This window comes from Methanobrevibacter sp., from assembly GCF_045130115.1.
Classification (GTDB): domain Archaea; phylum Methanobacteriota; class Methanobacteria; order Methanobacteriales; family Methanobacteriaceae; genus Methanocatella.
On record NZ_JBGUPC010000010.1, the window covers coordinates 1 to 57671 of the forward strand.

Genomic DNA, 57671 nt, shown 5'->3' on the forward strand with positions numbered 1-57671 from the left:
GGATAGGCCTTTTCCTTCCATATCCAGTTCATCCGGAACTTCAAGGAATAGCTTTCCTTCTTCATATTCAATATTATTTCCAATTCCTACGTAGATATTGTCATGCTCTGAAGTTAGTGGAATTCCTCCACGATAGTTTTCAGCTATTAGCTTTAGATCATCTTCAGTCCATTCAACAGGTTTGGTTAACCTTTCATCTAAGTCGGAATAGTCATATGATCCAACTTCAAAAAGTTCATGTCTCATCATTATCACATTTTTATTATATTAATTATTATATATTTTATTACTTATTTTATATAAATCTTTATTATATTTCTACACCACTATCAGTTAAAATCCTCTCACCAACCGGTTGCTCCTCTTCAAAGTTACTGAGATAGTTTTTATAGATTTCATCACCTTCAGAAGAAAGTTCCATAATGTATCTTAACACATCATCTCTGGAATAGCTGAAGTAAATATCTAAAGTTTCACTAATGTCCATTAACTCTAATTGAAGATTTAATAGTTCATTACAATATTTTAACACCCACTTCTGATCATTTGCTACATTAACAATGAATCCTGTAATAGCTGAATCGTTAATGTACTCAGCTACATTCTGGTTGGATTTCTCATTACCTGCTTGAGATTGCGGAGTTACAAAAGTTCTTAAAATATTATTTCTAAATATTTCAGTCTGTCTAGTATAGTCTGACTGGTAGTTGTTACCTCCCAAAATTTTAGATTCGATTCCTGGAGGTACAATAGCTACATTACTTCCAGCAGTTGTACCATAATCTGCATAAAGATTTTCTTTAGCGGTGGATGAAAGTTCAGTAATGTAAGGTTGGCCGTTAGCATCCATTGCAGGCTTAACTTCAATAATATTATCCTTATTAATCCTCTCTACCTGGTTTCTTTCGAGATTGCATTTGTGATAGATATCGTCCAGGCAATTCAGGATAATGCTTTGAGCTTCAGAGTATATTTCATTATACATGAAGTTAATAACTTCATCTGGCTCATATTTAACCGTTAATGTTCCCTCTTCAACACTAACATAATTATTGAACTCTTCAGGAGATCCATTAACAATATCTTTAGGCATCTCATGAAGATATAGCTGCACTTCGTTATCATCATTAAACTCTTTCTTTAATCCATAGCCATGTGCGCCGATTTCTAAAAAAATAGGTTTAATGTACTTGCCAATCTTTTTATCCCAACGTTCTACAGGTTTAATTAAACCCTCACCATCAACCATTCCGCCTTGCAGAATATTTTTAGCAACTTGGCTGATGTCAATTTTTCTCGCCCATAAAATCAAAGTTAATTTCTGCTCTTGGGATAGTTTATTATCTTTATCTACAAGTACAATATTAACATTAGCTTTATCAATTCTATTTTTCAAAATACCTGAAGTATAACCATCAAGTTTCACAGCATAACGTGCATTAGCTATGGTCTTATTAATTACTGGAGGAAGTGCATCTGGCAGGTCAAGGCCAGTGTTGATTCCATCGGTTCTAGGTTGTCTTTCATCTTCTCCCCAATAGCTACGTTTAGTATTGTACTGCTCAACTCTATTATTCAATAATCTTGTTTTAATATAATCTGTGAGTCCCATATTTTCATCCAAATTTTATTATATTATTTATTATATTATTTATATAAAATATATAATAAATTTTTGTCTGAAAAATTAAATGGGAAAAAGTGTAAAATAAAATTAGGAAAAATTGTAAAATTAATTGATTATTTACTTAAACTGTAACAATCATATTAATGAACAACTTTTAAAACAACTTTTCCAGATCTACGTTTAGTTTTAAAAGTGATTAATTCTCCTTCATTTAAACTTCTTAAAACATTAAAATTTTCTTTAGCAAGAGTAAAACTTAGAGTTTCATTAGTTGTTTCTTTACGAGTATTTCTTGGATTGACAATATCAACTATTTCAAGTATAACTTGGTCTCTGGAATATTTTACAATAACCCTATCTCCAACATTTCTACGAAATAGTTTAGTTAAATTAGTGCCCGCCATAGTGATAACCGGCCCATCAAGATTTTTTTCATTAGATTTACTGGAAACATCTGGTTCAATTGGAGTATCATTAAATAATAATTCTTTTTTCTTTCTGTCAAATTCATCCCTAGTTAATAACCCTTTTTCATACAACTCCGCATATTTAAATAACAATTCATCATTGGACATTGTATTTGTATTGACTGGATTCTTCTGGGAAGGGATATTAACTGTATTAACAGAAATCTTATGAGTTTGTGGTGGTGTTTTACCCAATTTTTTACTAGCTTTAGCTATTATTTTATCAAACCTAGAAATACTTGCATCAGTTTTATTAGCATTGCTATTGAAATATTCCTCTGCAGTTTCTATTACTTTTTCATATTGTTGTGTATCATAATACAAGGAACATAATTCTTCATATGTAAGTATATTCTTTGAAAATTCTGGCCTATTCCATAATTGTTCATAGTAATGCAATGCCTTTTCACGGGATTCATATTTATTAGCATATTTATGTTTAAGCCTTAATTCATTATATTCAGTTTTTTTATCATAATCTTCTTGAGAAATAATTTTCACTTTTCTTTTACCAGCTTTTATTCTGGCTGCAATTGGAACGGGTTCATTTTGTTTATCCTTATTTTTAAGGCCATGTTCATTGAAATAATCTAAACAGTCATCAAATTTAGAAAAAGGGCGCCCAGTTTTTTTACATGCTTTTCTATATTTAAATTTAAACCACATCAATTGTGATCCGCTACAATATCTCTCACTTTTAAAAAATTCTTCAATTGTATTAATAACATTTCCATGTTCTTTTTTCTCAATATATACTTCAACCAATTTTCTAAATGGATAATAATCATTTAAATAATACATGTTTGTTATTAATTTTTTATAAAAATCTTCAGCTTCATCATAATTTTCTGTTTTCATTAGCTTATTTCCATGTTTTTTCTGATTAGCTTTAATTTCAATACCTTTGGAATAATCGAAATCGGTTGAATCAACTAAATCATAGTTAATATTAGAACTCATAATCTTTTCCTCTTTAACGCCTTTAAATTCATCGAATTGATTAAAATCGTTACCATAAATTAATTCCAAATCATTTTCATCTATTAATTCATCAAGATATTCTGATTGCTTATAATCTTTTGTAAATATATAAACTCCTTTTTTAGCACGAGTAATAGCTACGTAGAACAACCTACGTTCTTCATCTAATTTTTTATCATAATGCCAATCATGCATTAGGTTCATGAAATATGGAGGATACAATTTATTAGGAAACCCAACTTGCTGATTGAAGACATTAATCAAAACCACATAATCCGCTTCAAGTCCCTTTGCTTTATGAACAGTACGGTATTCAACATTATCTATAGTCCCGTAATCATTTGTAATTTGTTTATATTCCTTTTTTGATTTTTTAACTAAATCAGTGCCAAATATAAAATCATCAATATCTCCATTATGCCTTCCTAAAATGAATACCCTTTCACTGTCTTTTGATAAATTATTAATGAGATTATAAATTGAATCTGGATCATCATCATAAACTATCTTTACAGGATTTTCAATAGATGTATCTGACTTCAATGATTTTTTAAATTGTGAATCATTTTTCATTATAAAATTGCCTGCAATGTCAATTAACTCTTGAGGGTTCCTATATGTCTTTTCAATGAATACTCTATTTGCATCAGGGAAATAATCACAGAAATCGTTAAATAGGCTAATGTCACTATCCCTGAAACCATAAATAGATTGCCAATCATCACCAACAACAACTAAATGAGCATTACAAGATTCTTTGAGAGTTTTAATGAACTGGAAATTTTTATATGACATGTCCTGATATTCATCAACAAAAATATATTTGAAATTATTAGCTATTCCTTCAGTTTCAATTAATTCAATAGCTTTATTAATCATATCATTAAAGTCGATTAAATGATTCCTATGAAGATAACTTTCATAAAATCTATATACTGGTTCTACTATCTGAATGAAAGACATATTCCTTAAATAATTCTCATCAGTATAATAGTTACCATCTCTAGTTTCAAATTCATGTGTACATTTAGCTTTAATCTTTTTAAAGTCAGAAGCACCATATCCTTTACCTTTAAATAAATCTATGAAGCTTCTTATTCTTGAAGAGATACGGGACTTGGAAATTAAGTGATTGAATTTTTCAATATCTGTATCTAACTCGATATATTTGATCATATCATCAGAATTTAGATTATCCCGACAATAATCTTGTATATCTGAGATTTGTTTATCGGATGCTGTCTCCAAATACTCATCAAAAATCTTTTTAAAACCCCAGCCGTCAAATACTTCTTTTTCCCTATATTCATCTATTAATGATAAACCAAAAGCATGGATGGTGCTTGTAGGAACATCATAGTTTAGTCTTTCAATTAATTCCTCCACACAGGATTTTGAAAAAGATAAAAATAGGATATCATCTGGTGCAACATTTTTCTTTTCAATTAAATAAGCTGCTTTAGCAAGTAATGTGTGAGTCTTACCAGTTCCCGCACCTGCAATTATTTCTAAATCGCAGTCATTCAAAACACAAGCAATTCTCTGTTGTTCATCTAATGATTTACCATCGAATTTATCAAAAAAAGAAGCATTATTTTTAATTTCATTTTGTAATGCAATTGGCAAATATCCAATTTGATGATATTCTTTCAAGGTTTATCCTCCTATGATTCACATATACTTATGTTATTAATAACTTATGTTAGTTGATAAATTTATAATTAATGTGGGAAATCATATTGTGAAGAAGCTATTTAAAATTAAAGATAACAATTTGCAATAGTTTTACAACAAATCTTGAATAAGTTTGGAATAGATTTGGAATAGATTTTGAAGATTGATTTAAATACAGATTTTTATAAATTATTATTCATGGCAATTTTAAATATTGAAGTTTTAAAGAAAATAATTGAAAATATACCTGAAGATTATGATGTTGAATTTTATAATGGCACTACCAATGTTCCGCTTAGTGACAAAGTTGAAATTGATGTTAGTGGCAAAAGGATATTATTCAAATCCTAGATATTTGAATTTTGCAATATCGTAACATGAAAATTTTAATCAAAATACTCCATCTAATCTTTACATTAAATTTTTTAATGCTAATCGAATTTTTATAAAAGTAGTTGATGGTCATATAATTTCATCCTACTGCAGAAAAATGAAAATATTTAATTAACATGAGCTCGATAAAAAGTAGTGTTGAGAGAACATAAGTATGACAACTTTCGCATGCCCTTTCATATAACTCTCTCCTCAAAATAATTTTAATTAATTAATGATTTAATTTTTAAGTTATATATAATTAATAGCTACTTTTTTTCATGAAAATGAAAATGTTTCTGTAGCCCTCTAAGAACTGTATTTTAGTATTAGTAATGTTATTATCGATGATTTAAATCAAATTAAAATCATTACGGTTCAACTACTTTAAATAATAAAGATTTTAGCGTTTTAACCTCTTCATCACTCATATTTTTTGTTACTTTCATTTCCCAACCGTTAATCAATTCAATTAACTCGTCAGTTTTTTCAATTCCCAGAGAAGTTAATTCGACAATTTTTTTACGCCTGTTTGTCGGATCTTCGCATCGAGTCAGATATCCTTTTTCTTCAAATTTCCTTAACAGTTTAGCAGTATATCCTTCACTGACCCTAAACAGTTCCACCAATTCTTTTTGTGTAGTTTCTTCACTGAATCTAATCCTTATTAGAAACGGCAGTTCAGCAACAGTAATGTCAGAGTCATCCAATGTTTCTTTGACATATTTTGTATAATCAGCTATCATTTCTTCGACATAGTGATATATGAATATATTTTCTGAATTTTCTTTTTTGAATTGAGCAGGTAATGTCATTTTTATGCCTCAATTGGATATTTGTATGTTCTGATAGATAACAGTATTAAATCGATAATCATCACCACAACAGCTGCAATCATTACATATTGGACGCCCATTCCCGCAACTACCGCTCCGGCGATTGTTGTTCCTAGAGTGATTCCGACATTTCCCATACTTAAGAATATTCCATTTGCGAATTCGGGAGCATCAGGTGCTGCTGAAACCATCCAGTATTGTGAAATATCATTACCAATACCTGCAAGCAGTCCCCATAGAATCATAAAGACAATCATTGGTATTTTAGCATTGCCGAGTATGAATACTCCAATCATCAATATTGAAAAGATTATTGGAAATGACAAGACAGTTTTACTTGTTTGGGAATTTAATAATTTGGCTCCAAGCCAGTTTCCGACAATTGATGCAACCCCATATATAAACAGTATAATGCTTAATTCGGTTCCGAATATGTTAGTTAATGAATTCAGGAATTCTGAAATGTATGAATATGCAGTATACATGCCTCCATTTAAGAATATGACCCCTAAAACAGATATTATAAATATTCCTGTTGTTGCTACTTTAATTTGGTCTCCATAGGATTGTTCTTTACCTGGCAGGCTTGGGAAAAAGATTATTGTAGCGATCAATGCAAGGAATGTAACGAGACTGAACCACAGCATTGAAAATTGATATCCGAAGTTTGTTGCAACAAATGTTGTTATCGGAACTCCGACAATCATCCCCGCTGACACTCCCATAATTACCTTACTTACCGCATCCTGCGCCTTTTCGGGTTTCACTATTTCTGCGGCAACCGTCAATGCCAATCCGCAATAAATCGGATGGAAAATTGCAGGAATTATTCTGCAGATCAATGCAATATTAAAATCACTTACAAATGCTCCAATTGTTGAAAATATTGTAAAAACACCTAAAACCAAAATGAAACTTTTTTTTCTGTCAAATTTTGAGAATACAAGTGGCATGAATATTCCACATATTGCAATTGTTAATGCAAACAAGCTCACGAATAAACCTGCCTGTGTGATGTCTACATTAAAATATTGCGCAATTTGAGGCAAAATGCCCACTACTCCCATTTCGGTACTCAATACCCCAAATGTACCGAACATCATAATATAAATTATTAAATTTTCATTTTTCATGTTAACCCCATATACTTTCATAAGATAACTCTTTCATTAGGAAAGATAACTATTGATTTGATTTTAATATTATTTAAAACTTCGGTTGAAAATTATTTTCACAGACAATACGAATCATGATTTATGAAACATGTTATGGATTTGGATTTCAAGAAAATCAGATTATAGATGAAAATATTTAATTATCATGAATTCTAAAAAAAGTAGTCCCGAGCGGAGTCGAACCGCTGTCTTTGGGTCCAGGGCCCAAAAGGATTGCCGCTACCCTACGGGACTATGAGAATATTCAAATGTTTGAATAAATGTATTTTAAGTAAATTCCTAATTAAATACAAATTCTCTAAATTAATATTAAATTAGTGAATTTATATATTTTTTGTTTTGAAAAAAACAATTGACAAAGTCAGAATAACATTTCAATATCAGGCAACTTTTAGGTTAACATCCCCTGCATTTGCGCAGCACCATTTGCCAAATCTCCTTTAAATATTCAAAAGTATGGATAATTTAAAAAATTTTAAATATTTTAAATATTTATAATAGTAAATAACGGATTATATTTAGTTTTTTTAATTTTTTGATAGAATATAATTCATACATTTAACATGGTGATTCAAATGGATATTAAAAAAGTAGTAGTAGCTGGCGGAGGCGTATTAGGCAGTCAGATTGCTTATCAATCTGCATTCTGCGGATTCGATGTGACAGTTTGGTTAAGAAGTGAAGGTTCAATTGAAAGAGCCAAACCTAAATTTGAAAGATTATTGAACATCTATTTAGGCACACTTGAACAGATGAAAACCGACAAAACCGCATACTGCAGAGGATTCAGCAAAAAAACTGACCTAAGCAATGAAGAGATAGACTCTTTAAAAGAGCAAGCTCAAAAAGCATTTGACAGTCTGACATTAACAACAAGTTATGAGGAAGCAGCAGAGGATGCAGACCTTGTAATTGAAGCAATCGCAGAAGACCCTAATCAGAAAATCCCATTTTATGAGGAGCTGGCAAAGTATCTTCCGGAAAAAACAATTGTTGTGACAAACTCATCCACTTTACTTCCAAGCCAATTTGCAGAACACACAGGAAGGCCTGAGAAGTATCTTGCATTCCACTTTGCAAATAACATATGGGCCCAAAACACTGCAGAAGTCATGCCTCATCCTGGAACTGAACAGGAATACTTTGATGCCATTGTCCAGTTTGCAGAAGACATCAACATGGTTCCAATTAAAGTCTTGAAAGAGCAGCCTGGATACGTGCTTAATTCATTGCTCGTTCCGTTCCTATCCGCAGGACAAGCATTATGGGCCGAGGAAGTTGCAGAACCTGAAACAATTGATTTGACCTGGAGACTTGCTACAGGTTCACCAAATGGACCATTCCAAATTTTAGACATTGTAGGTCTCGTTACTGCATATAACATTATTATTATGGATCCTAGGTCCAAAGACCCTGAGACCACCCAAGGCAAAATTGCCCTAAAGCTTAAGGAAAAAATAGATGCTGGAGAAACCGGTATCAATGCAGGTAAAGGGTTCTACGAATATTAAATGATTATATCATTTATTTTTTCTTTTTTTTATTTCAACCACATCACAAAAAATATAAATAATTTTTTTAACTGAAATTTGTTTAAGAAGACTAATTTGAGAAGTGTGTAATATGGCCAATTTTTGCACTAACTGTGGAGCTAAAATAAGAAAGGATGATAACTTTTGCACAAGCTGCGGAACAAAATTAAAAAATGAGGATAAATTTTGCATAAACTGTGGAGCAAAAATAGGAAAAGAGGATAAGTTTTGCATGAACTGTGGAGCAAAAATAGACCGGTCTGACATAAAACAGAAAAAAACTTTATTAAAATCAGTTCAGGAAAATATGGAAAAAAGTAGGGTAAAAACAACTAAAGAAAAAGCTAAAATCCCAAAAGAAATTAACCGCAAAAAAACAGAAAAGACTAAAACAGTTCGTGGGGGCCATTGTAACTTGAACTGCAGACATTGCTACGAAGAATTTTTAGATAGCTGCGGAGGACTAGTTGGGGATTTCGATAGTGAAGGGTATACTGAATATTATTGTCGTTTAGGACATTCCTTATCCTTTGGAAGCTTTTGTGAAGATTATGAATGATTTTTCCAACTGATAACTTTCTCTTTTGGCTGTAAGATATTTATTATCATCGAAACTGTAAGAGTTTCAATTTAGCAATCATATCTGAATCAAAAAAGGTGGATAAAAAGCGTGATTGAAACATTGAAATGAATAAGATTTAAATTGATTTGTTAAAAAATCAAGTCATATATATTAATTAAATTTATTAATGAATGGTTAATGTCAAAATTTAATCTTATACAACAACCAGTTAGATAAACATTGGTCTCATTTTCCTAATATTTAATATATAATGTGCAAGAATATCCCCATTTCATTAAATAATTTTGTTTATTATAGGAAAAGTTTTAATATCACATTATGAACATAATTATATAAAGGAGGTGAAAAATATGGCAATTCCTAAAGCTCCTGTAAAAAGGACTATCCAAGAAGCTGGTGCTGAAAGAGTAAGTGCTGATGCAGTAGATGCATTAACTGAACACATCGAAGAGTACATGGAAGAACTCTCCAAAAGAGCAATCGTTTATGCAAAATATGCAAAAAGAAAAACTGTAAAAGCAGAAGACATTGCTTTAGCTATTGACAGTTCAGCACCTATTGAAGCTCCTGAAGATGAAAAACACGATATGTTTAGCATGATCAAAAACGTATTTGATGGTGCATCAGAAGGAAAAGGCTTCGAAGAAATCATAGGCTCATTCATGAAAATGAACAAATAAGAATGAACATATTATTGAAAGTTTTTCTTGCAAACTTTTTTTTATTTTTTTATCTGAATAACAATATTTGCACAATTCCACCATCGGTTTGCATTTAAAAAAAAAAAGAAGAAGATGCGCTTGGCATCTACTTGACTGTTATTTTTACTTTTTTAGAGCTTTTAAGGTAGTAAGCATTGCCCTTAAATTTGATGGTGGCTATGTGTTTGCCTTTTTTGGTCAATTTTTTGATTTTAAAGGTTGCTTTACCTTTGGCATTTGTTTTTGCCTTGTAGGTTTTGCCTTTAACTTTAAGGGTGACTTTTACTTTTTTAACCGCTTTGCCTTTGCTGTTTTTCAGGGAAATTGTGTATTTTTTAATCTTTTTGGATTTTTTGAACTTTTTGTTTTTGGCGACTATTTTTGTTTTTTCCTTGTTGATTGTTATTTTTACGGTTTTGGCGGCTGCATTGTAGCTGTCACTAGTCAGTGTTATGACCATATTCTTTTTACCTGCTTTGGCTGATTTTAATATTTTTGCAGTCACTGAAATGGTTGCAACACCATTGGCATTTGTGACAGCGGATCCGATAACTTTGCCGTTTAATTTAAATGTTATTTTTTCGCCAACGACTAATTTGCCGTTTAAATCTTTAAGGATCATTGAGTATTTTCCGCCGTAGTTAATTATGTATGCCTTATCATTAGCGGAAATGATTGCTTTATTAAATACAGTGAATGCAACTGATGAAATTGCAACACGTTTGTTTCCCATATATTTCACATCAACATTATATTTTCCGGCATTAAGATTTGGAATTTCTATAGTTGCGGTTCCATTGGATACATTGGCAGAATATGTTGTGCCGTTGATGGTAACTGATAGTGTTCCATTATTTAATGGGAAATTATTTTCATCATAAACATTTGAAGAAATCTTTACAGTTTCACCAACGATAACGTTGGAAACGTTGAGATTTCTCAATTTCCCAACATAGGTTGGTCCTAAATCTTCCGGAACAACATTAATTAATGTGAGTGCTGCACTATCTTTTAAGGATACATGATTTGTTCCTCTAGTTGCAACATTATCTGCGAATTTGGAGTTGCTGATTGTAATGTTTCCATGAGTTAAAATCGCTCCACCATCATTAGCACGATTGTTTGTGAAGGTAGACTGATCTATTGTTCCATTATTATTAAAGTAGATTGCTCCTCCATAGCTTGAAGCGTTGTTGTCAATGAAGTTACTGCGACTAAATTCACCGAAGCCATAAACGTAGACTGCACCGCCAGTATTCTCTTTTGCGGAATTGGCAGTGAAATTACAATCGCTTATTTTTATATCATTATTGGAGTAAATTGCTCCTCCACCGAATGTTGCCACATTATTGTTGAAGTTAGATTTTTCAATTATTCCGTTTTTCCAAGATTCAATTGCTCCACCTGTTCTTGCATGGTTATTTGTGAAATTACAATTCTCCATTTCAAATGCACCATGAACATATAATGATCCTCCGCTTTGCGCTTCACTGCTGTTGAAGATAGAATCTTTGATTGTTCCATCACCCCAAATGTAAACCGCACCGCCATAATAGCTAGCAGAATTGTTTGAAAACTCACAGCCAATTACAGTTCCATTACCATAAATGTTAATTGCTCCGCCATCACTATCATCAGCACCATCTGCAGAATTGTTTGTGAAATTTGAGTTGATAACATCTCCTTTTTTTTCAAAATAGATTGATCCACCTGATTTCGCATGATTATTTTTAAATGAGACCTGTTCAATGGTTCCTTCCTTAGCACGTATAGCACCACCATTCTCAGCTGAATTGCCATTGAATTCACCATTAAATACCACTCCTTCAAAGCTTTCAAAGAAATTGACTCCTCCACCGTATTCAGCTCCATTGTTAATGAAATTACTGTTAAATGTTATATTGTGTGGAGTTTGCCTGTAATTTACTCCTCCACCATACAGGGCGGCAGTATTATTGATGAAATCACAGATGAATACGCTATTGCTTGAAGTGTCCTTAAAGGTTATTGCACCTCCGTTTCCATTTGCATCATCAATTTTTCCCAAAGCGGTGTTGTTGATGAAATAACCTGTGAAATTATTGTTATCTGTGGTATTGTGGAAAAACATTGCTCCACCGCAGGAATCCGCTACATTGAATCTGAAATCACAGTTGAATTTATTGTTGTTTGCTTTGTTGTAAAAAAAGATTCCTCCACCATAAGCGGCCCTATTGTATCTGAAAATGCTTTCAAATCGGTCATTATCTGCCTGATTAATGAAAAATATTGCTCCTCCACTTGCAGCTTTAGCATGATTATAATAAAACTCGGAGGCAAAAGTGCTGTTTGAAGATTTTCCCTTGAGATATATTGCTCCGGCACCCCTTTCAGCCACATTACTCTCAAAATAGCCGTTTATTGTAATATTGGTAGTTTGGCCATTAAAGTATATTGCTCCCCCATTCTTTGCGCTGTTATTTATGAATGTGGAGTTGATTTTACAATTAGAAACTGAATTATCTATATAAATTGCACCGCCTGAATTTGAAGCGCTATTATTAATGAAATTACAGTTATCAATCATTTTTAAAGAGGCAAACCATGCTGCTGACCCATCAGTTCCATTTGCATTTATTAAATTCATATTTTTAAGGGTAACGTTTGATCCTGTAAAAATGAATATTTTCACCTGACCTGAAGCGTCTATGGTATGGCCTTGCCCGTCAACCACATAATTATCCTTGGAAATTGTAAACCCATCAAAATCCTTATCGGTTGATGAATTGAATTTATAATTTTTATCCAGTGTCAATTCGTTTTCAGACTGAGAGATTAACTCACCCAAATCAGTGAAATTCCCCAAATCAGTATTTTCATCCGTTAAAGTTTCCTCTTCCATGACGCCGTAAACCTGTGGCTCAAAATCGGTCTGATTGTCTGCCACTGCAGTTACACAAGGCAAACTTATTAAAAAAGCCACAATTAATACAGCAAGGATTAGTTTTGATTTAATAAAATTCCCTCCTAAATGACAATAATTTATAATTATTATACTATTTGTTCAAAATATATAAAAATAGTATTTATTATCAACCATCAATTAATGTTTCTCTTAAAAAAAATAATGTAATGAATTTTTACATCATCGAATAAATATTCCTTCGCATAATTATAAATAATCCATTAAATAAATGTTAAATTATACAATATTTTTAAAAGAAATACATTATCTGACTATAAAATAAAAGTAACAAAGATGAAAAAATGAACAAAACTTCCCAATGGAATTCAACATTAACATTTATATTGGCCATGATAGGCCTGACCATCGGAATAGGCAATATCTGGCGGTTCAGTTACGTGCTGTATTCCAATGGAGGGGGCTCCTTTTTCATACCTTATGTTATTGCAATCTTAGTCATGGGAGTTCCTTTTTTAATTCTTGAATACGGGTTGGGATTCAGTTTCAAGAAAAGCTTTTCCAATCTGATGCACAGCATTCGTCCGGGATTTGAAATCATCGCCTGGATGCTGGTCCTGTTGGTGTTCATCGTTGTAATCTACTATATGGTCATAATAGGTTGGGACCTGGCATATCTGTTAAACAGTTTCAATTTCGGATGGGGAAACGACCCTGCGTCATTCTTTACAAACTATGTGGGAGGAAGTTCAAACCTATCATCATCCACAACAATAATAGTGCCTACCTTGATTTGTACATTAATATTATGGGCAGTATTTTGGGCAATATCCATCAAAGACGTGGATAAGGGAATCGGTAAATTATCCACCATTTTAATTCCATTACTGTTCACCATAATGGTCTTTATTTTTATTTATGCATTTACCCTTCCGGGATTTCATTATGGAATAAGCATACTGCTCACACCTGATTGGTCGGCACTTTACGACATACATGTCTGGCTTGCGGCGTTCGGGCAGACCATATTTTCCTTAAGCATAGGCCAGGCAATGGTATATACATATGCAAGCTATCTGCCTAAAAATTCTAAATTGACTGATGAAGTGTTGATTGTCGTCATTATAAACTCATTATATGAGATTTTCATAGCCTTTGGGGTATTTTCAATACTCGGATATATGTCAATGACCTCTTCAATACCAATACAGAATCTGATTAGCGAAGGAACCGGATTAATATTCATCATATTCCCACAGATATTCAATACAATGGGAGGAATGGGACATGTCATTGCTCCATTACTGTTCATATCAATATTGTTTGCAGGATTTACCTCTGCCTTTGCACTATTTGAACCATTGCTTTCATCTTTGTGCAATAAATTCGGATGGAGCAGAAAAAAAGGAGTTACAATCCTTACGATTGTTGCATGTATCGGTACAGTTATCTTTTCAACAGGCTCCAGCAGTTATCTGGTAGGAGTCGTGGACAGGTTTGTAAACAATTTCGGAATACTGATTCTTATAGGCATTCAGGCAATAATATTTGGATGGTTCTATGGAGTTGAAAAGGTCATTCCAGTATTGAATGAATTTTCAACATTTAAGGTCGGAAAAATATGGGTGTTTACACTAAAATATCTATTGCCTATCCTTTTAATTATTATCTGGGCATTTGGAGTTGTGGACTTATTCCATAATGAAAGCGCATTCGAAATAATCATATATGCAATCATCACAATTATTGTTGTCGGACTTTCCGTGGCATTTACAAAATTGAATCCTAAAAAATCATGATTTTCGAATTAATAAGAAAATCATCCTGTTTTTCATCATAAGTTTCCAATGATAAACGATCAATATAATCAATTAATGCATTCATCCCTTTAATTTGATGCAAGCGCAATCTCATTAACTTTAACCTTTTTAGAAAATGAATTAAATGTTAAACTGGAATATATATTGTTTGACCACATTTAATGTAAAATTAAAATACTCAAGTTATTCATACATATTTTCTGAATACATATGCAAGAAGTGATCCTGCAAAATTCTGCCAAACGGAATAGAGAGCTCCTGGAACAGTTGCCTGGGACAGGCTCGGAAAGTGAGTCTTTGCAAGACCTGTAGACAATCCTGAATTTTGAAAAGCCAACTCAATTGCCACTGTTATGATTTGCTTTTTACCCATTCCCGCCAGATAGCCGACTCCAAATCCAAGCATCATTGCAATGAAATATTGCAGAATGATGACAAGAATTATTATTGCTGAAGATGTAATGATGGCCTGCTTGTTGGCACCGATTACTCCTGCAACAATCAGACATATCACAATTGATGATATGGCAGGCAGATAATCCTTTAGCCTTTCACAGAAATCAGGGAATTTATAATTCAATATCAAACCTAAAGCAATAGGAATAATCACGATTTCAAGGATGGAAATGAACATGTCAACCGGACTGAAATGGATTTGGTTTCCTATTAGGATTAATGTGATTATTGGAGTCAAAACCGGCGAAATCACAGTGGACACCGCAGTCAGGGAAACTGACAATGCTACATCCCCCTTTGAAAGAAATGTGATTACATCAGAAGCGGTTCCTCCAGGAACAGTTCCAACCAAAATAAGCCCGACTGTCAATGCATCACTTAAAGAAAAGACCCTTGCTAGGGCAAATGCGATAATGGGCATTACAATATACTGTGCTGAAATACCAACACCGATTTCCTTTGGATTTCTAAATACATTGACGAAGTCATCGGCCTTCAAAGTGGTTCCCATTGTAAAAAGAACAATGCTTAAAAGCAAGTTCAATACATTTATTCCATTATAATTACTCAATACCCATTGAAAAGAGTTAGGATAAACTAAAGAAACCGCAACGGCCAGCAAAATAATTATGAAAAAATATTTTTCAATGAACTTAAAAATCCCTTTCATGATTAATCATTGATTTTTATAATTTAAAAAAATTATCATTAATCTCAAGGATTAATTCGGAACTACTGATACATTTCCTTCAAATGTGCATCCCTGGTACTTGTCATGGCCTGCAAATGTAAAATCACCATAGTAATTGTCCTTTCCTGCATCAGGAAGATATTGGGCATTTTCAATTGTGAATTCACCATTCTCATCCGTGGTGACATCTACAAGGGTTCCCATTTCATGACCTGGCTTGTGGAATGTTATTGTCTGGTTTGCAACACCCATTCCGTAAGCGTCAACCAGCATTCCTGAAAATGAGCCGTTTTCAGCCACTTCAGTCTCGTTTATCATTATGAAAGTGGCCACATCATTGTTGAACTGGAACCAGAACACTCCCATGCAGATTACAAAGGCAACCAACAATATTATCAGATAATAGCTTTGCTTTTCCATTTAACCACCTTGATAGTATATTGGAAAAACAATAAAATAAAGTTTACTTAAACTTTGACTGGACCTTTTCGCTTTCAAGTTCCCTGATTGCACCACGTGCAACCCATTTGCTTGCCTTATTGTCCATTTCCAGTATTTCATAAGCAAGGTTCAAGGCTTTTCTGTTGTTTTCCAAGTCAATCTTTCCGATTTGCCTTATCGCCCAGTTGACCGATTTCTTAACGAAATTTCGGTTGTCCTTAGAGCCTTCCTTTAGAATATCAAAATACATTTCAAAATCGGATTCCTTTTCATGAACTGCCAAAACAGCTACCAGGCTGAATGCTGTCCTTTTGACAAATTCCTCATCCGAATCACACCAGATGAAAATGTTTTCACGAGCTTCGGGGATGAATCTTAACAGGTTAATGCATGCCTGGTCAACCAAATCCCATGAATAGAATGTATTGACCCAATCATCCAATTGCTCGGAATCGACCTTTTCGCTCTCCTCCACTAATGTTGCCAAGAGGTAAGTCTCATGATATCCCTGATTCCAAAGTTTCAATGCCAAATCATGGTTTTTACCACACTGCTTTGCGACTTTTCTAATCTGAGGAAGCCTCAACCCATAACTCCTGACATAGTGAATGCCGAACTTTTTCATGTTTTCGGCAAAATCAACATCTGACAATCTTTCAAATTCCTGAATGATTTGATCAAATTCCATTTTAATCGTTTAAAATAGCTTCACGGACCTTGTCAACTGCAATCTCTTTTTTTGCAGGATATGCTGCAATCTTTATCTTGAGATGAATTGCATCGCCCTTATCCAAAATGGTCCAGATTTCATCCAGAGCGTCCTCTTTATCGAATCTTAAAAACCAGTTACCCTTTTCATCGGTCTTGCGCTCTAAATCATCATTGAGTTTTTCCAAATCTGTCCACTCAAGGAGAGTGTTAAAAAAAGTCTTTGTGTATCTTTTCTTGGATACAACACCTGATAAGATTATGATCTTATCTTCAAGTAATCCCTCAGCTTCCTCGGCTTCGATTTCAGCTTCAGGCAAAATGTTTAAAATAGCTTGAGAAATCTCATCAACGCTTTCATCTTCATAAACGAAAGCCCTGAATTTAATATTATGAATCATCTAAATCAAAAAAAATAAAAAAAGGATTGAAGAAAAATTAGATTTTTCTTCTTCTGGCTTGTTCAGAGCCTTTTCCTTTAGATTTGATTCCACGTCCTTTGTTACCAGCACTGGTTAAGCCTCTGAGAGCTCTGTTAGTGTGTTTTTTGGAACAGATCCAATTGATTTTTTTATCGTTAACGATAGAAGGACTTTGTGGATCTACTAAAATTACTTCATAATATTTATGTTTTCCTGTAGACCATACCCAGTAGGAGTTCAATACTTCTAAGTTAGGGTATTTTTTAGCTACACGTTCTTCAGCAATTCTTTGAATGGATTTTGCTTGGGTAATTTTGTTTACACCCATTCTTTTAGGTTTACGACCATTGAAACGACGGGTTTTCCTTCTTCCACCACGTCTTACTCTGGTTCTTACTACAATGAAACCTTTTTTAGCTCTGTAACCTAAACTTCTAGCTCTGTCGAGTCTGGTAGGTCTGTCAATTCTTTGAACTGCTTTTTGTTTGCTCCATTTTGGAGCCCTTTGCCACATGAGTTCACGTACGTAGGACTCATCTGGGTTTTTCCATGCGTCTCTAATATATTTATACATAAATAACACCTTTTTGTTCAGCCACGAAGGCCACATCCATATGGGAACTTATCCCAAAAAAAGTAATTATCACTGCTAAAAAATAACAGTAATCAAATATTTGTTTTATGCATTTATAAATGTATCGTAAAAATAGATTATTCAAAGAGAAAAATTAAAAAATTTTTAAAAAGAGGAGTCGAAGCAGGATCTGAAATCCTGCTTGTAAATTATAATTCTATTTTCTTTTTAATACTGCACAACTGCCTAAAACTGCACCAACTGCTAATAATGCTAAGATTGGGTTACCGGTTTCTAACATTGTATGGGAGGAAGTTGCATTAGCTGTCATGTTTTGTGATACAGAGTCGGATACTGGTTCTCCGGTAGCAGCATTTTCTAAAGTTTCATTGTATTGGCTGCCAGCATATCCGCCTTGTTCATCTACATCGTATTGGCTGCCAGCATATCCGCCTTGTTCATCTACATTATATTGGCTGCCAGCATATCCGCCTTGTTCATCTTCATTATATTGGCTACCTGCCCAACCAGTTTGGTTATCATCGCTGTATGGACTATCCACCCATTCTCCAATGTCATCAGCATAGCCTAATTCATCATATCCAGAGTCACCATATGCATCAGCTGCACATGCTGCACCAGCAGATGCAATTACACAAAATATTGCAAGTAAAGTTAATAATAATTTTTTTGAAATATCCATAATATCACCCATTAATAATTTGATAGGTGCAGTGTTAATCACATTAACACTTCTTGGCACAAGTAATTGTATGAACAAGACCATATATAAATGTTTTCGAATGTAAGTGCTTACTTGCATCTTAAAATTAATAAAAATGAAATAAAAATAGTTATTTTATTAAATGAAGAAATTTAAAATAAAATAAGATAAAAATAATGAATTATAAAGAAAAAAAATTAAAAAAATTAACCCGATACCATCACAAGCTCACCGGTGGTCGGATCCTCATACACTTTTCCGACCTCACTGTAGCCGCTGTCTTCAAGCCCACCCGCATCAGTGTAGTTCTGTGAAAATGTTTCCGCAGTTGAAACATCCTGTGTGGTTTGTGATTGCGTAATCATATCGGGATTTGCAGACAATGCCATTATTGCAAAAATCAAAAAGCCCAATGCCAAAACAAGCATCGCATCGGAAAGGTTATTTAACCCTCCCATCGGGTCGTCATCAACAGAATCTGAAATCCTTCTTCTCTTTCTAAGCATGAAATCACCATTTGTTTATAGTTTCAAGTTCCGCTTCAGCAACGGTCTCCATATCTATCAGTTCTGTTTCATACCATTGCTTTTTATATTTTGAAACGAAAAAGGCAACAGCACCTGCAGACAATCCTGTAACTGTTGTGTCAAAAGCTATTGTCAAGGATTGCGCAAGGGTTGCAATGTCTCCAGTACCAAGAGCTGCCAAACCCGGACCTAATGGGATTAATGTACCCAGCAAACCCAAGATAGGACCTACACGCACAATAATGTCTGTCTTGTTGGTCTTTTTAATCAGTCTGGTTTCCTCTGCTGAAATCAATTCGCCGGCTAGAGCCTTTCTGGCCTCCGGTCCGATATCATGATTATCGGCAATCCTTGTCAGGACTTCCTTTTGATAATCAAAAAGACCACTATTCTTAATTTCATCTTTCATTTGGTCTACATTGGCTGAAAATGAAACCCTTCTTACTAAATCTTCCAAATCCCTTGATGTGATTGGTTTTCTTGAAATATATTCATTAATCAAACCTCCGAAAGCCAGGATAACAATGACCACAACTATTATAATCAAAATCACAACCGGCGTCAGCAGGCTTTCAGAAATTATATGAATCAATGAGGTTAACGTTTCGGTTCCCTGAATTATCATGAATTTCCCCCTTTACTATCATTTATAAGTACGCCTACAACCAAAACAACAATAATTCCTATTATAACATAGATCAGCTGGTATGTCGGAGTCAAAATCAAAAATGAACGGAACATTGTGTAATCTAAATTTAAAGTGGAATTATAGGTCAATGCGAAAATAAACATCAATACTGCAAACAGGGACATGTATTCCCCCACAATAACAGGATACTCCCTTTTTGCATAATGCAATAATTTTGTAAGCTGATAAACAATAAATAAAACAACAAATACAAATAAAGAATACAATAAGATGGTGAAAATATCTAAAGTCGCCTGAGAGGCAAATAAAACCATTGAAATTAAGAATGTGATTATCACCGCATACAATGATGCCTTAAAGTTATCCTTTTTCACATAACATATCAATGAAACAATGATTATCAATGCAATTATCAGAAAAATATAACTGAAATTATCCAGCAGGAAAGCCAGATTGGCATTCAGAAATCCTGAAACATATATCAATGAAAAAGAGACGATAAAGGATATTGAGGAAACCAATATTAATTTAATATTATTAAACTTATAGTTTCCTAGCATCAAAGCAATGTTGGCAGTGAACAAAACCAACAGCAATAATAGATAACCTCCAATCAGATCCATTTTCAAACCCTTAATATTCTTTATCTAATTAAATATTAATCAACATGAATATATAAACATATCGTAATGCATAATTAAAAAATAATTTAATGAGTTTTATGAGTTTGATTTGGATAAATAAGAAATTAGAATTAGTTTAAATTAAATTGAATAAAAAATTTTGATAAAAAATAAAAAATATAAGGAAATAATCAAGAATAAAAATATCAAAGTTATTCTTCAATTATTTCGTAGTAAGACCCTTCGGCACAGGATTTGCAGACCGGCTTTCCACCAATCAGCTTATGCCTTCCATCAGAAACCTTTTCACCACAAACTGAACAGAACGCAGTGGTATAAGGTTTGCCTGGCATGTCTCCAGGACCCAATTCGATTCTTACCTTGTCGACTTTGAACAATTCTTCAGGAGGAGTCCTTCTGAAACGTGCAATCATTTCCTCTTTGGTTTCCTCATCCTTGAATTTCTTGTTTGCATCAGCATCGGTTATCCTTAAGGCCTCGCCTGTGTCCTGGTTGTAGAATGTTGCTGCAAACTTGCCGTAATACATCTGCTTTAAGGTTCTTTTACCCATGGAACAACCTGTAACTGACTGGACGGCATCAGACATGCATCTGTCGATTTCCAAAAATACGATTAAGTTTTTATGCCTTTCGTTTAACGGCATTCCAAGCAGCTCCAAACCATACATCGCAAGCTTTGTTCCGATAGCTATTCCGCCACAAACGTGTCCGTGGAAATTGGCCGCCTTTGTCAATTGTTCGTCATAGTCTTGTTCATTCATATTATCACCTTATAAATCTAGTTTTAAATTTGTTTTCATTGGTACACATACTTTTCTTTTATTGTCCAATTCAATAAGTTTAACATCAATCGAATAAGCCTTCTTCAGGTTTTCTTCGGTTACAACATCATCAGGGCTACCGAAATCGATGAATTTCCTATCTTTCATTATAGCCACTTTTGTTGAGCTTAAGAACGCATGGTCTGGAAAGTGTGATGACATTATTATTGACAAACCGCTCTTTGCCAGATTGTCAATGATTTCCAGCAATTTTATCTGATTTCCAAAGTCCAAATGGGAAGTCGGCTCATCCAGTATCAATATGTCCGGCTTTTGGCACAGCACCCTTGCAAGGAATACCAGCTGCCTTTCCCCACCGCTCAAATTGGTATACTCCTTATCTTTCAAATCTTCAATTCCCAATGTCTTAAGCGCGTCCAGAGCTATTTTTTTGTCCTCATCCTTTGGGGAATCAGTCAAATTGAGGTATGGCGCCCTTCCCATCAACACAACATCAAATACCTTAAATGGAAATGAAGGAACGTGGGCTTGTGGAATATATCCAATATGTTTTGAAATCTGTTTGAATGATAATATTTTGATGTTTTCGCCATTGATGAGAATTTCACCGGAGTTAATTTCATGCAATCCATTGAGACACTTAATCAAAGTAGTTTTTCCAGTACCATTTGGCCCCAGAATACATAATACATCTCCCTTTTGGATGGAAAAGCTGATATCTGAAAATATTTCCTCACCATCATAGTCAAATGAAATATTTTTCACTTCAAACAAACTGTCATCTACGACCATTCTGAATAACCCCTTTTAAGTAAGTATAGGAAAATCGGAACACCTATGATTGCTGTTAAAATCCCAATTGGAATCTCGATTGCAATCACTGCACGGGATATGTTGTCAATCAAAAGCAGAAAACTGGCACCCAGGCTCAATGATGCAGGAAGCAGTATCCGATTGTCCGGACCCACAATCATACGGGCCATATGGGGAATGATCAAACCAATCCAGCCGACAATTCCACTTATGGAAACCGCTGCTGAAGTTAATAACGTACAACCTGCAATTATAAGCAATCTTATTCTTGAAGGGTTTAAACCCAGGGATTGAGCTTCCTCATCACCCATTGCAAGCAGGTTCATATGCCATCTCAAAGCAAGCAGAACTGCAAGGCCTATTATTACAGGCACTAAAATCATGAACAGCTTATCTGCATTAATAGAAGCCAATGATCCCATCAGCCAATAGACAATCTCAGGCAGTTTATCGTCAGGGTCCGCAATGAACTTAATGGCTGAAATCAGCGCATTGAAAAATGCTGATATTGCAACCCCTGACAATACCAAAACAAGTATTCCGCCAGCCTTATATGTTCTTGATATTAAATAAGTGGCTGAAACTGATATCAATCCAAAAATAAATGCAAAAATTTGGGTTACGATATTTGCACCACTGATTAGAATGGCAAGAGCCGCTCCAAAGCCCGCACCGTTGGATACCCCCAAAAGGTCAGAGGATACCAATGGGTTCTTGAATATTGACTGGAATGCTGCACCTGAAATCGCAAGACATGCCCCGACTACAATGGCTCCAATGATTCTTGGAAGCCTTATCTCATAAACGATTGTTGTTATTGTGGGGCTCACTTCCAATTGTGGAAAAACAGGACACAGTATTGTATTGACGACATCAATCGGGCTGATAGGGTATCTTCCAAGCAGAAATGATGCAAAAAATAAAACTATTGGAAAGAAGATTAAAAGTATGATACTTATAATCTCTTTTGTCTCCTTATCCATGTCCATCCCTATAGATTTGATTCCTTAAGTCCTGAATCCAACAGGATTTCTTTTGCCTGATTATCACTCAAATCAAAGTGATAGAAATTGCTGTAGAACTCCTTAGTGGTATCAACCATGTTGATGTCCTTATAATCATCAGGGTAAAGTATCTTTGCTGTCCATGGAACTCCAATAATCATGTTTGCTCCAACAGGCCTGTCGAACCATTTGAATGGGGACTGTGGAGACAGGTAAACTTCCTTGTTTTTAACGGCATCAAGTTTTCCCCAATTTGAATCTGAATAGACCTTTGCATAGAATTCAGGGTCATTTGTTATGATTTTGTCAGGATTCCAGCTCAGCACCTGTTCTATTGATACCTGAACTCCGCCTGTAGTGTTTCCCTGAGCAACTGAATCGGCAACATTTTCCCCTCCAATCAGATCAATCAACTGCCCGTGTGTAGAGTGTGAAGGAGTTGTCTGAAGTCCATCGTCCCCCTGAGCATAGTAAACCTTAACCTTATCTGAATCTGAGAGTTTGGATGACCTGTCATGAACAATATCCAGGTACTTCTGGTTGAAATCGTTCAATTCCTTTGCCTTGTCCTGAGCTCCGACGATTTCACCCATAAAGGTTATTGATTCGCTGACCTTTTCAACATTTGTAGTGTCCTTTACTGCAATTACAGGTATTGTTCCGAACTTTTCCTGCCTTTCATTGACGGTTGATGAATCACCGTCACCGCCTTCGTCAATGGATTCTATGACAATGTCCGGCTCTGAAGCGATGAACTCCTCATAGCTGCCGTCCTGTGTTCCATACCATCCTCCAACAACAGGATAGTTTTGATATTGACTTGGAACATATTTCATTTCGTCATCTGTCCATTGGAAGTTGACAGCTTTCAGTTTGTCCGGCGCAATCATGTACAACACTGTAGTCATCGGAGGACTTGTTGCTACTACATTGCTGACTGAAGCAGGGATTTCTATATCCCTTCCAATCATATCTGTCACATTTTTAGAACCGACAGTTTCAACGGTCGAAGGTGTTAAAAACATGTGAGTAGCAACTCCCGCTACCGCCAAAACAACCAATAAAAGCAATATTACCTTAATTTTCTTTTCCATTTATAAACCCCAAAATATATTTTATCGATAAGAATATATATTCATGAAGTTATTTAATAAGTTTTCTAAAATATCGAAAGTATTTATATACTAAGCAGTTTAATTATAAAAATTATAAAAATAGTTTAAAAAACAATTATATGAGATAAAACTTAATTATGAATTAGAAAATAAATTTTAAGAAAAAATTATCGTTGTAAAGTTGTTTACAATAACTTTTTCATAGCCTCTTCAAATTTATCGGTGATTACTTCCCAATCATTTGACTTTACATATTCACGGGCATTGCTGGCAATCTCATCATATTTGCCATTATCCAGAATGTCTTCAACAGTTGTTAAAACTTCAGATGCCTCCTGAATATACTCAATACCGTTTCCGTATCCGAATTCCTTGGAAAGTCCAGGCAGTTCAGAGGCGATAACCACTTTTTTCATTGCCAGATACTCATAAATCTTAATCGGCACAATATCCTGCATTATCGGCTCGTCTATGTGTGCCGGAAGCAGACAGAAGTCGGCTGATGCCAAAAATTCAGGTATCTTTTCAAAGGGTTGCTTTCCGGTTAAAATTAGCTGGTCTGCCATATCATATTCATCGCGGATTTCACACATCTCATCATATGCATCACCATCACCGACGACCAATATCTTATAATTTGGATATTTTTCCTTTGCCTCACCCAATGCTCGCGCAAGCTCCTTCATTCCTGCAAATTCATAAATCCAACCCATGAAGAACAACACAATGTCATCCTCGGCAATGCCGTATTCCTTTCTTATTGCAGAATCATCCAAATCAGGGTCATAGCTTGCCAAATCGATTCCTGCATCAATCAGTATTGTTGAGTTTTCCTTGGCTCCCACAGAATAAGCGAATTCAGACAACTTCTTGTTGATAGTGATAACCAGATCTGCATTTCGGATTGTTTTTTCAGTGAATTTCTGTCCGAGCTTTTGAAATGCCTTTTCGGGAATCAATGCATATATCACATCAATGAAATAATACACAAATGGAATATTGTGTTTTTTGGCCAGTTTTGAAGCGTTATAAGAGTTCAAGATGCCTAATGCCAATATAATGTCCGGCTGAAATTCCTCGATTTGATGTTCTATTTCATGCTTATGGGTGAAAAACAGTGTTGCATAGTTTAATCCCTTGATTTTAATGAAACCCGGTCTGATGACTTCAATGTTTGTATCTTCCTTAATTTTTGAAACGTTTTCATGCACTTCCTTGTGATAAATCAAGCCGGAATCATCATCGTTTGGCCAGTCAATCGGATAATCAATTACCTTAATCTGATGGCCCCTTTCAGCCATCCTCTCCATCAAGTGATGCTGCTGGTGAGGATTTCTCTCCAGCCAGTCGGACTCTTGAACAACTAAAATCTTCATGGAGTAATATTTATTAAAAATTAAATATATAACTTTCTTTATGAAAATGCCTGAAACCTTAGATTCCAAATTATTAGCTCCCTGCGGGATTAATTGCATTAGTTGCGAAAGATTTCAAAATCCTTGTGCAGGCTGTTTGATCAGTGATGATGGCAAAAATAAGGCCAGCTTGAAGTGCAAGATTAAAACTTGTTTTGACAAAAAGAATTTCAGCTATTGCGGGCGCTGCAGTGAGTTTCCATGCCCTCAACTTAAAAAACACTCCAAAAAATATGTCAAAAGGCACAACCTCGATACCTTGAGTTCTGCAAAAAGAATCAAAACCACAGGCATTGGCCGCATGATGAGCGAGGACCGTGAAAGGTGGTTATGTCCGGAGTGTGGAGGAGTTGTGAAATTCCAGACAAGAACCTGTTCAGAGTGCAGATATGAAATCGATTAAATGAAATTCATGATGAATTAAATTATATATGATAATATTACTTGATAATTTAATTGAATCTAATTACCATATAAATGGTTTTGATTTAAAAATAGAAAAAAATGATGTAGGTAATCTACATCAATTTATTTTTTAACAACAAACTTGCCTGTTTTACTTGCGGCATTGTAAGCTCCATCGCCGGCAAACTTGGCAACATACTTGAAAGTTCCTTTTTTAGCAACCTTTACTTTAACGGTAGCCACACCCTTGGAATTGGTTTTGGCAGAAAATGTCTTGCCATTGACCTTTATGGTAATTTTTTTATTTGAAATGGCTTTTCCATTAGATTTTAAAGTAATAGATATTTTTTTAGCTTTCTTTACTTTCAAAGTAGCTTTAGGAGCTGTTAAAGTAGCTGATTTTTTACTTACAATAATCCTGCTTGATTTTATTGATGATTTATACTCATCATCTCCCGCAAATGACACAGTGACATAATGGTTTGCGGAAGATGCATATTTCACAGACACTTCAGCAAGGCCCTTATCATTGGTTGCAACAGTCCTGGATTCCCCGTCAATAATTACAGTCAGGATTTTATTTGGAATAGGATTATTGTCTGAATCTTTTAAGGTTATTTGTAAATTATCTGAGTCCCCTGCAAGAATATTCAAATTGGAAACAATTATAGTTGAAGCAATTGATTCCTTGGTTTTCGCTTTAACACTTGAAATATTAATGGAATTGACATTTGAAGCGTTGATTGAATTTATTAGACTGTTGACAGTGCCGACTGCAATGTTTCTAATAAAAGCATTTTGAGTGTTATTCAAGATTATGGCATTGAACTGGAAATCATCAGGATCGAATTTTGATGTTTCCTGTTTAACGCCAACCCAATCGAAAGTAAGATTTTCCAATACTACATCATTCGCATCAACATAAACCCCAAACGGATTGTAGACATCGTTTGCAATGTAATAGAAATCATTTGTAAATGAAAATCCGCTCAATACAGTTCCATTTGCTTGCGGAGAAATGTAAAATACCCCATGATCTGCAGGACCTCTGCCGTATTTCATCATGTGTGTATGGTGAGGGCATACCCCAACGCTTGTTCCAGGAGTGGCCAATATTGTTAAAGTTTTGTTAATCATGAAATGGCAATGGACAAATGTTCCATTAAGAACTATTGTATCTCCAGGCTTTGCATTATCAATTGCAGGCTGTACAGTTGGAGCCTGAACCTGATTTGGGTTTTCAGGGTCCGGTGCAACATAATAGGTTTGAGGCCCGGTTTCATCATCACAGCAACTTGAATCGTCTGCAGTTAAATTACTACCATCTTCAATTTCAATAATATCTTCATATTCATCGGTTAAGTTTAAATCCACATTATCCTGAGCAGATGCCGAGGATATTAACGTTAGACTAAACAATATCAATAATACGATTATTAATCTATCTAATTTCATAAATATTCTCCAAAATATTTTTTTAACTATTGTTATAAATTTAATGAAAAAAATAATATAAGAAAAAACATTATTTTTTAGTCACTGTTATAGTATTAGATTTTGAAACCTGTTTAAACTGTGAATTGCCTAAAAATTTCATGTTAATCTTATATTTTTTAACTTTTTTGAGTTTAATGGTCAATTTAGCAATTCCTTTTTTGTTGGTTGTAAGAGTTTTAGTTTTATCGTTCACTTTTACAATTACCTTTTGTTTGGATAATGCTTTTCCATTGCCTGCAGTTAATTTGAATTTAAAGGATTTCTTTTGATTCTTTTTTATCTTCATATCTGAAGCCTTGATTTTAGATTTCTTGCTGCCTGTTTTAACAACAATCTTTGCTGTAGTTTTGCTTACACTATAATCATCATTTCCGGAATAAGTGAAAGTTACAGGATATATTTTTTTAGCTGAAAAGGAAACCTTAACTTTGGCAATTCCATTATTGTCAGTTTTTATTTTGTAAGTTTTGCCATTGAATTTGACTGAAACATATTGCCCCGAAATTGCCTTATTTTTACTATCAACTAATTTCACTGAAAGATATCCAGTGGCCAATGGATAAAGAGTTAATCCAGATGAACTTAACTTTGTAGAAGGATTAATCGGAACATGGGAATCTGAAACATTTAACTGTCTATGAGGATTATTGGCAACCTTATTTGATGAGGCGCAAAAAGCAGCAGTTATAAGATTACCGGAGCTATGGAATAAACTGTAATACTCTCTAAAATCTGCTGTAGCAACCCCATTTTGAATTTTAACTTTCTTGTAGATGTCACTGCCTTGAGGTTCCATCGTACTATAATCATTCAGGAAAAATATCATGTGACCAGAATTAAGGTTTGAAGCGACATTTCCTTTTGAATCAACAATTGAAATTTGGTACACTCCATTTTTTACTTCTTTTATCTCACTTAATTTCAATGAAAGGTTGTATTTCCCGTTATTTCCCGGAGCCTCCAAAGACCATGGAATAGTTGGTGTGTAATATGTGAACCCACACACAATATCGTCTACAACAAATGCATTTTGCAAATACACATAGGATTTGGCTTCACTATAATTTCCATTACTTGAAGGGACAAATAAGTCATTTTCAGCATCATAATCCATGTTTCCGCCGGTACTTTCTACATAGGTCCTGTGGTGAAGTATCATGGAATTATGTCCTTCAAAGTAATTATCATCAACAATGGTCAAATTATCCGCACCTTCACTGTTATCAAGATTTCTTGCACGAAAATCGTACATTATCGCATGCAGATTATTTCCTATGAATATATTCCCCATTACAACAAGTTTGGTAATGTTAGTATTAACATAGATGCCGGATCCGCTGTCATGATTATTTTTACCATTATTTTTTATTAGATTATCCTTTATTAATACATTATTTGCGCTCAATAAATTAATACCATAATATCCATTGTTTAATATGGTATTATCATATACATTGATATTACCTGAATTTCCACTGATGCTTATTGCGTTACTTTCAATATTTGTAAATGTGCAATTAGTTATTTCGACATTTGTGGAATTTATTATAGTTATTCCATTAATTGTATTGTTTATTAAAAGATTTGACAACTTGATGTTGTTTGCATTTTCGATTATTATTCCCGAAAGCTTATCCGATTCAACGTCAACCCAGTTCATAGTGCAATCTTTAACCGTGACATCACTTGCTCCCCTTATTAAAACAGCGAATGGTGTTTCTGATTTGTCCTTATTTACAAATGTAAAACCTTGAATTACAGACCCGCTTCCACCATCAGCAACAAAGAACACTCCATATTCGTTTACGCCTTCATGGGTATGGTGAGGGCATGCATCTATTGTCCCTCCTGATGAGATAATGTTCAATGTTTTATTGATTGTAATATGGCAATGAACAGGATTTCCTTTAATTATCACAGTATCTCCAGGATTTGCCTTATCAATTGCCGGTTGAATCCTTGGCCATAATACTTCATTTGGCTGTGTCTCAATGAATGGCACTTCGATTGTTTTTGGAGAATCGGATAGTACATCATCATCACCATTAGATGATGAAAGAACTTCATCCGAATTATCTTCGATATTGCTAATCGAATTTTCAGTTGAAATTGTGTCATTTAAATCATCCGTTGCAGATATTGACCCAATTCCAAAAATTACAATTAGTAAAATCAAAATTATTAAAAAAAACTTACTTATTTTCATATTTACACTCTCTTTTACGATAAGAATATTTATAACAATCATGATATTTAACTATTGTTATATTTTTGAAAAAATAAAAAAAGGAACAAATATGTTAGAAACATATTTGTTATATTGGAATTTCACTTTCAGGAACTTCATACAGGTAAGTTACCTTAAATACCCTTGATGTTGAATCAATCAGAGATCCGATGGATATTTCAATAACATTGTTTATAGAATTGAAATTTGAAGAATCGAATGTGAATGTGCCCATACCATCAATTACATCAAATACAACTTCAGCCTGCTTATCGGTTCCCCTATTCAATGTCGCAAACATGTCGAATTCCGGAAGATTTGCATCAAACTCTCCATTTTTATAAAATTTGATACTGTAATTGCCCCGACTGTTAAAAGTCATGTTGAATTCTATGTTTGTTGTATTGATTCTAGGACACATTGTTCCATAGCCGACAACACCAGTATCATTGTCCCAGGTTACAAGATCATTGGTTCCGTACCAATTCGCTTCCAACTGCAGTTTTTGGCTAGGGTCCAATAATCCGCCACCATAGATACCGAATGGATTTGCACTCATTTCGCCTAAAATCATCATACTAGGGCCTCTTGCATTTCTATATATTGCATTATCTGTCACATGAGGCAGAATAGCATTTTCAGCGAGGTCATAACCTGCGTTGAACCTGATTCCTTCAAGAACATTGTCAGTAATGGTGTTTTGGGTAATTACAATGCCTGTTGAGTAATTCGCATCCAAAGAAATACCCATATGATTTGCATAAATGTGGTTGTGATTGATGGTTACATTCACTGCAGAATTATTCAGGAATATTCCGTATCCTGTCGGGCCTTCAGGAACTGTCATGATATACAGTCCGATTTGATTGAAGATTTCATTGTCAGTGATTTCAGTATTTGCAACACCCCAACCATATTTTACACCGTAGTTATTCTCTCTTAATGTGTTATTATCAATGACTATATGTGAAGATTCCTGAGCAAATATTGCGCTTTCAAATGATTTTATATCATTTTTGAATAATTTTATATTGTTTGCATTTGCAATGGATATGCCGTATCCTGGCATGTTAATATTTCCAGCATTATAATCTGCAAGCCTACCCACATCCAACCTGTTTGAAATGAGGTTATCCTCAATGTTTACGTTGTCTGCACCATCAATGACAATGGCATCACCGGAGTTTCCGTTTACTGAAAAACCTGAGACATTGACATTACCAGATGATATTATGAATACAGGACTGCCGGATTTCGCATTTAAACTGGTTGAATTTGAGGAATAAATGTTTAGGCCTTTACTGATGGTTAATGAAATATCTGAATATTCATTTCCTAAAAACTCAATATTTGAACCGCCTGCAGCATTATCCAAAATGCTTTGGATTTCAGAGTTCGGCAAATTGCCATCCACAAATACTGTATTCAGCTTATCTGAAATTGTAATCTTATTTGTTTTGGAAACGGATTTGTATTTGTCATTGCCGGCATATTTGACAATGATATCAAAAGTTCCCTCATTCAAGTCATTAAGGGTTAGCTTAACAACACCATTGGAATCGGTAGTTTCAGCATAGCTTTGACCGTTAATATCAAATGAAACACATTGACCTGCTAATTCATTGCCTGAATTGTCCTTTAAGGTAATCTGATACTCTTTTTGGGCATCCTTAGAGAATGTCCTGTCATAACTGACAATCTGAGTAGCCATTTTTGAAACGGTTATTTTACCTGTAGCTTTTGATGCCTTATAAATTCCGGTTCCTCCATAATTTATGTTAACGATGTAAGACTTTTCATCTGCAAAATTAACGCCTACACTAGCCTGACCTTTGCTGTTGGTTGTTTTTGTGTAGGTTTTTCCATTGACTTTAATAGTTAATTTCTGATTAGATAATGCCTTGCCATTTGCCTTTAAAGTGACGGTATAGGTTTTTGACTCCTTAGGAAGCATTGAAAGTGTAGGAGCGGTGATTTTAGTGGCTGTTTTGGCAACCTTAATCTTGCCGCTTGATGAAGACTTTTTATAAATTTTACTTCCCTTGTATGTTGCTTTAACATTATATGTTTTCAATTTAGCAAATTTGACCTTAATTTTAATTTGGCCTTTTGAATTTGTCTTTTTGGCGTATTTTTTACCGTTAATGTTAACAGTTACCTTTTGTTTGGATATTGCCTTACCGTTTATATCCTTCAAACTGACAGTGTAATATTTGGCAGTCTTTGGTGGAATAGTAACTGTAGGAGTTGTCAATTTAGCCTTTTTGGATGAATATTTAACGAGTATCTTATTTGTCTTAGAAACTGCCTTGTACTTATTGTTTCCTTTGTATGAGATGGAAATCTTATATGTTTTCTTGTTTTTATTGAATTTGAGTTTTACTTTAGCGATGCCCTTTGAATTAGTGCTTTTAGTGTAAGTTTTACCATTGACCTTGAATGTTACCTTTTGATTAGCCAATGCATTTCCAGAGGCATCCCTTAAAGTGATTGAATAATATTCTGCCATTTTAGGAATCATGTTCAAATCTGAAGAAATGATTTTTGCAGCCTGTTTTTTAACAACGACTTTAGCTTGAGTATCAGACCCATAATAGTCAATTCCCCCATCACCGGCAAAACTGACACTAAGCGTATAGGTTCCCTCTTTTGATACAGATATCTTTATCTGTGCTTTACCATTGCTGTCAGTGAGAACTTTATAAGTTTTTGAATTAATTTTGAATATCAGTGTTTCTCCGACAATAGGATTTTGATTCTGATCAAGCAAACTGGCAACAATGACCTGATTTGAATTCGGATAGGTGTTCAAATTGGAAACGCTGATTGAAGTGTTGGAAGGGATTCCCGGAATATTCGCATCGTCAACAGCTAATGTCTTGGATACCTTATCGTCAATGTTTGTGCCTGGTGTCGGGAATACTGCAGTTATGACATTTCCTGATTCATTGAATTCATCCATGTAAAATCTGACTGTTGCAGTACCATCCTTCATCATTACAGTCTTGTAGACATCACCTTCCTGAGGAGTTGCGCTTTTGCCAACCTTGTTTAAATAAAATGTCACAGGAACGGAGTTAATGTCAGTCGCAACATTGCCATTTGCATCAACAATGGAAATGGAGTAGATTCCTTTTTTGACTTGTGTGATTTCACTTAACTGCAGTTCATAATTTCCGGATTTTGACCATACATTTTTAGGAGAGTAATAAATGTTAGGGCAGCTCACAAATTCATTTATCTCAAAGACATAGCCCAGATACATTATTCCCTGATGGCCGTAATATTGGCCGTTTCCTTCACCTACATAAACGTAAACATCATTGGCAGCATCATAATTATAGTCGCCAATGCTAGGTTTATACTCATATACCTGAGTCCAAACAGGCCTGTCACGATCTCCTGAGCCATATCCACCATAATTGATCATGTAATTGTTATTAATCATTTCCAGATTATTTGCATCCTTAATGGATATGTCATTGAGATTTTTAACGTGGAAATCATTGAAGACTTCCCATAGCTGATTCTGATTAAAGAAATTGCCCTTTATCTCAATTTTTGTAATGTTATAATCTACATAAACTCCATTGTTTGTATTGAATGCAATGTAATTGCTTAGGATATAAACATTGTCTGAAGAGGTTAATCTTACCCCATTTGTATTTTCAGTGATGTTGTTTTGACTTACGGTCAGATACTTGCCGGTTCCTGAAAATGAAACACCTGCAACATTATTGTTAGAGATATTATTGCCAGATATTGTTGTTGAGGATGAATCAACTACATTTATTCCATTTTTAGAATTTTTAAGATTGGATGAGCGGACATTAACATTCTGTGAATTTTTAATGCTGATTGCATTATTTGCATTTAAAGCTGTAACATTTTCAACAAGACAGTTTTTTGCATTCTCTATTCTTATCGCATCCGAATATCCGATATGATTAATGCTGCAGTTTCTGATTTCAACATCATTAGCCTTAATCAGGATTCCGTAATCATTTTCATTGTAAACGTTATTATTTATAGTGAATCCCTCAATGACAGTTCCGCTTGCACTAGGGGATATGTAAAATATTCCTTTATATCCGGAACCCTGGGTGCTTGAACACACTTCCATAGTAGTTCCGACATTGCTTTTAATCGTCAGCTTCTTATTGATTATGAAATGGCAGTGCACATAGCTTTTACCTTCAACAATTATTGTGTCTCCTGCATTGGCGCTGTCAATTGCCTTCTGGATTGTTGGCTGGCTCATTTCATTGTGACCATCTTCAATCTCTTCAACAATGATTGTCTGAGGTGAAGATAATACTGAATTGTTTTCATTGACCGTTTCCAGACAATCCAGATTATTATCTGTTTGAATATTAGTATCAGATGAATCTGAAGTTAAATTTCCATCAATATTGTCTTCACTAGCCGCAACCGATGATATGCATAACATTGTGATTAATAAAAAAGACAATATAAATAAACTTTTATAAAATTTCATTTTTCCTCCCCAAAATTTTTAAAAATTTTAATTATCAATATATAATAATATAATTATCGCCATAATTAATATATTTCGATTTATTCTTCAATTAAAGCCAAAATTAAAAAAATAAAAAAATTGATTTGAAGTCGAATGCATAAAGAAAAAAGTTAAATTGTTATTTCTTAACTTTTAAAACCGCTCTTTTAGTCAACTTCAAGTAGCTAACTGAAATCTTATATTTCCCTGCTTTCAGATTCTTTAAACTAACGGTTGCAATTCCTTTTTTATTTGTTTTTGCCTTGTAAGTTTTGCCTTTAATTTTAAAAGTAATCCTTTTACCTGAAATGGCTTTTCCTTTACTGGTTTTGAGAGTGGCAGAATATCTGATTTTTTTAGCCTTTTTCTTAGAGACGCTTTTAACCTTTAGGACATTTTTAATGACAATACTGTTTTTTACAGATGATCCCTTATAGGATGCTGTAATGGAATATTTTCCAGGAAGCAAGGTGAATGTCTTTGATGCATAACCCTTCTTATCAGTTTTTACATTATATGTTTTTCCGGCCAGTTTCATGACCACGACTTCATTTTTGCCTACAACCTTAGCATTGGAACCTATCACACGGACCTTGAATGTCACTTTTCCGCTATAATCCACAGCAACATTCTTATTATTGATTATCTTTGATGGATTACGGCCAACGGACAACACAATAGACTGATTATTCACTTTAGATACAAGTGATGAAATCTTAGGAAGATATAATGACTTCAATCCGTATCCGTTTTTAACAAATAAAGTGTCGCCAGTGGACAAACTCACTTTAAAAACAGGCAATTGTTCAGGATTAGCAATTTGTGAAATCTGATTGTTTTTGTTTTTTAATTCATTAAAACCAATCATGATCTTTCCGTTTTCATACTGCATTAGAGGTTCAGCACTTTTAAAGGACATTACAATCCATGTGAAATCCTCGGAAATGTTAAATCTGATCAGATTTCCAAAATCGGGATTGTTGCTTCCCCACCAATTTTCAGACAAATTACTGTTATTGTTATTTACATATATTGCACTGCCTGTAGTTGCCTGATTGTTGAATAATGAACTGTGAGTTATATTAATGTCATTTCTTGCAATTATTGCTCCTCCTTCAGCGCCTGCAACATTATTTTCAAAGACAGACCCTATAATATTCAAAACATTATTGTTGTCGATGGCACCACCGTTTATGGTTGCTTTATTGTTTGTGAAGTTTGAATGAAGTATTGTTAAGATTCCACCATTGTCAATAACCCCTGCACCATAAGCGCCATTATTATCAAATAATGAATTTATGATAGTTATTTTTCCGGCATTATCAATAGCTCCTCCATAGCTTTTAGCCTTGTTTGATTTGAATTGGGAATTGGAAATATAAACATCTGCACCATCGTTAAATATTACGCCACCCTCATCTGCACCTGTGTTAAGTGAGAACACTGAATTATCAACTGTGGCGTTTCCCATTGCAAGATACATTACTCCTCCTTTACGATTGATTTGATTATTGTTAAATTTTGAATTGTTTATTTCTAAATCTGAAGATGAATAAATCACTCCTGCTTGAGATGCCTTGTTTGAATTGAATTCAGAAATTCCAATAGTCATTTTTGCAGTGTTATAAACTACTCCACCAAAATATGCCTCGTTGGAATTTGAGCTTAAGTGATTGATAAGTGAATCTGCACAATTATAGATTACGCCACCATTTTGAGAGGCAATGTTTTTACTTGCAGTGACTCCTTCAATATTCAATTGCTTTTTATTGTATATTCCTGCACCATTTCCAGCATTACTTGAAGTTATGAGAGAATCTTTTAAAGTAAATTTTCCGGCATTGTAAACTGCCCCTCCTTCGTTTGCACGGTTTTTGCTCAATTCACACTTCATCATATTGACAGTGACTTCACTTACATAGATTCCGCCACCGTTTACAGCGGAGTTATTATAGATTTTACAGCTATCGATTACTCCATCGTCAATATTTCGAAGAGACAGACACCCGCAATATATTCCTCCACCGTTGGTTCTTGCAGAATTATTGGATATGTCAGAGTCAATCAATGTGATGGATCCGTCATTAACGTCAATTCCTCCACCACGATTGGCTGAATTATTTATTATTGAAGTGTTTTTAAGAGTCAATTTGGCCTTTGCCTCAACATAAACTCCACCACCATTTACTGCAGAATTATTCAAGACAAGACAGTTTTTAAGAAGCAATGAAAATTCGGAAACATAAAAACCTCCTCCCTGCCTTAATGGGTTGGTGTTATTTATGATAATCGAATCGTAAACTTCACAAATTCCCCAGCTTTTTATTCCAGCACCTAAATCAGTGCCAATATTTGATATGACTTTAGTATTGTAAACTTTAAGAATGCCCCGATTGTTGTAGATGGCTCCTCCCCTCTCGGCGGAGTTGTACATGAAAGTGGAACTGTATACATTCATTTTGCCCCAAATGTTATAGATTGCTCCACCCTCTTCACAGACATTATTTGTAAACGAGGAATTTATAATATTGACAACACCGTTTGCATTGTCGTTTTCAATTGCTGCACCTGAATCTGCAGTATTGCCTTCAAATATTGTATCATAAACGTTAAGATTGGATTTATCCGAACAGTATATTCCCCCACGTTCTGCATGACTGTTAATTATTGTAGAATTAAAGATGCTTAATGTACCCTGATTATAAATTGCTCCACCTGTAGAATCCGAATAACCGTTGGCCATTGTCACTCCAAAAATATTTACATTAACGTTTTTTGAAACTTCAAAAATCCTAGAGGCATTATTTGCATCAAGAACTGCATGTGAGTCAGATCCATAAATGTTAATATCCTTATTGATTCTTATAGGATTTCCATCACCTACATATGTCCTGTTTTCCAAATAAATCGAATCCCCTGAATCTGCATCATCAATCAGAACCTGTATTGCATCAAACTTTTCATCAGTTATATTACCTTCAATTTCGCTGCCCTCAGCATAAGCAGCATTAATAATCAATATAGAAAAAAGTAGAATGAATATGAACAGAAATTTTGATTTTCTAATATAAATCTCCCCCAAAAGAATAATAATGTAAAAATAACCGCTCAAATATTTTTTAGAATGTGAAAAAAAAGAAAAAAGAAAATTGTTGTTTATTTTTTAACAACAATTTTACCAGCTTTAAGTCCTGAATTGTAGGTTTTGTCACCAGCGAAACTTGCTACGTAACTGTAAGTACCTTTTTTAGTTAATTTAACTTTAATGGTTGCTACACCTTTACTGTTGGTTTTAGCTGAGAAAGCTTTACCATTAACATTAATGGTTACTTTTTTACCAGCTAATGCTTTGCTACCAGATTTTAAAGTGATTTTAACTTTTTTAACCTTTTTGACTTTGAAGGTAGCTTTAGGAGCTTTGAGTGTAACAGCTTTTTTAGATACAGTTTTGGTAACAGTTTTGGTTACAGGAGTTAAAGTGATTGCATTTGCAGAAGCTGCAAATTTGTCTGTAGCTGCAAAATTAACAGCAACAAGTTTACCAGATTCACCGGTGATTATGAAGACACCATTTTCATCGGTAGTTATATTTACTGCAGCACCGTTGTTGATGGAGTAAGATAATGCAGCACCATCAATAGGATTGCCTGAAATGTCTTTTAATACACCTGTAATTTTGGTTCCGTCAACACTGGTAATAGCGATTTGGGTTTGTACTAATTCAGCTTTAGGAATTACAATGTTACTTGGGTTTGCATCTTCGCTACCCCAATCGTTACACCATACGACTAAAGTTTTTACGCCGTCAGCAACATCATTACCGGAGATTTGAATCTCTTGATATGGGTTTAACATTCCTGATCTGCATAAGATGTGCAATAAGGTTACACCGGAAGTTACAACGCTAGCACGAGATTTTTTAACAATATTGTTGGTTACATTGATGTTACCTAAAGTACTTGGATAACCGTGAGCGGTGTTTCCTTGTTCAGCAGCAATTAACCAGTTATTGTCAATCACATTAAATGTGTTGTTGTCAATGAAAACTCCACTGGAAGCTTTTTGGATACTGATTACTGGGAATGCATCCCAAGAGCGAACACCATCATCAAATGAACCACAGTCTGTGAAGGTATTGCCTGTGATGAAAGTTCCATCGGTAGATGCTCCTCCAAAGAAGATAGAATAAACATTGTTTATGAAAGTGTTGTTTAGGATTTTTGCATCTCCACTACCACCTGCAATGGAAATAGCATCCAATACTACACCAGCAAAGGTGTTGTTTAATACAGTGATGTAATGGGAACCCATTACACTGATTACTTTAGAACCTTGTTCTTTGTTGACAGTAGGGTCGTTTATAAGTTTTGTTGCATATCCTCCATAGAATTGACTGTTTTTGACAGTGATATAATCACATGAGGAAACCACAACCGCTTGGTTGAAATTGTTGAAAACACAGTTATCTACGACTCCGCCTTCAGCGAGAGAACCTGCAAAGCGAACACCCCATCCATTTACTGAACCACCATAAGTTAAATTATTTTTAGGGTTGTTGTCAATGAATACTATTCCCTGAATGGTTACTCCTTTAGCGGTTACATCGAAAAATCCGTTATTTGCACCATAACCATAAATTGTAGTTGTACCATTACCTTTTATTAAAAGATTATCCTTAGTCACAGTTATTGTATTATTTGTTATATCATAAGTAGCGAAATTACTTAAATCAACAGTTCCTCCATCTTGAGCTGTTTCAACTGCTGTTTGAATAGCATCAGATGTATTGGTTGTTGGTGAGATTGGATCAGCGGCCAACAATTCAACATCTTCTGTTGCCACAACTTCCGCATCATCAGTTGCTACAATATCATCAGTAGCGTTTTCTGCAGAAACTGAACTAACAGAGAATGCAATTAAAACAACTAAAAAGATGGATAATAAAATCTTTTTATTATTCATAATTTTTTTCTCCCTTTGAATCTATTTTAAACCTAACTAATAAAAAATAAAAAAAATCATCATACATAACTTGAACATTTTTATTAGATATTAGTCACTTAATATTTTTTATCGATAAGTAATATAAATCTTATTGTTTATCGATGATAAAAAATTTTAATAAAAATTATTTAAATTTAAAAAAAAATAGTATATTAATATTAATAAATAAAATAAAGAAATATTTAAATGAAAAATAATTAAATAAAAATTATTTAACTTTTAATAACTATTTTAACGATTTTTAAAGAAATTAAAAAAATATGAAAAATAATTCATAACGATAAAAAAAGTATTAATTCTTTAAAATAAAAACAAACATCACGACAACCTTAAAATAATAAATAAACTATTAAAAATAGATTTGGAACTAAAATATGTTCAAATAAAAATTCATATGAAATTTTAATTAAAAATTAATGAAATCTTTAAAATTTTTAAAAAATCGATATAAAAATAATTATATATCATATTTTTCATAAATAAAACTATAGTTTCTCTAAAAAAAAGTAGGGAGGTGAAAACAATCAATGCAAGATATTATCTCATACTGCTGATTATGATTATTTTGATAAGCATTTCTGCTGCAAATGCAACGGATATTACCAATTCAACTACTGATATGACCGCATATGATGAAAATCAGCTTCAAAATGATGAAATCCTGGTAGATTCATCTTCAAAATTAATTAAAGAGCTATCAGATGCCAATGATAACGATATAATTACGCTTGAAAAGGGAACCTACAAAATCAGCGATTTTGAAATAACAAAAAATCTAACGATAAAAGGAAACGCAGATCCTCTTGATGTTATCATCGATGGGGAAAAAAAGTCAGGCATTTTTCTTATAAGAAATGATAGCGTGCATGTCACCTTTAAAAACTTGACATTCATCAATGCAAACGTGGAGGGATTTGGTGGAGCGATTTCCATGGAAACAGGACATGCATATGTGGACAATTGCTATTTCATAAATAACACAGCCAGCGTGAATGCCGGAGGAATATCAAACTATGGAAACGAAACCCATAGAGGGTATCTGCTATTGAACAATTCATTCTTCATGAACAATCATGCTGGCCATGACGGCGGAGCAGTGACAACCTGCTTTGCGGATTCAGACATTTACAATTGTGTCTTTATCAATAATTCAGCACACAGAGACGGTGGCGCAATAAGAGTGAGCGTTTCCGGATTCGGAAATGTTGAAGACTGCATTTTCATGTTCAATCATGCTGATGAATGGGGCGGAGCATATTACAGCTGGTCAGGTGAATCACATATCAACAGATGCATTTTCATGAACAATACTGCCGGAACAAACGGTGGAGCGGTAATGGTTTCAGGAAATATAAATCTGGAAAATTCCATTATCACCAATAACGATGGCGGAGAGACAGGAGGATCTTTCTACATACAGCAGCCTATGTATGATGCAAAGACCGTGATAAATATCCACAATAACATAATTACCAATAATTCATCACCTTACGGCAAAGAGATATTTATCAAATGGAAAGACACTCATCATTTGTATACCAAATTCGATGATAACGATTGGGGAGATGAAGATCCTAATGATTCTTCCGTGATTGACCCTAACCATGTGACAGACCGAAGCAGAGTATCATCAACAATCAAATCCAATCTGTTCAGCATTCTAAATGTGAATTTATTAGATAAGTATGGTGATTTGATAAAAGACTTTTTCCCAGATGATTCACTGAACAATCTGAAAAGTCAATTTAAATCTCCTGAATCCAATCAAAATGAAAATAATGCCAATATCAATAAGCATGCTTCAAATGATTTAGAAAAATCAAATATTATAAGAAATTCAGATAAATTAAAATCAATTGAAAGTAATGAAAGCAATGCAATACCTTCTGAGGCCAAATCTAACCTGATTGAAAGTAATGTTAATCAACAATTAATTATGGGAAATTCAACATCCCACGGTGATGATGACAAGGCCTACGAGTTGAACAAGACTAATGGAGGTTCAGTTGCAAAACAAGGCAATTTAGACCTTAAGTATTTCATTGCAATGGTTGTTGCATTAATTCTATTGATCATCGGATACAAACGAAACAAAAATGAGAGTAAATAGCTTAGCTATTTACTTATTAACTATTTTTTTATTTATTTCACGTGCGACAAGATAATAATAGATATAAAAACCACACCATGAAATCGCTGCAAATATGCAGGCTATGATTATCCATTCAATGATTATTCCAATTCCCAAGTTAACCGGCATCCACTGAAGATAAACGGCAACTATAAACAGAATCAGCATTCCAATTCCCATTTGGAAGGCAACTTGAAGAGGAAATGCGATATCATCCCTTTCATATATCAATCCTGTCAGGGAAAATCCCCAACCGACAACAATTGAACCTAAAAATGCATTTATTACTGTCACACCATCAAAATGAACATTTTGAGGACTCCTCTGTAAAGAAATTAAGACCATAATAAGCATCACGATAAAACAGCCGACAAAAGCACCCATCGCCAATCTTTTAATCAAATCAACTTTCATTCTCTCACCTACAAATCCAAAGCCTGTTTAAAGTCCGGCAAATATTTTCTTGAGATATTGTCCTTTAAGCCATTTTTCAACTCTATAAACATCATCCCCTTAAGTGAAGGGGCTACACGCTCAATCTTTTTAAGATTAACGATAGTGGCTTTTGAAATTCTTACAAAATCACTGCTTAAAGTCTCTTCAACCTGATATAATGGCTTTTTAATCAGATACTCACTATTTTCAGAATACACTTTAACCTGCTTGTCCTCAACCCGGAACATGAATATCTCATCCATCTGCAGAAGTGCAATGTCAGATCCCTTCTTTACGGCAACCATATCAGATGATTCATCACTTTCCAGAATGGACATGGCTTTTGCAACATTATCCGTCAGTTCATTAGTGTGAATATCTGCATAAGGCTCTTCAATATCCCTTGAAACAAATAAGTTTACCTTCATAATCTATGCCTTCAATTTTTCCATTTCCTCTTGAATTTTACGTTCTCTGTAATCGTCACTGAACCTATCAACAAATACAAATGCCATTAAAAAGTCTTTAAAAACACCTATTCCCCAGAAAAACACCGGGAACAATACCCACCAGAATTCTGGTGTGAAAAACCAATTAATAATGGCTAAAAATGCATTAACTATAATATATGCTTGTAAATTCTTATAGAATCTTATTTTTTTCTCAACTATTTCTTCAGCTCTTTTATATAAATTATCAGACATCTTATTCACCCATTTTTGAAATTTCCTTTTCTATCATTTCTTCTCGATAATCTTTAATGGAATAGGCTTTGAAAAACTTATCTAAAACGTCAAATCCCCAAAAAATCATCACAAAGAACAATAGCCAAAAACTTTGCAGGAATAACAGGCAAATAATTGCTATTATTACATTTACGATTAAATATTTATATAGATTTTCTTGAAATTCGATTTTTGCATCCACTCTTTTTTCAGCTCTTTGTCTTAAATCCATTTTTTACACCTATTTACCATTCGTTAATATAACTTGGTAAAAGTCTATATAAATGGCTATTTGGCGATGTTTCCAAGATGCAAAAATTAGCTACTGAAATGCAAAAAAAAGATGTTAAAAATAGTAGCTATAATACAGCTACTAAATAATATAAAATTGCAGTCACTGCAGGAACTGACAAGTTGTCAATTCCACCATAACTGAACGCTTCACATATTGTTGCTACTGCTGAAATCAGCAATATGTTGACAATATTGAATTCAGGCATTGTACATCCGATTGATGTGAAAACCATCCAGACAAATACGCTCATTACAGAGGTGATTACGAACATGGTTAGTGATCCTTCAAGAGATTTTGTACCTCCGAACACAGTGTATTTGACTTTTCCGAATTTTTGACCAATCAATGCTGCAAATCCGTCACCGTATACCATAGGAACAATGGCCAATGCAACAATCCAGATGTAGTATTTAGGATCGTTTGCCGGTGAAATCATTGCAAATACTGCAATCAATACTGTCCAAATCAGCGCATAGAAAAACAATCCCAACGCATGGCCGGATTCGGTTACGCTGTTTTCTATTTTGATTGGTGAGTATTCAGTCAAGAAGAACAGTCCTATTGTGATAGGCAGTGTTAAAAACCATACCATTACCCATGGATCTGAGAAAAACGGCATGGCAAATATCATGTTACCTACCATGATGTGCAGAAACTTACGTGAAACTTCAGGGCGAGTCTTTAATACCATTTCCGCTATAACGAAAATGACCGCCACATAAACATATACTATGATTAATGCAATGATGTCTGTGAATATCATTCGTCATCATACTCCCCATATTCACATCCTGCGTTTTCTATCTTAACATGGTCAATTAATGTTCCGTCCTTTTTGTATAGCTTGATTTCGCCGTATCCGCTTCCACCATTCCATAGGCGGTTGTGTCGTTTTTTACCGTCTGGTGCTTCGTAGTTGAAAAGCATCATTTCATCACGTTTACAGTAAAGCACCAGTTCCATTCTTGAGTTTCTGTTGCTTGCATTAACATGCCATGTGTGAACGTCTTCACCTTCCTGGAAATCAAAGTCAATTTTGACCATATTCCAGAATCTGGCGAAGTTGTATTCATACATTGTTCCTTCGTAGTAAAAGCCTATTAACAACTTACGAGGCAGTTCGATACCGAATGCCTTTGGCCTTCCGCCTCCTGCTTCAAATGCGGAGTTATTCAATTTCTTACCGCTGATAAGGCTTGTTATATTACATGAGGAAATCCAAAGCCATGGTGATGTGAAGTCTCCTCCCCAGTTCTTATCGGCATATCCATAGGATTTTTCAGGAATAACTTCATATTCCTCCCCGTCCAGCCAGACAGTTCCGCTGTATTGGGTTTTGATTCCTTCTGCATGCCAGAACATTTCAAATGAATTTAATTTTCTGAATAAGGAGCTTGCACCGTAACCCACGTTAAATGTGATTTGCTTGTCAATATCCAAATCCCACATCATATCTCCCGCATCGGACATGTATTCGGGGTGATTTTTAGCATCCTCCTCAGACACTCTTGAAAATCCGCTCATGTGGGTTTCTGTCAAACTGCAATCACCAACCTGGATGTTCAGCTCATCATCAGGGCAGTTGAAGTATTTCATTGAGTAAAAATTATGAATCTGTTTTGGTTCATTACCATATGCTCCCGCCTTAATCATACAATATGATGGTTGTTTTCCTGTTTTTTGGTTTTCAGGGTCTTGACCAAGGACAGGTTCGTCTTCAGCCAATGCTGGGTTGCATGTAAAGTATTCTATGAAAAATGGTCTTGCTTCACCGGTTTTCTTATTGTAACCGGTGAATGAGTGCCACCACCAGTCATAACCTTTTTTGGCAAGTGGACCCTTAAGCATAAAATAATCTCTTTTCAAATCACTTTTATTCATATTATTCCTCCAAAGGTAAGATAATATGATATTTATTAAAAACCGCTTAAATAATTTATTATAAAATCGGGAAAAAAATAGAAAAAAAGAGATGAATTTCACAATTTAGATTTCATTTCACGTATATCTTCACGATAATATGCCCCAATTGTTAAAATTATTAACAAAATAATAAATGAAATCCCAGTTACTTTATAAAATTCATCTTCATCGATTAAAATTTGTTTAATTACTGATTGCTGAGTTGAACCGGAACCTGCATCCACACCGGAAGAACTTTCAGATGCACTGGCTGGAGAAGTGGTGGCTTGTGTTTCATAGCTTTGGTCCACATCATTGATCTGATTGTTTGCATTGTTTGCAGGGTCTGTTTTCTGACTATATGTACTGTTTCCAGTATTTTCGCTGCTTTCCACAGTTGAATGTCCATTTCCCCTGTTGGCATTTCCGCCAGACCCTTGTCCTGTTCCATCACCGTTTCCGCCACTTCCACCTGTTCCAATATCCTCATACAATTGGTAATTCGGAATTGACGGGTAACTGTAGCTTGGTGTTTTTCCATTAACCGGCTTTGAAGAAGGCTTGGTATCTGAATCATAAGTCTTATCCCTTCTTGTATTATCGACCGTTGCCTTAACAAGGTCACCAGTTTGTGCATCCACAGTGAATGTGCCTATTCCACCACTGATGGTTAATGTTATGCTTTTTCCGTTGTTGATTCTATATGACAATGCCCTGTCCGGAAGCAAACTGGCAATATTGCCCTTTGAATCAATGAATGCAGCCTGAAATTGATTGGGACCTATCTGAGTAACGGTGAACCTTATATTATTTGTCTTGATTTTAGGACAAACGACACCATCACTGTACCAATTGTCTCCAAGTTTCAACTGATCATCATTGTTGTCGTAATAGGTATCTCTGGCATCTACCTCACGCTCCCTATTGCCCACAATCGCATTATATGAAATCTCCTGATTCTTTGGCATCACATAATTGCCACCGAATTCAATGCCCACAGCTTCATTATTGGCTATGACATTTGACTGAATCTTATTGCTGCCGATTTCAGATAAGGAAATTCCGCTTTGACGATTGGATTCGATTGAATTGGAATTAATGTTTACATTATTCCCCGCCTTATTAACATAAATACCGTTTTCAACATTTTTAGAAATCGTATTTTTGCTAATGTGCAAATTATTTGGTCCTTCGCCAAAATTTTTGCCGTTTATTTTGCTGTCCAAATAAATACCGTTTTTGCCGTTGCTGGAAATGGTGTTGCCGTAAATGTAAACATTGCTTGATTTAGCCACTTCAATACCATTTGCACCATTATTTGTAATCTTATTGTTAAAAATATAGGAATTATCTGATTCGGCAAGACTTATTCCGCTTTTTGAGTTCTTAACGAGGTCATTTTTGGTAATATTTAGATATTTGGTGTTAAGACCTACAATACCATTGCCTTTACATGTTATGTCATTATTATAAATAGTAACATAATCTGCACCCTCAACCTTAATGCCGTCACCTGAACCTTCAATATTGAATCCCTTAACTTTTGCCAAGGAAGCCTTTGAACCTTTAATTGTGATTACCGGAGATGAGGAACCTGATTTTAAAGTTGTTCCAACATTGCTCTGCAAGGTCAAGGATTTTGTGATAATCAGATCGATATCAGAATAGCTTTTGCCTTTGAATAATATTACATTATTTGTTTTGGCATTGTCTATGATATCCTGAATCTGGGCATTGCTCATTCCGCTTTCAACTTCACGGGTATTGTCCATCGTGATTTTTGTGGTTAGAGATGAAGCCATATAATTCGAATTTCCTGCAAATTTGGACACAATGTTATATGTTCCATCCTTTAATCTGATTTGCAGCTTGGCAATTCCGGAGGAATCGGTGTTCTGATTATAGCTCTTACCATTTACTGTAAATGTCACTTTGGTGTTTTTAAGAGCGTTGTTATTGCTATCCAATAGTTTAACCTTAAAATAATCGCCGATTACATCGAAATTTGTTTGACCTGCAACTTCAAGATGAGTATTGGCTTTTGACGCTTCAAGAACATGAGTGTCATTACTTACTTCCAAAGCAGGCTCATCTGAAATGGACAATGTCCCATTGACATCAGTGGAATTATCGATTTCCTGAGCTGCACAAACATTTAACGTTAGTAAAGTTACTGCAAGAAGTCCCATAATTATTAGTTTTTTATTCATTTTTCACCTCCTTTAAGCCCAATTTGTAAGAATTAATTATTGAAAATAATCCTCATAATATAATATATAATATTTAATAGTATATATTATTGATTATTTTTAAGCAAATAAAATATTTCATAAAATAACTATATTTAAGTAATTTTATTGTAAAAACAATCATTTAAATTATTTTTAGAAAAAATGATATACAATATAAGTAATATCGAAAAAGAAAAAAATAAAAGGATTAATAATAATCATCAGAACCATCCTATCCCCACTCGAAACAAAATGGCTCCCCGGCTACATCTAAGAATTCTCATCCCTAAAAATTATCATCTTCATCAATACAGTAGACATCGTATCCGCAATTCGGACAGTATTCCTCTCCCGGCTCAACCCAGACACCACATACAGGACATCTCATATTATCACCATCTAAATATTAATCAGTACCAGACCAAACATGCAAAGGACTATTCCAACGATCTGATTGATTGAAATATTCTCTTTATATAGGAAATAGCCTACAAATATTAAAACGCATGCAAGGCCAATGTTTGCAACAACTGAAGCTGTGCTTACTGCCCAGCCGGCGCGATATACAAATACGTATCCCACTTCAAGTCCTACAATAGCCAATGCCAAAATGACAGACGTCCAGTTGATTTTAGATAATCCGTCACCGATATTTGAAGGTCCGACTGAAAATACAAAAATGATTGCGGAAATAATGGCTGCAACCAAGTAGGTAACCATGAGCGCGCCAAACGGATTGACATCTGAAGGCATTGACTTCATGCATACATTATAGAACGTATTTGAAAGTATCACTATTAAAATCGGCCAAATCAGTTTCCACATAGTATCAAAAAGAAATTTTATTTAGTCAAGATTCATTTTATTGTTCCGGTGCTGCCATCCCTTAAGTAATGGGATGATTCAGAACAAATTGATTCATCCTTCACTTCCCAAAACCAAAAACATCTAAACTTTTGATTAATTATATCTTTTCCGATGAAATGATAAAATACTTTCTATTTGAAAAAATGAAAGAATATTAAAAAATGCTTTAAATCCATCCAATAGAATGATTAGTATTTTGAGCGACCCAATTTTTCCCCATGCTGGTATAATAACTAGTTATTCCATTTTTCATAGAATCGGATAGCTCATAGTTAAGCTTAACAATCAGACTCTCATCGATATTGGAGAATTTCTTTTTCATGTAGCTTACCTTAAGCCAACCTGTCGGAATATTATCATAGCTTCCATAGGAGTTGCTGACCAAAACCTTCTTGCCGTCCTTACTGATGTCCAAAATGCTTACATAATGATTGTATGCATGGAAAATTAAAGCTGCACCACCTTTTTTGACTTCATTCAATGCTTTGTTAAATGAAGATTTAAAGAAATATGTTGCAACGAAATCATTCTTCTTCAATGCATTAATCATTGCATTGCAGTTGGTTCCATAACGGTCGGTTTTAGCAAGTTTTGCAATGTATTTCTCGCATACATAATTTTTCAGAACCTGGCTGCACATGCTGCATGAAGTCGGACCGCAGGTGCGCCCATTATCTTGAGGATCCCTTACCAGAGGATATTTATATGATTTGCCTTTAAGTGAAACGGTAATCTTTCCAGGCCAGTAATCATGCTTGTTCTTTTTGACTAACTTGGCATTGATTGCCCTTTCGATTACATTCCATTTTTCACGTTTCAAAATGTGATATGTATTCGGATGGGACTTTGTCTTGAAGAAAGTATATTTTGTCAGCTTTCCATATAAAAACAAACAGTAGCTATCCCTTTTTAAGACTTCACGGTATTGGGATTTTTTAAGAGTGTATTTTGCATTATCATCGCCCCAGACATAATTTTTTGGCATGAAATCAACATCAGGCTTGCCGTTTTTTAAAGGAATGCTTTCCTTTAATGGGTCTTTGACACTGACATTATAACATTTGAGCCCTTTTGAGGAGTAATATTTATCATGCTTTGCCTTAACAGTATAAAATCCTGCATCAACGTTGGGTTTGAAAACCGCAATTCCTTCAGAATTGGTTTTGAGTTTTAATTTCTTGCCTCCGACTGTCAATGTTACTAATTTTTTAGATAATGCCTTTCCGGATTTTTTCAGATAAACCCTTATGAAACCATTTTTAAGGAATTTTGAGTTGCCTATGTTAATTGAAAATGATTTTTTTAAGACATGAATGGTGACTTTATTATAAGACGCCTTGAATTGATTATCTCCAAAAAATTTTGCAGTAATCTTTTTGGACTTTGAAGACTTGATTTTTATTGCTATCTGGCCATTGGAATTTGTTTTTTTGACATATTTTTTTCCATTGAGCTTTACGGTAACCTTTTTGCCTGAAACGGAATTGCCGTTGCTGTCAACCAAACGGAAATATGCATACTTATTCTTTAATACATAATTTCCTGACTCTATGATTTTAGTGGATAATTTCGAAACCTTTATGCTGAAAACCATAGTGGCATTTTTATATTCGTCATCTTCCTTAAAAATAACAGTCAGTTTATAGGAATTTGCAGGCAAATCAATATTTATTTTTGAAACACCTTTAGAATTAGTTTTAAGTGAATATTCCTTATTATTAAGTATTGCAGTGAATTGTTTGGATTTTAAAGGGCCATCTGTTGAATTTTTAAGATAAATTTCCAATGTGTCTTTAGTTTTGACATTGGTCGAACTGACCTCAATGCTAACCGAATCTTTTTCAGCACTTTCATTATTGCCATTGGAATCATCTTCAGCATTTTCAACAACCAATTCCTCATCCAGCTCGATTGGATCATTATCTTCCAATTCCAAATCATCAGTTGAGTTTGAATCCGCAGCTGAAACTACTGCAATATTAACGCAAATGAAAACCAGTAAAATCAAAAAGAAAATCTTGCCACTTTGCATGAATTCACCTTATTACAATATAATTTTGTATAAGTGAATATAAATAATTTAATGAAAATTAGAAAAATTCCTAAAAACCTTTGAGATTTTTAGGATTGAATGGGGAAAGGAGTTTTTTTAAAACTCCGCTGAATTTTGAATGTCCTGCCAGTTTTCACAGAACCAATCGTGAGTTCTTTCAAGACCTTCATCAAAGGATACCTTAGGTGAATATCCCAATATGTCTTTTGCCTTTTCAATTGAAGACAGCAGCTTGGTTTTTGCATCCCAATCACGACGGGCAACATAGTTGATTCCCGCTTCGTTTCCGGTCAATGCGTTTACCTTGTTAGCCATGTCGATTACCCTGTGATCTTTTCCGGATCCCAGATTTATAGCTTCACCGATTGCTTCCTCTTCAACACCCATTGCAATTAAACCATTGCAGATGTCATCTACAAATGTCCAGTCCCTTGTTTCTGAACCGTCCCCTGTTATTGGCAGTGCCTGTCCGTTTTTAGACCAGTACATGAAGTTTGGAATTACATTTCTGTATTTTCCAGGAACCTCACCCGGACCGAATACATTAAAGAATCTTGCGTTTACGATGTTCATGTCATATAAGTTGTGGAAGTAGTTAGTGTAAAGTTCTCCTAGGAGTTTTGTTACTTGATATGGGGTGTGTAGTGAAATTGAAATATCATGTTCTTCAAATGGCATTTTTGAGTCAAGTCCATAAACTCCACAACCTGATGAAGAGTAAACAAACCTGTCAACGCCGGTGAGCTGTGCATATTGGAGCACTTTTAGAATACCTATACCATTTACCATCAAATCCTTTTCTGGATTGTCAACACTGTTTTGGTTTGCAAAGTGTGCCGCCAAGTGGTATACATAATCCGGTTTTTGCTTAAAGACCCTTTTTAAAACTGCATCGTCCAGAATATCTCCCTGGATAAATTCGATATTGTCTCTAGGTGAGATGTTCCATTCGTAAGCTGATGAAAGGTTATCCAATATGATTACTTTTCCAGCTCCCATATCGGCAAATTTACGGGTCAAATTACTTCCAACGCAACCTGCTCCACCGGTTACAAGGATTGTTTTGTCTTGATATTCATTATATTCACGCATAATTATCACTTTAATTTATTTTTTAGCTCTTCCTACTCTGCGGGCAATTACCATTTCCCCAACGGAAATCAAGCCTGCAAAGAATTTTTCAAGTCCACCAGTTGCCCAGATAGCTTCACCGAATGTAGAATCCATAATGTTGGCTTCATATTCCTCAGCGGAAATCTTTTTGCCTGTAGTCTTTTTAGATACTAAAGCAGAAGCGGCCATTAACTCTTCCCAAGTTACGCCATTGAGCTGATTTTGCATAGCTTTGTATAACTTTACAACCTTGATGTCATAAAGGTTTGACAGAAGTTCAACAATATCGCAGGCACGAACCATACCGATTACCTGATTGTCATCATTCACTACAGGAACGGTGACGAACTTGTTGTTGGCAGTCAAAATTACCGCCTTTCTTGCAGGGTCATCTTCATGGACAGATGCAACTTCTTCACAACTGCTCATTACCTCTGAAATCTTTTCGTTACCTTCCCTTAAACCTTTTGTAATATCAAATGCTGTAATCCACCCTATCAGTTGTTTTTTATCATTTACAACAGGACAGGTAAAACGCCTGACATCTTCCATAGCTTTTGAAGCGTCAATAACGCTGTCATCAGCATTTAAGTATACAAAGTCTTTATCCATTAATTCTTTTGCTTTCATAAACAGCCCCCATATTATTCAATTTCTAATCTTTTTAATGCTCCTACAGGGCAATGATTTGTACATTCTGTGCATCTGATACATTTATCATTGTCTAGAATTACTTCACCATCCACTAACTCAATAGCACCTGTTGGACAATTCTCTTCACATAAATAACAATTTACACAAGATTCATGGTTAATTTCAATTAATCTAGAGTGAATTATAGGTCCAATATACCTATCCAGATTAATTGCAAAGTCATTTAATGAGATTTCACGGCATGCTCCGCATCCAATACACATTTTCTCATTGATATGCGGATATAATTCATCATCAATTAGCTCTATTCCCAAATCCATATTTTGATTCTCAAAGAATTCTTTAAATTCCATGGTAAACGCGTTTGTTGGACATAACGTTGCGCAATCGTCCCAATTGTTATCCTCTACAGTATAATCAATTGAGATATCATTCATACGAATTACTCTGTGAGCGCAACTGACATTTGACAGATTGTATTCAATGACTTCACGTTCATCCTCATGATCATAACTGATTGAATTGTCAATCAGCTTGATTGCAGAAACCGGACAAGTCTGAATACAAATTTCGCATTTGACACATTTATCAGTTATTTTAGCCATTCTAAAAATATTAGCTGGTTCGATTGCATTAACTGGACATTCTCCAACACAGGTATTACACCTTACACATCTTGGTGAAACAGCAAATATCTCTTCATTTGTACTGAAATCATCTAGTTCAAACTGGAAATCATCACCATCATCATCTAATTCAACAGATTTTAAAAGAACTTCGCGCTCTAGGTCCTTTATCTGTTTTATAAAAGATACATTCATTTTTATACCAACTAAATAATTTATTTAATAAAATTTATATTTTAAAAAAATCCTCCAAATCCTTTAGAGTTGGGAATTTTTCCATTCCAAATCCTTCAATAGCTTTACTGGCCACCCAATTTCCGATTTTACATGATTTTTCCAGGTCATATCCCTTCAAGTATGAATATAAAAATCCGCTATTGAAACTGTCTCCGGCACCGGTGGTATCCACAACATCACATTCAAATGACTCGACATCACATTCAGAGGAGTTATTTATTGCAAACACTCCCTCAGCACCTTTTTTTACAACAACGGTTTCTATTCCCAAATCTAAAAATCCGATAGCCAATTCTTTTACAGGACTTTTATTATTATTAGATAATAATCTTAATTCTGATTCGTTTATCAACAATATGTTAGTTCTCTCAAGTATAGGCCTTAATTCATCAAATCCTTTTTGGACATATAGCATTCCAGGATCAAAACTCAATACACATTGGTCATTGAGCTTTTCCAATAATTCTATCTGTGTATTGAATGAATCCCCAACAAATGATGTATAATGCATTATCTTACATCTCATAATGTTCAATGGATTTATTTCGCCAATTTTGATTTCATCGTTGACTCCAGGGTCAATGTAGAGGCATCTCTCGCCATCTTCATCGACAAAGCCCAAACATTTTCCGGTTGAACCTGTTTCTGAGTAGATTAGATTATTTGAGTAAACTCCATTGATGGCCAAATGGTATTCTATCAAATCCCCATCCTCATCTTCAGCAATCTTTCCAATGATTGATGTGGAACAACCCAATCTGGACAATCCCACTATTGTATTGGCTGCTGAACCTCCAGGAGTGTCAGTTTCACTTTTGATGAAACTTTCCTCATCTTTTGAGGCGATATTCTCTACTGAATAGAGCTTATCCACATTCAATGCTCCAAATCCAATAACTTCAGCATTTAAATCATTGTCAAATATTTCCATTTTAAAACCTTACTTTAAGATATCTAATAAATTTATATTCTTATCCCCAAGTTTACCGTCAAAGTTACCTGCGGATATTCCAATTACTCCTTCAAATTCAAGGGCGGCATCAATTCCTGCCTTGACTGCCTTGTTCATTGACTCCTCATCGATTGCATTTATTACAACTTCCGGAATGTAATTAACGCCATCTGGAACTTTGGATTCCTCTCCTAAACGTTCTTTTAGTGAAGGGCAATAAAAGTGATTTGTTGTCGGACCGATTTCAGGGAAATTAGTTTCCGGCTTTGAAGCAGCTGAGCAGATATCGAACGGTGCGGTTGCACCTTCCACATCCATGATTGCTTCGATGATAGCGTCGCCGGCATCTATAACCGCTTCCTGAGTTTCACATAAATACCAGAAGTTTCCTCCCATGGTCCCATCGTTTATCTTGAATTTTTCTTCAATCTGGAAATCAGGCACTGCAATCGGCACGTTTATCATCTTTCTTCCGTATTCTTCAACGGTCCATTCGTATCCGTCACCGCAGTGACCCACTATGTCCATCATTTCAATATATTCATCACTGTCCTTATCAGAGTAGTCAAAAATACGTGTGAATGGCTTGACCAATACATCTTGCCTTAATCTGTATGACAGCTCAAATGCGAATTTTTCCACATCGTCTCCGCCTAACCAGTATTGTACGATTGCTCCGAATCTGTTATCTGGGGTTTGTGATGCATCTAAAAAGCCTTCCACTCCACCTTCAACCCTTCCGATTACTGCACTTGGAGTTGAAGTTGAATCATATGCTGCCCTTTTTACAATTGCCTCGGTAGGCCCTGTAATTAAAGCCCTAACATATTTTCCTTCGAAAGCCTCAAAGAATGTGTCTTCTACTTTATCATAATCCATTTTTACACCTAACCTAATCCACCTATATCCTGACCACGAATATTATTTCTCATTTCTTTGCTGACTTTTAATATATCCTCAAAGTTTTCATCTGTTACTATCTGAATTACCGGATAATCCTCGCTAAATACGGAGAAAAACCTGCCTTTGATTTTTTCGTCAATATTGTAGTCATTGAATAATTTTTCTAAATCTTGTGAAATATTATAATCTTCAATAAATTCTAAAACTTTACTCTTATCATGTTCTGCATAAATATTTGCAATTACAGCAGTTGTTACTGCACTTGGTGATACAACAGCGATTTCAGCCACTTTTAACGGATATTCATTGCCGTTGAATGATATGCTTATTCCATTGTTCTTGCGGGCAAATTCGAGCGGTTCGACATCGGTTATGCTGTCGCCGATGTATAGGATTTCATCAGTGTCAATGCCGTCCCTTCCAATAATCTTATCGATGGCAAGCTTCTTGCCTTGCCCTCCAACAACTTCTATATCCCTGATTTTATCATATATTCCCATCTTTGCAATCTGGCCAAAGAAAATATCATCAAAGAGCTCATAATCATCAGGATTGCTTAAGATCAATTCCTTGAATTCCACAACTTTTTGAATTTCTTCATCATTGAGTTGTAGGGAATCCATATCAACTTCTGTATAAAAAGTGTTTTCAAAAGGCACTTCCATATAATCAGAGACAGCTTCAATATACTGGCCATAACTGGTACTGACAATATATGTATTCATAGCTTCCTTCAAGTATTCCAATAGGAATTTTGAATCGCTGACTGCATAGATATTGTTTCTTGAAAAGTCAATGAAATCAGAATTTGTGAGGTTCTCAACTACAAAGAAAGGCAGAATCAGCTTTAAGGTATTGCCTGCCTTATAATTTTCCTTTTTGACAATGTCAACTAAGTAATCATCATATAAACTGAGAATCTTGAATAATTCACCGCCATCTTCAATGAATTTTGCAGCTATTTCAAAAGCGTTGTCATTCAAGGTCAGTGGACCTTCGCAATCTGTTATAAACGATTTATCAAACATGATTCACCTGAAATTAACAATTCTTATTGCATCCAACGGACAAATTGCCTCACAATTTCTACAATAGATACATTTTTCACTATCAAATTCTATTTTTTCATCATCGGTCAGGGTCAACGCATCTACCGGACAGTTCTTGACACAGATTGCGCATGCCTGACATTTGTCATCTGAAAGTGTAAAGTCACCAAGCCTTTGCTTGTATAAGAATGACCTTGCATAATATAAATCCTGATCTTTGCTGTAGAAATAATCGTCATAAGCGCCAATTGCATCAAACTGACAAGCTTCAACACATTTTCCACAATATATGCAGTTATCATTGATTGTGATTGGGTTTGGGCCGTTCTGCTCAATGGCATTTACCGGACAGACATTATAACATTCACCGCATGCTATACATTTCTTGTCATAAACCTCAATGTTTCTGTCCATCAAATATGATCCGACCAATTTTGTGAACTTATCTATTTCAATGCTTGTGTTGAGACTGATTTTCAGCTCCCTTTCCATCATGTCATTGACTTTGCATTCAATGAAATGTTCAAAGTTCTGGTCATTGAATTCCAAGGCAATTGCGTTACCTACCTTTTGAAGAACCTTGTTCAGACTGATCAAATCAAGTGATAATCTTTTAACGTCATAATCTATGATGCTGGATACAATATCATAGGACTTTATCTCACTGTACATTTTATAAGCCTTTTTACGTGAAGAATACCTGATTGCCCCTGAAGGACATGAATGCATACATTCCTCACATCTTGCACAGTATCCTGGATTGATATAAGGCAATTTATTTGTCCTGCCCACATTAATTGCTCCCATTGATGGGCATACCCTTGTACATGTCATGCACCCTATGCACTTAGGCTGGTTGATGACAACTGCCTTACCTCCCTTAACGGTTTTAGGAAGCAGCTCACCATACTTGATTGCATCAGTAGGACACACCCTAAAGCAGTATCCGCATCTGACACAGGTGTCCTTGTCTATTTGACTGTGAGGTTCATGGGTTCCGTCTGCAACAATATGAATAGACCCGTTTTTACATGCCTGAACACAGGCACCGCATGCCTTACAGAGTTTGGTGTTAATGTTAGGAACGTTTTCCTTTAAAGGAGGGTCCATTTTTACATCGAGAGAGATTGCATCATATGGACAGGCGTTACGACATAACACGCAGCCGAAGCAGGTGCTTTTTAATTTTATAAGGCCATCTGATTCATCATGATAAACCGCATCAATTGGGCATGATTCAAGACATGGCTTGTCTTTGCAGTCTGCACATTTGGTCTGGTCAATGACGAAATCCACATCAACGTGCCTTAATGGTCTTGGTGTTTTAGTAAAACTGTCAATCATAACACTCACTCCATAAAAATATCCTCATTCAGATTAGATGCCTTTACTGTAACATGAATGTTTTCACCGTCGTCCAGTGAGAACTTGGAAATGAAGTATTTGATTACTGAAAACGGACATGTCTGGTAACAAATACTGCATCTTAAGCATCTGTCCTTCTCTCTTACAATAGTATCCTCTTTTTCGTCAAATGAAATGCATCCTGTAGGGCAGTCCGGAATACATAACTGGCATTTCTTACATTTTGATTTGTCCCAATCAATGATTCTGACCTTAAGACGGTTAACAGCATTGGTTAGGATTTCTCGAGCCACCTCTTCATCAGGAATTATTTTCAATGCCTTATCCCATATATCGGCTAACGGCACATCATATTGCAGCAAGCCATTCTTTTCAAGAGACCTTAAATCCTCTTCCTTGGAGTTAATGTAATCCTCAAGATACTCGACACATAAAAGGATTAAATCCTTCTGGTCCTGAAGGTTATCAACAAATACAGCCTTCATTGCGCCGCTTACAGGACAGATTTCCACACAATCTCCACAGGAGATGCACTTGAGCTGGTCAACAACGACCTTTCCGTCAATTTCACTGATTGCATCAACAGGACATTGCTTCAGGCATTTCTTACATTTTATACATAAATAATCATCAACAAGATATTGTCTTTTTGATGGAATAATATTGAATTCCGGCATTAGCAGGTGATTTTCACCGCATTCCAATGTCTTCGGATCGGTTGGGCAGACTTCTGCACAAAAGCCGCAACGTATACATGCACCCAATTTGATAACCGGATATGTGAATCCTTCTCCGCTTTCGGAATCCTCATCACGAATCAATTTTATCGCATTCGGTGAAGGACAA

The 57671-nt window shown here is 34.8% G+C and carries 50 protein-coding genes and 1 tRNA gene (1 of these 51 running past the window's edge); 7 read left to right on the forward strand and 44 right to left on the reverse strand.

The window, feature by feature from the left end; all coding sequences use genetic code 11:
* From ACJMML_RS01790 to ACJMML_RS01800, 3 genes are all read right to left on the reverse strand, one after another.
* The coding region (locus tag ACJMML_RS01790) for a hypothetical protein (RefSeq protein WP_405305690.1) at window positions 1-246 on the reverse strand (246 nt) is incomplete at its 3' end.
* Window positions 247-310: 64 nt separating this feature from the next.
* Window positions 311-1612: a hypothetical protein gene (locus ACJMML_RS01795; RefSeq protein WP_405305691.1), complete on the reverse strand. Its 1302-nt coding sequence runs from the start codon at window positions 1610-1612 to the stop codon at window positions 311-313.
* A gap of 155 nt (window positions 1613-1767) precedes the next feature.
* Window positions 1768-4728, reverse strand: coding sequence for a UvrD-helicase domain-containing protein (locus tag ACJMML_RS01800; protein ID WP_405305692.1), 2961 nt, complete (start codon window positions 4726-4728; stop codon window positions 1768-1770).
* A 219-nt stretch (window positions 4729-4947) separates the two neighbouring features.
* On the opposite strand from ACJMML_RS01800, the gene ACJMML_RS01805 reads away from it, so the two are divergent.
* Window positions 4948-5100 carry a hypothetical protein gene (locus ACJMML_RS01805; RefSeq protein ID WP_405305693.1) on the forward strand — a complete coding sequence of 51 codons (153 nt, stop codon included), beginning with the start codon at window positions 4948-4950 and terminating at the stop codon, window positions 5098-5100.
* Window positions 5101-5492: 392 nt separating this feature from the next.
* Here the strand turns inward: ACJMML_RS01805 and ACJMML_RS01810 are convergent, their stop codons facing one another.
* The 3 genes from ACJMML_RS01810 to ACJMML_RS01820 all read right to left on the reverse strand — a co-directional run bounded on the left by ACJMML_RS01810 (window position 5493) and on the right by ACJMML_RS01820 (window position 7366).
* Entirely contained in the window at window positions 5493-5936 is a 444-nt protein-coding gene (locus ACJMML_RS01810) for a MarR family winged helix-turn-helix transcriptional regulator (protein WP_405305694.1), read from the reverse strand.
* Between the two features lie 2 nt (window positions 5937-5938).
* Window positions 5939-7090, reverse strand: coding sequence for an MFS transporter (locus ACJMML_RS01815; RefSeq protein WP_405305695.1), 1152 nt, complete (start codon window positions 7088-7090; stop codon window positions 5939-5941).
* Between the two features lie 204 nt (window positions 7091-7294).
* Window positions 7295-7366, reverse strand: a tRNA-Gln gene (locus ACJMML_RS01820).
* Window positions 7367-7707: 341 nt separating this feature from the next.
* Here ACJMML_RS01820 and ACJMML_RS01825 point away from each other — a divergent pair.
* From ACJMML_RS01825 to ACJMML_RS01835, 3 genes are all read left to right on the forward strand, one after another.
* Window positions 7708-8643, forward strand: coding sequence for a 3-hydroxyacyl-CoA dehydrogenase (locus ACJMML_RS01825; RefSeq protein WP_405305696.1), 936 nt, complete (start codon window positions 7708-7710; stop codon window positions 8641-8643).
* Between the two features lie 112 nt (window positions 8644-8755).
* Window positions 8756-9223: a zinc-ribbon domain-containing protein gene (locus tag ACJMML_RS01830; RefSeq protein WP_405305697.1), complete on the forward strand. Its 468-nt coding sequence runs from the start codon at window positions 8756-8758 to the stop codon at window positions 9221-9223.
* Between the two features lie 374 nt (window positions 9224-9597).
* Window positions 9598-9927 carry a histone family protein gene (locus tag ACJMML_RS01835; RefSeq protein WP_405305698.1) on the forward strand — a complete coding sequence of 110 codons (330 nt, stop codon included), beginning with the start codon at window positions 9598-9600 and terminating at the stop codon, window positions 9925-9927.
* A 127-nt stretch (window positions 9928-10054) separates the two neighbouring features.
* On the opposite strand, the gene ACJMML_RS01840 is transcribed toward ACJMML_RS01835, so the two are convergent.
* Entirely contained in the window at window positions 10055-12910 is a 2856-nt protein-coding gene (locus ACJMML_RS01840; protein WP_405305699.1) for an Ig-like domain repeat protein, read from the reverse strand.
* A 284-nt stretch (window positions 12911-13194) separates the two neighbouring features.
* Between ACJMML_RS01840 and ACJMML_RS01845 the strand changes: the two genes are divergently transcribed.
* Window positions 13195-14649, forward strand: a complete 1455-nt coding sequence (locus ACJMML_RS01845) for a sodium-dependent transporter (RefSeq protein ID WP_405305700.1) — start codon at window positions 13195-13197, stop codon at window positions 14647-14649.
* 208 nt (window positions 14650-14857) lie between these two features.
* On the opposite strand, the gene ACJMML_RS01850 is transcribed toward ACJMML_RS01845, so the two are convergent.
* The 14 genes from ACJMML_RS01850 to ACJMML_RS01915 form a co-directional block, all read right to left on the reverse strand.
* A complete protein-coding gene (locus ACJMML_RS01850; RefSeq protein WP_405305701.1) occupies window positions 14858-15796 on the reverse strand; it encodes a bile acid:sodium symporter family protein in 939 nt (312 codons plus the stop codon).
* Between the two features lie 51 nt (window positions 15797-15847).
* Window positions 15848-16237, reverse strand: coding sequence for a hypothetical protein (locus tag ACJMML_RS01855; RefSeq protein ID WP_405305702.1), 390 nt, complete (start codon window positions 16235-16237; stop codon window positions 15848-15850).
* A 43-nt stretch (window positions 16238-16280) separates the two neighbouring features.
* Window positions 16281-16946, reverse strand: a complete 666-nt coding sequence (locus ACJMML_RS01860) for a DNA alkylation repair protein (protein ID WP_405305703.1) — start codon at window positions 16944-16946, stop codon at window positions 16281-16283.
* A 1-nt stretch (window position 16947) separates the two neighbouring features.
* Window positions 16948-17367: an RNA-binding protein gene (locus tag ACJMML_RS01865; protein WP_405305704.1), complete on the reverse strand. Its 420-nt coding sequence runs from the start codon at window positions 17365-17367 to the stop codon at window positions 16948-16950.
* Between the two features lie 37 nt (window positions 17368-17404).
* The gene (locus ACJMML_RS01870; RefSeq protein ID WP_303739131.1) at window positions 17405-17962 is read right to left on the reverse strand and encodes a 50S ribosomal protein L15e; all 558 of its coding nucleotides are present in this window, start codon (window positions 17960-17962) and stop codon (window positions 17405-17407) included.
* 217 nt (window positions 17963-18179) lie between these two features.
* Complete coding sequence (locus tag ACJMML_RS01875) at window positions 18180-18665, reverse strand: hypothetical protein (protein ID WP_405305706.1); 486 nt, start codon at window positions 18663-18665, stop codon at window positions 18180-18182.
* A 227-nt stretch (window positions 18666-18892) separates the two neighbouring features.
* Window positions 18893-19192, reverse strand: a complete 300-nt coding sequence (locus ACJMML_RS01880; RefSeq protein ID WP_405305707.1) for a DUF2149 domain-containing protein — start codon at window positions 19190-19192, stop codon at window positions 18893-18895.
* 4 nt (window positions 19193-19196) lie between these two features.
* A complete protein-coding gene (locus tag ACJMML_RS01885; RefSeq protein WP_405305708.1) occupies window positions 19197-19838 on the reverse strand; it encodes a MotA/TolQ/ExbB proton channel family protein in 642 nt (213 codons plus the stop codon).
* Window positions 19835-20485, reverse strand: coding sequence for a peptide ABC transporter permease (locus ACJMML_RS01890; protein WP_405305709.1), 651 nt, complete (start codon window positions 20483-20485; stop codon window positions 19835-19837). The genes ACJMML_RS01885 and ACJMML_RS01890 overlap by 4 nt, the downstream gene beginning before the upstream one ends.
* 212 nt (window positions 20486-20697) lie before the next feature.
* Window positions 20698-21267 carry an FmdE family protein gene (locus tag ACJMML_RS01895; RefSeq protein ID WP_405297739.1) on the reverse strand — a complete coding sequence of 190 codons (570 nt, stop codon included), beginning with the start codon at window positions 21265-21267 and terminating at the stop codon, window positions 20698-20700.
* A gap of 9 nt (window positions 21268-21276) precedes the next feature.
* The gene (locus tag ACJMML_RS01900) at window positions 21277-22080 is read right to left on the reverse strand and encodes an ABC transporter ATP-binding protein (protein ID WP_405305710.1); all 804 of its coding nucleotides are present in this window, start codon (window positions 22078-22080) and stop codon (window positions 21277-21279) included.
* Entirely contained in the window at window positions 22071-23084 is a 1014-nt protein-coding gene (locus ACJMML_RS01905; RefSeq protein WP_405305711.1) for a FecCD family ABC transporter permease, read from the reverse strand. Before ACJMML_RS01905 ends, ACJMML_RS01900 begins: the two co-directional genes overlap by 10 nt.
* A gap of 8 nt (window positions 23085-23092) precedes the next feature.
* Entirely contained in the window at window positions 23093-24199 is a 1107-nt protein-coding gene (locus ACJMML_RS01910; RefSeq protein WP_405305712.1) for an ABC transporter substrate-binding protein, read from the reverse strand.
* Between the two features lie 206 nt (window positions 24200-24405).
* Window positions 24406-25596 carry a glycosyltransferase gene (locus ACJMML_RS01915; RefSeq protein WP_405305713.1) on the reverse strand — a complete coding sequence of 397 codons (1191 nt, stop codon included), beginning with the start codon at window positions 25594-25596 and terminating at the stop codon, window positions 24406-24408.
* 40 nt (window positions 25597-25636) lie between these two features.
* Here ACJMML_RS01915 and ACJMML_RS01920 point away from each other — a divergent pair, with 40 nt between their 5' ends.
* Entirely contained in the window at window positions 25637-26038 is a 402-nt protein-coding gene (locus ACJMML_RS01920) for a DUF3795 domain-containing protein (RefSeq protein WP_405305714.1), read from the forward strand.
* 125 nt (window positions 26039-26163) lie between these two features.
* Here ACJMML_RS01920 and ACJMML_RS01925 read toward each other — a convergent pair whose 3' ends face one another.
* From ACJMML_RS01925 to ACJMML_RS01945, 5 genes are all read right to left on the reverse strand, one after another.
* Window positions 26164-27495 carry a hypothetical protein gene (locus ACJMML_RS01925; RefSeq protein WP_405305715.1) on the reverse strand — a complete coding sequence of 444 codons (1332 nt, stop codon included), beginning with the start codon at window positions 27493-27495 and terminating at the stop codon, window positions 26164-26166.
* Window positions 27496-27565: 70 nt separating this feature from the next.
* Complete coding sequence (locus ACJMML_RS01930) at window positions 27566-29713, reverse strand: right-handed parallel beta-helix repeat-containing protein (RefSeq protein ID WP_405305716.1); 2148 nt, start codon at window positions 29711-29713, stop codon at window positions 27566-27568.
* A 139-nt stretch (window positions 29714-29852) separates the two neighbouring features.
* The gene (locus tag ACJMML_RS01935; protein ID WP_405305717.1) at window positions 29853-34262 is read right to left on the reverse strand and encodes a right-handed parallel beta-helix repeat-containing protein; all 4410 of its coding nucleotides are present in this window, start codon (window positions 34260-34262) and stop codon (window positions 29853-29855) included.
* Between the two features lie 160 nt (window positions 34263-34422).
* A complete protein-coding gene (locus ACJMML_RS01940) occupies window positions 34423-37302 on the reverse strand; it encodes an Ig-like domain-containing protein (protein WP_405305718.1) in 2880 nt (959 codons plus the stop codon).
* Between the two features lie 137 nt (window positions 37303-37439).
* On the reverse strand, window positions 37440-39245 hold the full coding sequence (locus tag ACJMML_RS01945) for a right-handed parallel beta-helix repeat-containing protein (protein WP_405305719.1): 1806 nt from the start codon (window positions 39243-39245) through the stop codon (window positions 37440-37442).
* A 556-nt stretch (window positions 39246-39801) separates the two neighbouring features.
* On the opposite strand from ACJMML_RS01945, the gene ACJMML_RS01950 reads away from it, so the two are divergent.
* A complete protein-coding gene (locus ACJMML_RS01950; protein ID WP_405305720.1) occupies window positions 39802-41397 on the forward strand; it encodes a hypothetical protein in 1596 nt (531 codons plus the stop codon).
* Window positions 41398-41406: 9 nt separating this feature from the next.
* Here ACJMML_RS01950 and ACJMML_RS01955 read toward each other — a convergent pair whose 3' ends face one another.
* From ACJMML_RS01955 to ACJMML_RS02040, 18 genes are all read right to left on the reverse strand, one after another.
* Entirely contained in the window at window positions 41407-41832 is a 426-nt protein-coding gene (locus ACJMML_RS01955; RefSeq protein ID WP_405305721.1) for a DUF3021 domain-containing protein, read from the reverse strand.
* Window positions 41833-41840: 8 nt separating this feature from the next.
* The gene (locus ACJMML_RS01960; RefSeq protein WP_405264394.1) at window positions 41841-42281 is read right to left on the reverse strand and encodes a LytTR family DNA-binding domain-containing protein; all 441 of its coding nucleotides are present in this window, start codon (window positions 42279-42281) and stop codon (window positions 41841-41843) included.
* 3 nt (window positions 42282-42284) lie between these two features.
* Window positions 42285-42557 (reverse strand): 2TM domain-containing protein, encoded by a 273-nt coding sequence (locus tag ACJMML_RS01965; RefSeq protein WP_405305722.1) that lies wholly within the window; start codon window positions 42555-42557, stop codon window positions 42285-42287.
* A 1-nt stretch (window position 42558) separates the two neighbouring features.
* Window positions 42559-42810: a 2TM domain-containing protein gene (locus ACJMML_RS01970; RefSeq protein ID WP_405298225.1), complete on the reverse strand. Its 252-nt coding sequence runs from the start codon at window positions 42808-42810 to the stop codon at window positions 42559-42561.
* A 127-nt stretch (window positions 42811-42937) separates the two neighbouring features.
* A complete protein-coding gene (locus tag ACJMML_RS01975; protein ID WP_303738596.1) occupies window positions 42938-43636 on the reverse strand; it encodes a diacylglycerol/polyprenol kinase family protein in 699 nt (232 codons plus the stop codon).
* Window positions 43633-44754: a tocopherol cyclase family protein gene (locus tag ACJMML_RS01980; RefSeq protein ID WP_405305723.1), complete on the reverse strand. Its 1122-nt coding sequence runs from the start codon at window positions 44752-44754 to the stop codon at window positions 43633-43635. The genes ACJMML_RS01975 and ACJMML_RS01980 overlap by 4 nt, the downstream gene beginning before the upstream one ends.
* 98 nt (window positions 44755-44852) lie before the next feature.
* Window positions 44853-46985, reverse strand: a complete 2133-nt coding sequence (locus tag ACJMML_RS01985) for a right-handed parallel beta-helix repeat-containing protein (RefSeq protein ID WP_405305724.1) — start codon at window positions 46983-46985, stop codon at window positions 44853-44855.
* A 307-nt stretch (window positions 46986-47292) separates the two neighbouring features.
* Complete coding sequence (locus ACJMML_RS01990) at window positions 47293-47394, reverse strand: zinc-ribbon domain-containing protein (RefSeq protein ID WP_405305725.1); 102 nt, start codon at window positions 47392-47394, stop codon at window positions 47293-47295.
* Between the two features lie 11 nt (window positions 47395-47405).
* A complete protein-coding gene (locus ACJMML_RS01995; protein WP_405305726.1) occupies window positions 47406-47831 on the reverse strand; it encodes an EamA family transporter in 426 nt (141 codons plus the stop codon).
* Between the two features lie 208 nt (window positions 47832-48039).
* On the reverse strand, window positions 48040-49905 hold the full coding sequence (locus ACJMML_RS02000; RefSeq protein ID WP_405305727.1) for a cysteine peptidase family C39 domain-containing protein: 1866 nt from the start codon (window positions 49903-49905) through the stop codon (window positions 48040-48042).
* A 117-nt stretch (window positions 49906-50022) separates the two neighbouring features.
* Window positions 50023-51018, reverse strand: coding sequence for an NAD-dependent epimerase/dehydratase family protein (locus ACJMML_RS02005; protein WP_405305728.1), 996 nt, complete (start codon window positions 51016-51018; stop codon window positions 50023-50025).
* Window positions 51019-51033: 15 nt separating this feature from the next.
* Window positions 51034-51669: an HPP family protein gene (locus tag ACJMML_RS02010; RefSeq protein ID WP_405305729.1), complete on the reverse strand. Its 636-nt coding sequence runs from the start codon at window positions 51667-51669 to the stop codon at window positions 51034-51036.
* A gap of 14 nt (window positions 51670-51683) precedes the next feature.
* Window positions 51684-52514: a 4Fe-4S binding protein gene (locus tag ACJMML_RS02015; RefSeq protein ID WP_405305730.1), complete on the reverse strand. Its 831-nt coding sequence runs from the start codon at window positions 52512-52514 to the stop codon at window positions 51684-51686.
* A 34-nt stretch (window positions 52515-52548) separates the two neighbouring features.
* A complete protein-coding gene (locus ACJMML_RS02020; RefSeq protein WP_405305731.1) occupies window positions 52549-53487 on the reverse strand; it encodes a carbohydrate kinase family protein in 939 nt (312 codons plus the stop codon).
* A 9-nt stretch (window positions 53488-53496) separates the two neighbouring features.
* Window positions 53497-54387 (reverse strand): formylmethanofuran--tetrahydromethanopterin N-formyltransferase, encoded by an 891-nt coding sequence (locus ACJMML_RS02025; RefSeq protein WP_405305732.1) that lies wholly within the window; start codon window positions 54385-54387, stop codon window positions 53497-53499.
* 8 nt (window positions 54388-54395) lie between these two features.
* Complete coding sequence (locus tag ACJMML_RS02030; RefSeq protein ID WP_405305733.1) at window positions 54396-55439, reverse strand: hypothetical protein; 1044 nt, start codon at window positions 55437-55439, stop codon at window positions 54396-54398.
* 3 nt (window positions 55440-55442) lie between these two features.
* Window positions 55443-56813, reverse strand: coding sequence for a 4Fe-4S binding protein (locus ACJMML_RS02035; protein WP_405305734.1), 1371 nt, complete (start codon window positions 56811-56813; stop codon window positions 55443-55445).
* On the reverse strand, window positions 56810-57671 hold the 3' portion of the coding sequence (locus ACJMML_RS02040) for a 4Fe-4S binding protein (protein WP_405305735.1). It continues 167 nt past the right edge of the window; 862 of the gene's 1029 nt are visible here — the last part of the coding sequence; its start codon lies off the right edge, out of view; its stop codon occupies window positions 56810-56812. The genes ACJMML_RS02035 and ACJMML_RS02040 overlap by 4 nt, the downstream gene beginning before the upstream one ends.

Bases quoted from the DNA above. Each gene is read 5' to 3' on its own strand.
- ACJMML_RS01795 (WP_405305691.1), bottom strand. From the start codon at position 1,612: ATGGGACTCACAGATTATATTAAAACAAGATTATTGAATAATAGAGTT.
- ACJMML_RS01805 (WP_405305693.1), top strand. From the start codon at position 4,948: ATGGCAATTTTAAATATTGAAGTTTTAAAGAAAATAATTGAAAATATA.
- ACJMML_RS01810 (WP_405305694.1), bottom strand. From the start codon at position 5,936: ATGACATTACCTGCTCAATTCAAAAAAGAAAATTCAGAAAATATATTC.
- ACJMML_RS01815 (WP_405305695.1), bottom strand. From the start codon at position 7,090: ATGAAAAATGAAAATTTAATAATTTATATTATGATGTTCGGTACATTT.
- ACJMML_RS01825 (WP_405305696.1), top strand. From the start codon at position 7,708: ATGGATATTAAAAAAGTAGTAGTAGCTGGCGGAGGCGTATTAGGCAGT.
- ACJMML_RS01830 (WP_405305697.1), top strand. From the start codon at position 8,756: ATGGCCAATTTTTGCACTAACTGTGGAGCTAAAATAAGAAAGGATGAT.
- ACJMML_RS01835 (WP_405305698.1), top strand. From the start codon at position 9,598: ATGGCAATTCCTAAAGCTCCTGTAAAAAGGACTATCCAAGAAGCTGGT.
- ACJMML_RS01845 (WP_405305700.1), top strand. From the start codon at position 13,195: ATGAACAAAACTTCCCAATGGAATTCAACATTAACATTTATATTGGCC.
- ACJMML_RS01850 (WP_405305701.1), bottom strand. From the start codon at position 15,796: ATGAAAGGGATTTTTAAGTTCATTGAAAAATATTTTTTCATAATTATT.
- ACJMML_RS01855 (WP_405305702.1), bottom strand. From the start codon at position 16,237: ATGGAAAAGCAAAGCTATTATCTGATAATATTGTTGGTTGCCTTTGTA.
- ACJMML_RS01860 (WP_405305703.1), bottom strand. From the start codon at position 16,946: ATGGAATTTGATCAAATCATTCAGGAATTTGAAAGATTGTCAGATGTT.
- ACJMML_RS01865 (WP_405305704.1), bottom strand. From the start codon at position 17,367: ATGATTCATAATATTAAATTCAGGGCTTTCGTTTATGAAGATGAAAGC.
- ACJMML_RS01870 (WP_303739131.1), bottom strand. From the start codon at position 17,962: ATGTATAAATATATTAGAGACGCATGGAAAAACCCAGATGAGTCCTAC.
- ACJMML_RS01875 (WP_405305706.1), bottom strand. From the start codon at position 18,665: ATGGATATTTCAAAAAAATTATTATTAACTTTACTTGCAATATTTTGT.
- ACJMML_RS01880 (WP_405305707.1), bottom strand. From the start codon at position 19,192: ATGCTTAGAAAGAGAAGAAGGATTTCAGATTCTGTTGATGACGACCCG.
- ACJMML_RS01885 (WP_405305708.1), bottom strand. From the start codon at position 19,838: ATGATAATTCAGGGAACCGAAACGTTAACCTCATTGATTCATATAATT.
- ACJMML_RS01890 (WP_405305709.1), bottom strand. From the start codon at position 20,485: ATGGATCTGATTGGAGGTTATCTATTATTGCTGTTGGTTTTGTTCACT.
- ACJMML_RS01895 (WP_405297739.1), bottom strand. From the start codon at position 21,267: ATGAATGAACAAGACTATGACGAACAATTGACAAAGGCGGCCAATTTC.
- ACJMML_RS01900 (WP_405305710.1), bottom strand. From the start codon at position 22,080: ATGGTCGTAGATGACAGTTTGTTTGAAGTGAAAAATATTTCATTTGAC.
- ACJMML_RS01905 (WP_405305711.1), bottom strand. From the start codon at position 23,084: ATGGATAAGGAGACAAAAGAGATTATAAGTATCATACTTTTAATCTTC.
- ACJMML_RS01910 (WP_405305712.1), bottom strand. From the start codon at position 24,199: ATGGAAAAGAAAATTAAGGTAATATTGCTTTTATTGGTTGTTTTGGCG.
- ACJMML_RS01915 (WP_405305713.1), bottom strand. From the start codon at position 25,596: ATGAAGATTTTAGTTGTTCAAGAGTCCGACTGGCTGGAGAGAAATCCT.
- ACJMML_RS01920 (WP_405305714.1), top strand. From the start codon at position 25,637: ATGAAAATGCCTGAAACCTTAGATTCCAAATTATTAGCTCCCTGCGGG.
- ACJMML_RS01925 (WP_405305715.1), bottom strand. From the start codon at position 27,495: ATGAAATTAGATAGATTAATAATCGTATTATTGATATTGTTTAGTCTA.
- ACJMML_RS01935 (WP_405305717.1), bottom strand. From the start codon at position 34,262: ATGAAATTTTATAAAAGTTTATTTATATTGTCTTTTTTATTAATCACA.
- ACJMML_RS01945 (WP_405305719.1), bottom strand. From the start codon at position 39,245: ATGAATAATAAAAAGATTTTATTATCCATCTTTTTAGTTGTTTTAATT.
- ACJMML_RS01955 (WP_405305721.1), bottom strand. From the start codon at position 41,832: ATGAAAGTTGATTTGATTAAAAGATTGGCGATGGGTGCTTTTGTCGGC.
- ACJMML_RS01960 (WP_405264394.1), bottom strand. From the start codon at position 42,281: ATGAAGGTAAACTTATTTGTTTCAAGGGATATTGAAGAGCCTTATGCA.
- ACJMML_RS01965 (WP_405305722.1), bottom strand. From the start codon at position 42,557: ATGTCTGATAATTTATATAAAAGAGCTGAAGAAATAGTTGAGAAAAAA.
- ACJMML_RS01970 (WP_405298225.1), bottom strand. From the start codon at position 42,810: ATGGATTTAAGACAAAGAGCTGAAAAAAGAGTGGATGCAAAAATCGAA.
- ACJMML_RS01975 (WP_303738596.1), bottom strand. From the start codon at position 43,636: ATGATATTCACAGACATCATTGCATTAATCATAGTATATGTTTATGTG.
- ACJMML_RS01980 (WP_405305723.1), bottom strand. From the start codon at position 44,754: ATGAATAAAAGTGATTTGAAAAGAGATTATTTTATGCTTAAGGGTCCA.
- ACJMML_RS01985 (WP_405305724.1), bottom strand. From the start codon at position 46,985: ATGAATAAAAAACTAATAATTATGGGACTTCTTGCAGTAACTTTACTA.
- ACJMML_RS01990 (WP_405305725.1), bottom strand. From the start codon at position 47,394: ATGAGATGTCCTGTATGTGGTGTCTGGGTTGAGCCGGGAGAGGAATAC.
- ACJMML_RS01995 (WP_405305726.1), bottom strand. From the start codon at position 47,831: ATGTGGAAACTGATTTGGCCGATTTTAATAGTGATACTTTCAAATACG.
- ACJMML_RS02000 (WP_405305727.1), bottom strand. From the start codon at position 49,905: ATGCAAAGTGGCAAGATTTTCTTTTTGATTTTACTGGTTTTCATTTGC.
- ACJMML_RS02005 (WP_405305728.1), bottom strand. From the start codon at position 51,018: ATGCGTGAATATAATGAATATCAAGACAAAACAATCCTTGTAACCGGT.
- ACJMML_RS02010 (WP_405305729.1), bottom strand. From the start codon at position 51,669: ATGAAAGCAAAAGAATTAATGGATAAAGACTTTGTATACTTAAATGCT.
- ACJMML_RS02015 (WP_405305730.1), bottom strand. From the start codon at position 52,514: ATGAATGTATCTTTTATAAAACAGATAAAGGACCTAGAGCGCGAAGTT.
- ACJMML_RS02020 (WP_405305731.1), bottom strand. From the start codon at position 53,487: ATGGAAATATTTGACAATGATTTAAATGCTGAAGTTATTGGATTTGGA.
- ACJMML_RS02025 (WP_405305732.1), bottom strand. From the start codon at position 54,387: ATGGATTATGATAAAGTAGAAGACACATTCTTTGAGGCTTTCGAAGGA.
- ACJMML_RS02030 (WP_405305733.1), bottom strand. From the start codon at position 55,439: ATGTTTGATAAATCGTTTATAACAGATTGCGAAGGTCCACTGACCTTG.